This is a genomic window from Paenibacillus sp. F4 (genome assembly GCF_002894905.1).
Classification (GTDB): Bacteria; Bacillota; Bacilli; order Paenibacillales; family Paenibacillaceae; genus Paenibacillus; species Paenibacillus polymyxa_B.
The window spans coordinates 57,672-115,342 of record NZ_POVS01000019.1 but is presented as its reverse complement, the minus strand read 5'-3'; the positions used below and the strand labels follow the sequence as shown (position 1 = coordinate 115,342).

At 46.5% G+C, this 57,671-nt stretch carries 47 protein-coding genes, 1 pseudogene and 2 riboswitches (2 of these 50 cut by a window edge); of the genes and pseudogenes, 38 read left to right on the top strand and 10 right to left on the bottom strand.

Going from position 1 to position 57,671, the window contains the following annotated elements:
* The 3 genes from C1T21_RS22460 to C1T21_RS22450 form a co-directional block, all read right to left on the bottom strand.
* On the bottom strand, positions 1 to 79 hold the beginning of the coding sequence (locus C1T21_RS22460; protein ID WP_103049813.1) for a stalk domain-containing protein. It extends 1,424 nt beyond the left edge of the window; the window shows 79 of its 1,503 coding nt (coding positions 1-79); its start codon is at positions 77 to 79; its stop codon lies beyond the left edge, outside the window.
* 226 nt (positions 80 to 305) lie between these two features.
* Complete coding sequence (locus tag C1T21_RS22455) at positions 306 to 941, bottom strand: cyclodeaminase/cyclohydrolase family protein (RefSeq protein ID WP_103049812.1); 636 nt, start codon at positions 939 to 941, stop codon at positions 306 to 308.
* Positions 938 to 1,804: a bifunctional 5,10-methylenetetrahydrofolate dehydrogenase/5,10-methenyltetrahydrofolate cyclohydrolase gene (locus tag C1T21_RS22450; protein ID WP_103049811.1), complete on the bottom strand. Its 867-nt coding sequence runs from the start codon at positions 1,802 to 1,804 to the stop codon at positions 938 to 940. The genes C1T21_RS22455 and C1T21_RS22450 overlap by 4 nt, the downstream gene beginning before the upstream one ends.
* 112 nt (positions 1,805 to 1,916) lie before the next feature.
* Positions 1,917 to 2,001, bottom strand: a riboswitch (ZMP/ZTP riboswitch).
* Between the two features lie 213 nt (positions 2,002 to 2,214).
* On the opposite strand from C1T21_RS22450, the gene desA reads away from it, so the two are divergent.
* The 11 genes from desA (at position 2,215) to C1T21_RS22395 (ending at position 13,325) form a co-directional block, all read left to right on the top strand.
* Positions 2,215 to 3,276: a Delta(5) desaturase DesA gene (gene desA, locus C1T21_RS22445; protein WP_013308916.1), complete on the top strand. Its 1,062-nt coding sequence runs from the start codon at positions 2,215 to 2,217 to the stop codon at positions 3,274 to 3,276.
* A 68-nt stretch (positions 3,277 to 3,344) separates the two neighbouring features.
* Positions 3,345 to 4,478, top strand: a complete 1,134-nt coding sequence (locus C1T21_RS22440) for a sensor histidine kinase (RefSeq protein ID WP_103049810.1) — start codon at positions 3,345 to 3,347, stop codon at positions 4,476 to 4,478.
* A complete protein-coding gene (locus C1T21_RS22435; RefSeq protein WP_025683815.1) occupies positions 4,475 to 5,074 on the top strand; it encodes a response regulator transcription factor in 600 nt (199 codons plus the stop codon). The genes C1T21_RS22440 and C1T21_RS22435 overlap by 4 nt, the downstream gene beginning before the upstream one ends.
* Before the next feature lie 146 nt (positions 5,075 to 5,220).
* Positions 5,221 to 5,841 (top strand): deoxynucleoside kinase, encoded by a 621-nt coding sequence (locus tag C1T21_RS22430; RefSeq protein ID WP_103049809.1) that lies wholly within the window; start codon positions 5,221 to 5,223, stop codon positions 5,839 to 5,841.
* The gene (locus C1T21_RS22425) at positions 5,841 to 6,482 is read left to right on the top strand and encodes a deoxynucleoside kinase (protein WP_013308920.1); all 642 of its coding nucleotides are present in this window, start codon (positions 5,841 to 5,843) and stop codon (positions 6,480 to 6,482) included. The genes C1T21_RS22430 and C1T21_RS22425 overlap by 1 nt, the downstream gene beginning before the upstream one ends.
* A 197-nt stretch (positions 6,483 to 6,679) precedes the next feature.
* A complete protein-coding gene (locus tag C1T21_RS22420; protein WP_103049808.1) occupies positions 6,680 to 7,681 on the top strand; it encodes a Gfo/Idh/MocA family protein in 1,002 nt (333 codons plus the stop codon).
* A 314-nt stretch (positions 7,682 to 7,995) separates the two neighbouring features.
* The gene (locus C1T21_RS22415; protein ID WP_103049807.1) at positions 7,996 to 9,021 is read left to right on the top strand and encodes a methionine ABC transporter ATP-binding protein; all 1,026 of its coding nucleotides are present in this window, start codon (positions 7,996 to 7,998) and stop codon (positions 9,019 to 9,021) included.
* Positions 9,011 to 9,673: a methionine ABC transporter permease gene (locus C1T21_RS22410; protein WP_023987133.1), complete on the top strand. Its 663-nt coding sequence runs from the start codon at positions 9,011 to 9,013 to the stop codon at positions 9,671 to 9,673. The genes C1T21_RS22415 and C1T21_RS22410 overlap by 11 nt, the downstream gene beginning before the upstream one ends.
* 43 nt (positions 9,674 to 9,716) lie before the next feature.
* Entirely contained in the window at positions 9,717 to 10,604 is an 888-nt protein-coding gene (locus C1T21_RS22405) for a MetQ/NlpA family ABC transporter substrate-binding protein (protein ID WP_103049806.1), read from the top strand.
* Positions 10,605 to 10,668: 64 nt separating this feature from the next.
* The gene (locus C1T21_RS22400) at positions 10,669 to 11,877 is read left to right on the top strand and encodes a M20 family metallopeptidase (protein WP_103049805.1); all 1,209 of its coding nucleotides are present in this window, start codon (positions 10,669 to 10,671) and stop codon (positions 11,875 to 11,877) included.
* A gap of 221 nt (positions 11,878 to 12,098) precedes the next feature.
* The gene (locus C1T21_RS22395; RefSeq protein WP_103049804.1) at positions 12,099 to 13,325 is read left to right on the top strand and encodes an RtcB family protein; all 1,227 of its coding nucleotides are present in this window, start codon (positions 12,099 to 12,101) and stop codon (positions 13,323 to 13,325) included.
* A gap of 116 nt (positions 13,326 to 13,441) precedes the next feature.
* Here C1T21_RS22395 and C1T21_RS22390 read toward each other — a convergent pair whose 3' ends face one another.
* Both C1T21_RS22390 and C1T21_RS22385 read right to left on the bottom strand, forming a co-directional pair.
* Positions 13,442 to 14,332, bottom strand: coding sequence for a shikimate dehydrogenase (locus C1T21_RS22390; RefSeq protein WP_023987138.1), 891 nt, complete (start codon positions 14,330 to 14,332; stop codon positions 13,442 to 13,444).
* A gap of 29 nt (positions 14,333 to 14,361) precedes the next feature.
* Positions 14,362 to 15,552: an MFS transporter gene (locus C1T21_RS22385; protein WP_103049803.1), complete on the bottom strand. Its 1,191-nt coding sequence runs from the start codon at positions 15,550 to 15,552 to the stop codon at positions 14,362 to 14,364.
* Between the two features lie 216 nt (positions 15,553 to 15,768).
* Here C1T21_RS22385 and C1T21_RS22380 point away from each other — a divergent pair, with 216 nt between their 5' ends.
* From C1T21_RS22380 to aroD, 3 genes are all read left to right on the top strand, one after another.
* Positions 15,769 to 16,680 carry a LysR family transcriptional regulator gene (locus tag C1T21_RS22380; protein ID WP_103049802.1) on the top strand — a complete coding sequence of 304 codons (912 nt, stop codon included), beginning with the start codon at positions 15,769 to 15,771 and terminating at the stop codon, positions 16,678 to 16,680.
* 130 nt (positions 16,681 to 16,810) lie between these two features.
* Entirely contained in the window at positions 16,811 to 18,073 is a 1,263-nt protein-coding gene (locus C1T21_RS22375) for an MFS transporter (RefSeq protein WP_103049801.1), read from the top strand.
* Between the two features lie 103 nt (positions 18,074 to 18,176).
* The gene (aroD, locus tag C1T21_RS22370; RefSeq protein WP_103049800.1) at positions 18,177 to 18,941 is read left to right on the top strand and encodes a type I 3-dehydroquinate dehydratase; all 765 of its coding nucleotides are present in this window, start codon (positions 18,177 to 18,179) and stop codon (positions 18,939 to 18,941) included.
* A gap of 103 nt (positions 18,942 to 19,044) precedes the next feature.
* On the opposite strand, the gene C1T21_RS22365 is transcribed toward aroD, so the two are convergent.
* The gene (locus tag C1T21_RS22365; RefSeq protein ID WP_029517614.1) at positions 19,045 to 19,617 is read right to left on the bottom strand and encodes a shikimate kinase; all 573 of its coding nucleotides are present in this window, start codon (positions 19,615 to 19,617) and stop codon (positions 19,045 to 19,047) included.
* Between the two features lie 552 nt (positions 19,618 to 20,169).
* Here C1T21_RS22365 and C1T21_RS22360 point away from each other — a divergent pair.
* The 4 genes from C1T21_RS22360 (at position 20,170) to C1T21_RS28185 (ending at position 23,512) form a co-directional block, all read left to right on the top strand.
* Positions 20,170 to 20,862, top strand: a complete 693-nt coding sequence (locus C1T21_RS22360) for a pectate lyase (protein WP_103049799.1) — start codon at positions 20,170 to 20,172, stop codon at positions 20,860 to 20,862.
* A 181-nt stretch (positions 20,863 to 21,043) separates the two neighbouring features.
* Positions 21,044 to 22,039 (top strand): aminoglycoside phosphotransferase family protein, encoded by a 996-nt coding sequence (locus C1T21_RS22355; protein WP_103049798.1) that lies wholly within the window; start codon positions 21,044 to 21,046, stop codon positions 22,037 to 22,039.
* Positions 22,040 to 22,094: 55 nt separating this feature from the next.
* A complete protein-coding gene (locus C1T21_RS22350) occupies positions 22,095 to 23,093 on the top strand; it encodes a glycosyltransferase (protein WP_103049797.1) in 999 nt (332 codons plus the stop codon).
* Positions 23,094 to 23,236: 143 nt separating this feature from the next.
* Positions 23,237 to 23,512, top strand: a complete 276-nt coding sequence (locus C1T21_RS28185) for a hypothetical protein (RefSeq protein WP_223822152.1) — start codon at positions 23,237 to 23,239, stop codon at positions 23,510 to 23,512.
* Between the two features lie 62 nt (positions 23,513 to 23,574).
* On the opposite strand, the pseudogene C1T21_RS28500 reads toward C1T21_RS28185, so the two are convergent.
* Together C1T21_RS28500 and C1T21_RS22340 are read right to left on the bottom strand one after the other, a co-directional pair.
* A pseudogene (locus tag C1T21_RS28500) lies at positions 23,575 to 23,775 on the bottom strand (DUF1036 domain-containing protein); the annotation flags it as partial.
* A gap of 195 nt (positions 23,776 to 23,970) precedes the next feature.
* Positions 23,971 to 25,179: an MFS transporter gene (locus C1T21_RS22340; RefSeq protein ID WP_103049795.1), complete on the bottom strand. Its 1,209-nt coding sequence runs from the start codon at positions 25,177 to 25,179 to the stop codon at positions 23,971 to 23,973.
* A gap of 216 nt (positions 25,180 to 25,395) precedes the next feature.
* Between C1T21_RS22340 and cysK the strand changes: the two genes are divergently transcribed.
* A complete protein-coding gene (gene cysK / locus C1T21_RS22335; protein ID WP_103049794.1) occupies positions 25,396 to 26,319 on the top strand; it encodes a cysteine synthase A in 924 nt (307 codons plus the stop codon).
* A 132-nt stretch (positions 26,320 to 26,451) separates the two neighbouring features.
* Positions 26,452 to 27,429 (top strand): aldo/keto reductase, encoded by a 978-nt coding sequence (locus tag C1T21_RS22330; RefSeq protein ID WP_103049793.1) that lies wholly within the window; start codon positions 26,452 to 26,454, stop codon positions 27,427 to 27,429.
* A gap of 157 nt (positions 27,430 to 27,586) precedes the next feature.
* Here C1T21_RS22330 and C1T21_RS22325 read toward each other — a convergent pair whose 3' ends face one another.
* Together C1T21_RS22325 and C1T21_RS22320 are read right to left on the bottom strand one after the other, a co-directional pair.
* Entirely contained in the window at positions 27,587 to 28,387 is an 801-nt protein-coding gene (locus C1T21_RS22325) for a WYL domain-containing protein (RefSeq protein WP_103049792.1), read from the bottom strand.
* Entirely contained in the window at positions 28,362 to 29,687 is a 1,326-nt protein-coding gene (locus tag C1T21_RS22320; RefSeq protein WP_103049791.1) for a helix-turn-helix transcriptional regulator, read from the bottom strand. The genes C1T21_RS22325 and C1T21_RS22320 overlap by 26 nt, the downstream gene beginning before the upstream one ends.
* Before the next feature lie 199 nt (positions 29,688 to 29,886).
* On the opposite strand from C1T21_RS22320, the gene C1T21_RS22315 reads away from it, so the two are divergent.
* The 18 genes from C1T21_RS22315 to C1T21_RS22230 form a co-directional block, all read left to right on the top strand.
* The gene (locus C1T21_RS22315; RefSeq protein WP_103049790.1) at positions 29,887 to 31,455 is read left to right on the top strand and encodes a limonene hydroxylase; all 1,569 of its coding nucleotides are present in this window, start codon (positions 29,887 to 29,889) and stop codon (positions 31,453 to 31,455) included.
* Positions 31,456 to 31,474: 19 nt separating this feature from the next.
* On the top strand, positions 31,475 to 32,293 hold the full coding sequence (locus C1T21_RS22310) for a nucleotidyltransferase domain-containing protein (RefSeq protein WP_103049789.1): 819 nt from the start codon (positions 31,475 to 31,477) through the stop codon (positions 32,291 to 32,293).
* 22 nt (positions 32,294 to 32,315) lie between these two features.
* Entirely contained in the window at positions 32,316 to 33,770 is a 1,455-nt protein-coding gene (locus C1T21_RS22305; protein ID WP_103049788.1) for a 3' terminal RNA ribose 2'-O-methyltransferase Hen1, read from the top strand.
* Positions 33,767 to 36,376 (top strand): polynucleotide kinase-phosphatase, encoded by a 2,610-nt coding sequence (locus C1T21_RS22300; protein WP_103049787.1) that lies wholly within the window; start codon positions 33,767 to 33,769, stop codon positions 36,374 to 36,376. The genes C1T21_RS22305 and C1T21_RS22300 overlap by 4 nt, the downstream gene beginning before the upstream one ends.
* 20 nt (positions 36,377 to 36,396) lie before the next feature.
* Positions 36,397 to 37,194, top strand: a complete 798-nt coding sequence (locus C1T21_RS22295) for a TatD family hydrolase (RefSeq protein ID WP_103049786.1) — start codon at positions 36,397 to 36,399, stop codon at positions 37,192 to 37,194.
* A gap of 42 nt (positions 37,195 to 37,236) precedes the next feature.
* Positions 37,237 to 37,346, top strand: a riboswitch (TPP riboswitch).
* 250 nt (positions 37,347 to 37,596) lie between these two features.
* Positions 37,597 to 38,193: an ECF transporter S component gene (locus C1T21_RS22290; protein WP_103049785.1), complete on the top strand. Its 597-nt coding sequence runs from the start codon at positions 37,597 to 37,599 to the stop codon at positions 38,191 to 38,193.
* Positions 38,193 to 39,644 (top strand): ABC transporter ATP-binding protein, encoded by a 1,452-nt coding sequence (locus tag C1T21_RS22285; RefSeq protein WP_103049784.1) that lies wholly within the window; start codon positions 38,193 to 38,195, stop codon positions 39,642 to 39,644. The genes C1T21_RS22290 and C1T21_RS22285 overlap by 1 nt, the downstream gene beginning before the upstream one ends.
* Positions 39,619 to 40,410, top strand: a complete 792-nt coding sequence (locus tag C1T21_RS22280) for an energy-coupling factor transporter transmembrane component T family protein (protein WP_025721333.1) — start codon at positions 39,619 to 39,621, stop codon at positions 40,408 to 40,410. The genes C1T21_RS22285 and C1T21_RS22280 overlap by 26 nt, the downstream gene beginning before the upstream one ends.
* A 139-nt stretch (positions 40,411 to 40,549) precedes the next feature.
* Positions 40,550 to 41,275, top strand: a complete 726-nt coding sequence (locus C1T21_RS22275) for a methionine ABC transporter ATP-binding protein (protein ID WP_103049783.1) — start codon at positions 40,550 to 40,552, stop codon at positions 41,273 to 41,275.
* Positions 41,268 to 41,939: a methionine ABC transporter permease gene (locus C1T21_RS22270; RefSeq protein ID WP_103049782.1), complete on the top strand. Its 672-nt coding sequence runs from the start codon at positions 41,268 to 41,270 to the stop codon at positions 41,937 to 41,939. Before C1T21_RS22275 ends, C1T21_RS22270 begins: the two co-directional genes overlap by 8 nt.
* 277 nt (positions 41,940 to 42,216) lie before the next feature.
* Positions 42,217 to 43,074, top strand: coding sequence for a MetQ/NlpA family ABC transporter substrate-binding protein (locus C1T21_RS22265; RefSeq protein ID WP_103049781.1), 858 nt, complete (start codon positions 42,217 to 42,219; stop codon positions 43,072 to 43,074).
* 349 nt (positions 43,075 to 43,423) lie between these two features.
* Complete coding sequence (locus tag C1T21_RS22260) at positions 43,424 to 43,843, top strand: hypothetical protein (protein WP_013308949.1); 420 nt, start codon at positions 43,424 to 43,426, stop codon at positions 43,841 to 43,843.
* Between the two features lie 15 nt (positions 43,844 to 43,858).
* On the top strand, positions 43,859 to 48,826 hold the full coding sequence (locus tag C1T21_RS22255) for a DUF4132 domain-containing protein (protein ID WP_103049780.1): 4,968 nt from the start codon (positions 43,859 to 43,861) through the stop codon (positions 48,824 to 48,826).
* Between the two features lie 230 nt (positions 48,827 to 49,056).
* On the top strand, positions 49,057 to 49,551 hold the full coding sequence (locus C1T21_RS22250) for a GNAT family N-acetyltransferase (RefSeq protein WP_103049779.1): 495 nt from the start codon (positions 49,057 to 49,059) through the stop codon (positions 49,549 to 49,551).
* A 141-nt stretch (positions 49,552 to 49,692) separates the two neighbouring features.
* On the top strand, positions 49,693 to 50,676 hold the full coding sequence (locus tag C1T21_RS22245) for a Gfo/Idh/MocA family protein (RefSeq protein WP_103049778.1): 984 nt from the start codon (positions 49,693 to 49,695) through the stop codon (positions 50,674 to 50,676).
* A 609-nt stretch (positions 50,677 to 51,285) separates the two neighbouring features.
* Positions 51,286 to 54,015, top strand: coding sequence for a beta-glucosidase (locus C1T21_RS22240; protein ID WP_103049777.1), 2,730 nt, complete (start codon positions 51,286 to 51,288; stop codon positions 54,013 to 54,015).
* A gap of 176 nt (positions 54,016 to 54,191) precedes the next feature.
* Positions 54,192 to 55,709 carry a glycoside hydrolase family 30 protein gene (locus tag C1T21_RS22235; protein WP_103049776.1) on the top strand — a complete coding sequence of 506 codons (1,518 nt, stop codon included), beginning with the start codon at positions 54,192 to 54,194 and terminating at the stop codon, positions 55,707 to 55,709.
* Between the two features lie 195 nt (positions 55,710 to 55,904).
* Positions 55,905 to 57,671, top strand: partial view of an S-layer homology domain-containing protein gene (locus C1T21_RS22230; RefSeq protein ID WP_103049775.1) — the 5' portion only. 1,152 nt of this gene lie beyond the right edge of the window; only the first 1,767 of its 2,919 coding nucleotides appear in the window; the start codon lies at positions 55,905 to 55,907; its stop codon lies off the right edge, out of view.

Sequence of the window (57,671 nt, the reverse complement as noted above, 5' to 3'; positions counted from 1 at the left end):
AGTTATCTCCGGCCGCCCATACACTTGTACTGAGCAGTAATAACGTGATTATACTGAGTAATAGAGCCCGTCTTTTCATACGATTTTCCTCATTTCTTGATCAATGTGTATAAAATAAAAAATGATAGTTTGGAGAATATCCCCCTATCCATAGACGTAGATCATATAGAAAAGTTTTCCAGAATGTATGAATTTCAATAAAATAACCTCCAAACCCACGATTAGAGATGGATTTGGAGGCTATTTCTTTTAACGAGTAAGCAGAATATGTTGGTTCGAACAGGTTAAACACGGTTATGAGCAGACTAATTCGCTATTCGACTGCGCACCATCAACAAGGTTTGTTCTTTGATTTGTCCGATTTCACGGATGAGTGCGGCTGTCTTGGTCTCATAGGAGTATTTGACATCCAAGTCTTTCAGTGAAGCAAGGTTAATGTCGACGGTAAGCAGGGCAGATTGAGCTGCTGCTTCGAACAGGATCGCGCCGATGCCAAGATCCGAAATCACATTTTTATTGGACATTTCCACAATGTTGTAGGCTTGCGACAATCCGTCCCGGCATACTTCCAGCAGGCGCATGGGTACCTCAATGGCAGCGATCACCGCTGTCTGTAAGGAATGGGTACGATAGCGCTTTTCTTCGTCTGTTTCCTTGGGCAAGCGCAGTGCGGTCATGTACTGTTCAAAGGATTGGATGTCTGCGACCATTAGTTCCTCACAATGTGTAGACAATCTTTCCATGCTACTAATGACATCCGTGATTTGTTCATGGATGTGCACATATTTTTCTCCTTGTGAAAGGTTGGCGGTCATGGAGGTCATAGCCGCGCCTAGTGCCGCAGCCAGTGCGGATACACTTCCTCCGCCGGGGGTAGGCGCTGCACTTGCAGCCTCTTTCAGAAAATGCCCGATGGAATTGTTCCACGACAGTTCACTCATGAGTAGACCACCTCTCTGGAGTAGTGTTGCAGATGTATTGCTTTGAGCAGATTTTTGTACAAAATCGCAGTCGTCAAGGTGCCAACGCCGCCGGGAACCGGAGAAATGGCATGGACCTTTTCCCCAACGTCTAAAGCGGCATCCCCCACTATTTTTCCCTCTAGCGTCTCATTAATTCCCGCATCTACCAAAATCAGACCGGGATGAACCATATCCTGTGTAATCACATCAGGGCATCCGACTGCGACGAAGGCAATGTCTGCATGGCTCAGATGCTCTGCAATATCGCGTGTACCTGCATGACAGGCGGTAACGGTGGCATTTTCTCTTTGCAACATGTGGAAAAGGGGAAGTCCCACTGTTTGTCCGATGCCCACGAGAGTAACATTTTTGCCTGCCAATGTGTGACCGTAATGCTTGAGCAGCTCGATACAGGCTTGAGGTGTTGCGGGATATAGTCCGGCGTCACCTGTTACGGTAGCCAGTTTGTTATCAGGTGTAATCCCATCAATATCCTTGTAGGGGGCGATGGATTGTTTAATAACGGAGGCAGAAAGATGTTGGGGAAGCGGCAGTTCCAGCATAATGCCATGTACATGGGATGCATCGTTCAGACTGCCGATCAGGTGCAGTAGCTCGGCTTCACTAACATGACGATCAAAAGTATGGAGATGAAATGAGATGCCCAGCTTCTCCGCTATTTTTTGCTTGGTCCGGGCATAGTAGGCAGATGCCGGATCACCTTCTACCAATAGGGTCGCCAGATGGGGACGGTGTCCTTGCTGCTTCATTTCTTCTACCTGTGAACGGATCGTTGCATATACTTGCTCAGCTGCTTCTTTGGATTTCATGATAATAGCCATAGTCCGAGCCTCCTCTGAATTTATCGCATGATTTATCAACAGGGTGTCATGGTCTTGTAAAACGAAAAAAAGTATTTGCACAAGGTCGTCAAGACAGACGAATCCTCTGCAAATACTTCTCCCAGGCGAACGGTACGCTTTTTTTGTATGCTCCCTCGTGGTTCATTCCACTGACTTCGCCAGTCACATACAGCGTTATTATAGCTTATATTTTAACAAATAATCATCAGAAAAGAAACCCGCGAACATTTGGAAAACGGGTTGTGTTACTTGTCTATATGACAAATGTCATATACCCGAGCTGACGTTTATGACTACAGCGCCTAGAGGCTTTACTTTATACTGAGATTAGATCAACATGTACGCCTAACAGGATCAAGGTATAGGCGTCATTTTAAAGGAGGATCATAATGAGTATGACACAACTCCCATTAGCCCAATTGAAAAAAAATATGGCTCCCTATGAGAAAATAAACACAAAATCCAGCGTTCTGCAACTCATCAATACCTTGGGGCCACTGATCCTATTGTGGTATGCTGCTTATCTTAGTCTGTCGGTTTCGTACTGGCTGACGCTTCCCATTGCCATTGTTGCATCGGGGTTTGTGGTACGGACGTTTATTATTTTTCATGATTGTGGTCATCAATCCTTCTTCAAAAGCCGCAAGCTGAATGACATTGTGGGAACGATTACAGGTATTATTACGCTCTGTCCTTATCATCAATGGAAAAATAGTCACGCGATCCACCATGCAACCAGCAGTAATCTGGATAAAAGAGGCACAGGTGACATGTGGGTGCTTACGGTAGAAGAGTACACAGAGGCTTCCACATGGACACGGTTGGCCTATCGCATATATCGAAATCCTTGGGTTATGTTCGGACTAGGTCCGATCTATACTTTTTTGATTTCCTATCGCTTTAATATCAAGACAGCCAAACGCAAGGAAAAAATGAACACTCATGTGACGAATATATCCATCGTTGCATTGTATGCACTGTTGTGCTGGGCTATTGGATGGCAGGCCTTCCTTCTCGTACAGGCACCTATCTTTTTTGTATCCGGTATGTTGGGAATCTGGTTGTTCTATGTACAACATCAATTTGAGGATTCGTATTTTGAGCACGATGAAGAGTGGAGTTATATTAATGCAGCCGTAGAAGGCAGTTCTTACTACAAGCTTCCTAAAGTATTGCAATGGATTACGGGCAATATCGGATTTCATCACGTTCATCACCTGAGTCCCAAAGTGCCAAATTATAATTTGGAGAAAGCGCATGAAGCGACACCGTTACTTCAAAAGGCGACCACGATCACAGTGAGTAGCAGTCTGCAATCGTTGAAGTTCCGACTTTGGGATGAAAATACGAAAACCTTTTTGACCTTTAAACAAGTGAAGCCGCTCCTCAGCAAACGTGTTGCAGTTACGAAACCCATCCCTACACCTGTTGTAAGCACAGAAAGAAAATAACGTTGTACAAAACTTGGTATGATAAGATAAGGGATATAAGTCATGTGAAGTAGAAGAGGGTGGGCAGGATGCAAAAATGGTATCAGATTTTCCAAAGAAATACCGGGCTTAGCCCTTATGTGTGGGTCGTCTTTTATATCCTGCCCTTTTACTACTTTAGCTCGTCATCTACAAGTCATATTATTCTGGGTACTGCTATTATTTTGGTATTCTTTGCTTGTTATGTACTGGCTTTTGTCTCAAAAGGCTGGCTCATATACTTTTGGACCAGTGTACAGATTGCCATATCGATTACCATGACACTGCTGTTTAGCTATATGTATTTTTCCATATTTATCGCCTATCTGATCGGTAATATTAAAAGTAAGGCTGCATTTACGACGCTGTATATCATTTTAATGGTTATTACGATTGGATTGATCAATTACGGTTTTGTATCTCAGAATCCCGTTTTTATTAAACAGATTCCTTTTATCCTGCTCAATCTGATCGGTGTGATTCTCCTTCCGATTACGAATTTTAATCGCAACAAAAGCGATCGGCTCCAAGTCCAATTAGAGGATGCCAATAAGAAAATATCGGAATTGATTAAGCTGGAGGAACGGCAAAGAATTGCGCGCGACCTGCACGATACCTTAGGTCAGAAGCTGTCACTCATTGGGCTGAAGAGCGATTTGGCGGGCAAACTGATGGATCAGTACCCGGAGCGTGCTCATGTCGAAATTAACGATGTTCGTCTCACAGCGAGAAGCGCGTTAAAAGAGGTGCGGGAAATGGTTACTCAAATGCGCGGTATGCGACTAGAGGATGAACTGCTACGTATTCGGCAGATTTTAAAGGCTGCTCACATTGAATTGACTCTAGAGGGCGACCCGAAGCTGGAACATACGTCATTAATGAATGAAAATGTACTTAGTATGTGTATGAAGGAAGCAGTGACAAATGTGGTTAAGCACAGTAGAGCCACCGCTTGTTCCATCACCATTGAGCCGTCTCGTAAGGAATTAACCCTTCGGATTCAGGATAATGGAGTCGGCGCTACGGGGGAAAATGGGGCCTTTCGGGGAAATGGCCTGCAAGGCATGAAGGAAAGGCTCGAATTCGTGAACGGGTGTATGGAGCTGCGTTCAGATCAGGGAACGACCTTGGTCATTAAAGTGCCCAATATCACTGAAAAGCCGAATGAGGAGGTGGGGCCATGATTCGAATTGTTATCGCGGAGGACCAGCGTATGCTACTGGGTGCTCTAGCCTCCCTGCTGGACTTGGAAGAGGACATGAAAGTAGTCGGAAAAGCTAGCAACGGGGAAGAAGCTTTAGAGCTGGTGAAGCTGCATCAGCCCGATATATGCATTATGGACATCGAAATGCCGATCAAGAGCGGATTGGATGCGGCTGAGGAACTCAAAGGCTTGAACTGCAAGGTGCTGATTTTAACTACGTTTGCTCGCCCCGGGTATTTTGAACGAGCGATCAAGGCGGGGACACACGGTTATCTGCTCAAGGACAGTCCCAGTGAAGAGCTGGCTTCCTCCATTCGAAGTATTATGGCAGGTCGGCGTATCTATGCTCCGGAACTGGTCGATGATGCTTATGCCGAAGTCAACCCGCTAACAGAGCGTGAAAAAACCGTTTTGGCGCTCATTGCTGACGGAAAGAACACAAAAGAGATTGCTGGTGAACTGTATTTAACGACAGGGACGGTGCGCAATTATATTTCAGTCATTCTCGATAAGTTGGGTGTCAGTAACCGGATCGAGGCAATTACCCGTTTTAATGAAAAAGGTTGGTTTAAATGAGAAACAGAGACGCTATGAAGCAAAATGTAGCGCTCTGTTTTTTTTGTTTTATCCATAGATTTGGTATGCCTTTAGCGTACTACCTTGTGATACAATAGGATAGTTGTCCACAGGATGGACTGGAGTACAAGGAGGAGCAGAACCACATGAAACAAGCCCCATTTATAGCCGTTGAAGGGCCAATCGGAGCAGGTAAAACGACGTTAGCTTCGATGCTTTCAACCGAGCTACATTTGCCGATAATCAAAGAGATTGTCGAGGAGAACCCATTTCTCGATAAATTTTATCAAAATATAGATGAGTGGAGTTTTCAGCTGGAAATGTTCTTTCTCTGCAATCGGTATAAGCAGCTGGAGGATACTGGTCTGCAATATATCGAGAAAGCTCAGCCCGTTATTTCTGATTATCATATCTACAAGAATTTGATTTTTGCCGAACGTACGCTTAAGGGTGTCAAGCTCGAAAAATATCGTCAAATCTATCATTTGCTCACAGATGATATGCCTAAGCCGGACATTATCATTTATATTAGAGCAGATTTGGATACCTTGCTGGGGAGAATTCGCAAGCGTGCACGCTCTTTTGAACAGGAGATGGACCCCGCCTATCTGGAGCAATTGATCATAGATTATGATAAAGGCATGCAGTTTCTCGCTGAACAGTCCCCTTCCCCTCGTATATTGACCGTGAACGGGAATGAAATTGATTTTGTAGAAAATCAGGCACAATTTAAACAAATTGTTTCCGATGTAAAGGAGCTTATATAGTGAATAATTACAACATTCCTGCGAATGCCCTGATTACGGTAGCGGGCACAGTGGGTGTAGGTAAATCCACGCTGACGGGTGCTTTGGCCGGACGTCTTGGTTTTAAAACCTCTTTGGAGCAGGTTGATCATAATCCCTATCTGGAGAAATTTTATCACGATTTCGAAAGATGGAGCTTTCATTTGCAAATTTATTTTCTCGCGGAACGCTTCAAGGAACAAAAGAATATTTTCTTGTCTGGTGGAGGTTTTGTACAGGATCGTTCTATTTATGAGGACACAGGCATTTTTGCGAAAATGCATGCCGATCAGGGAACGATGAACCCTACCGATTACGAAACGTATACTAGCCTGTTTGAGGCGATGGTGATGACACCGTTTTTCCCGCACCCTGATGTGTTGATCTATTTGGAAGGCAGCTTGCCCTCCATACTGAGTCGGATTGAGGAGCGTGGTCGCGAGATGGAGATCCAGACCGAGCGTTCTTATTGGGAGCAAATGCATCGCAGATATTCCAATTGGATCAACGAATTTGATGCCTGTCCTGTACTGCGTCTGAACATTGATGAGTATGATGTACATGACCCTGCTTCCATGGATGCTATTTTGGAAGAAGTAGGAAAAGTAATATCAAAAAAGTAGAGTTATAACCCCAAATAAATAATAAGGACTGTGGTACAATCAGTATAAATTAAGCTGATAGACCGCAGTCTTTTTTTGTCGAATGAACATGTTGAGGCACGAGATATGACTAACGGTATAGTGGACAAGATTAGGCTGGAATGCGAGAATAGGTACATATGAATTGTAATGACTCACGGGAAGGATGGGATACTGTGATGCGTTTTGGTATTGTTGGAACCAACTGGATAACTGAAAGGTTTATTCAAGCTGCGATGGAGACGGACGAATTTTCCCTGACGGCGGTATACTCACGCACAGAGGATAAGGGCAAAGCTTTTGCTGATAAATATAACAGCCAGCCGGAGGTTTTTACAGACCTGGCGCAAATGGCCGCAAGTGACCAGGTCGATGCCGTATATATTGCCAGCCCCAATTCCTTACATGCGGAGCAGGCGATCTTATGTATGAATCACGGAAAGCACGTGTTGTGTGAGAAACCTTTTGCGTCTAATGCAGCAGAGGTGAAGAGCATGATCGAAGCCGCGCGCAACAACGATGTTCTGCTGATGGAGGCCGTTAAATCCACACTTATGCCTAACTTTAAAATAATAAAGGATCATATGTATAAAATAGGCCGGGTTCGGCGTTATTTTGCAAGCTACTGTCAATACTCCTCCCGCTTTGATGCTTTTAAGCAAGGTAAGGTATTGAATGCGTTTAACCCGGCCTTTTCCAATGGTTCCCTGATGGACCTTGGAGTGTATTGTTTGTATCCTATGGTGACTTTGTTCGGCAAACCTGAGGAGGTTCGGGCGGTTGGTGTACTTTTATCCTCTGGTGTCGATGGCGAGGGCAGTATCGTGATGAAGTACCCTGATATGGATGCTATCGTCATGTATTCCAAAATTACAGATTCCTATCTGCCTGCTGAAATTCAGGGTGAGAATGGAACGATGGTGATCGACAAAATCAGTCAGCCCTATGAGGTGAAAATTCATTATCGGGACGGCACGATTGAGGATCTGACCAAAGCTCAGACGCGCGAGCCAATGTATTACGAAATTCAGGAATTTATTGATTTGATCAAGAGTGGTGAACGCAACAGTTCCATTAACTCCTTGGAGTGTTCACTTACAGTCGCTGAAGTGATGGAGGAGGCAAGACAACAATTCGGCCTTCGTTATGAAGCAGATTTGAAAAATACTTCTGCACATTAGTCAGTGGAATGATCGAGATTACAATGCACAAAGGGCTGCCGGTTTGCAAATATACGGTTAGCCTTATTTGGCTTTGTAGCCCTAAAAGTGTAAGCAATTGTGATGACAGGAGTCAGAAAGCTATATTCATTTTTTATTGACAGATTCTCCTTCTTGTCTTAAGGTGTTAACAATGCAATATACAGTTAAATAATCCCACCTTCGTTCAAACGAAGATTAGGGAATTTTTTTAGGGTATAAATCCGATTAAATCCACCGGATTACTAAAATGGGATGGAGGAATACATACATTGTAGACGTAAGGAGGAAGCAGTTTGATAAAGTTTGAACAAGTTAGCAAAATATTTACCTTACCCAATCGTAAGGTAAATGCACTTGAAGAGGTTTCGTTATCGGTTGAAAAAGGAGAAATTTTCGGCGTGATTGGCTTTAGCGGTGCAGGTAAAAGTACGCTGCTCCGGCTTGTCAATTTACTAGAACGCCCCTCAGAGGGACGAATTGTCGTTAATGATCAGGATGTTACTCAGATACGACCCAAGGAACTAAGGGATTTAAGAAGGCGGATCGGGATGGTATTCCAAACCTTTAATTTGTTTAACTCTCGTACTGTATATGGGAATCTGGCTTATCCTCTAAAACTGGCTAAACTGCCCAAAACACAGATAGATGCTCGTGTTAAGGAGCTGCTGCAATTTGTTGGATTGGAGGACAAAGCGGATTCCTATCCAGAGCAGTTATCTGGCGGGCAAAAGCAACGGGTCGGCATTGCCAGAGCACTGGCGAATTCGCCCGATATTCTCATCTGTGATGAAGCGACCTCGGCCCTCGATCCGGAAACGACAGAAGATATATTGAGGCTGCTGAAAAAAGTAAATGAAGAGTACCAGATTACGATCTTACTTATTACTCATGAAATGAACGTGATTCGCAGTATTTGTGACCGTGTGGCGGTGATGGAGAATGGTAGGGTGATTGAGCAGGGCAGTGTTTTCGATGTATTTGCCAATCCACAGACGAAGACGACGAAAAATTTTATTCGCTCTGTACTGAATGATCAGCTTTCACCCAAACTGCTGAGCAAGATTCGGGAGCATCACGCTGGTCGATTGTACAGACTTGTTTTTCGGGGTGGGGCGACTAGTGAACCGGTGCTTTCTAGAGCGACACGGAAGCATAATCTGGATTACAACATTGTATATGGAAGTATTAATGAGCTACAGGGAGCGCTGTTCGGAAGCTTAATTGTCGAGTTAATCGGTGCAGACGATGAAGTTAACAAGGTCGTGGAGGAACTACGAACGACGGTGGAAGTCAGGGAGGTCGTCGATCATGAGAGTTAATTGGGATACATTTTGGCTCAAGGTAGTGGAGGCTACAGGGGAAACGCTTTTGATGGTTGTTGTCACGCTGATTTTTGCCAGTATTCTGGGGCTTATGATTGGTTTAGTACTGTATGTGACACGTAAAGGGAGCTTGTTTGAAAACAAATTTGTGTTTATGTTTCTGAATTTGCTGATTAATATCATTCGCCCGATTCCGTTTATCATTTTTTTAGTGGCGATTAGCCCGTTTACGCGTTTAATCATGGGAACCACGATTGGAACCTCGGCGGCTATTTTCCCAATGACTATTGTAGCGGCCTTTGCTGTCGCGAGAATTGTGGAAAATAATCTGGTCTCCATAGATCCGGGCATGATAGAAGCTGCCAAGGCACTGGGTGCGACTCCATTTCAGATCATCACGGGTGTGTTGATTCGGGAAGCGCTGGGACCTTTGATTCTTGGGTTGACGTTTATTACCGTGGCCTTGATTGATTTCTCTGCCATGGCTGGTACGGTGGGCGGAGGAGGCCTTGGGAATCTGGCAATGACTTATGGTTATCAACGATTCGATACTTCGGTCATGATTGTCACGATTGTTTTGCTGATCCTTTTTGTACAGGTCGCCCAATATGCGGGGAACTACTTGTCTCGTAAATTTCTACGGCGCTAATGGGAACAGAGTATTATACATAACGATTAAAGGGGACATGAAAATGAAAAAAATATTTCGCTTGGGTTTACTGGCTATTCTTAGTGTAGCGGTTCTATCTGCTTGCTCAGCTAACGGTTCGGGCTCAAATGCAAATGAAAAAGTACATGTTAAAATCGGGGTTTCAGGATCTGAAGACACGTATTGGGATGTGCTCAAGAAGAAAGCAGAGGCCAAAAATATTGAAATTGAGCTGATCAGTTTCTCGGATTATACATTACCCAATAAGGCGCTCGCCAATAAAGAGGTAGATTTGAATTCCTTTCAACATTTGGCCTTTCTCAGTCAGTTTAATGTAGAAAATGATGTGAATATCGTCCCTATTGGTGCAACGATTATCGCTCCGATGGCACTGTACTCTGAAAAATTCAAAAACGTATCGGATATTCCTGACGGATCCAAAATTGCTATACCGGATGATCCCTCCAATCAGGGACGAGCTTTAAAACTTCTCCAGTCTGCAGGGCTGATTAAGTTGAAGCAGGATGCGGGCCTGTATCCGACCACGGATGAAATAGAAGGGAACCCTAAAAAGCTAGAGATTGTCCCAGTTGTCGCCCAGCAGACGCCGCGCGTCTTGTCTGATGTAGCCGCCTCAGCTGTGAACAGCGGTGTTGCTACGGATGCTGGGCTCAAGCTGGACGGAGCCATCTACAAGGATGACGCAAGCAGCGAAGAAGCGAAACCATATGTGAACGTGTTTGCTGCCCGTGCGGATGATAAGGATAATGCGACTTACAAAACGATCGTGGATTTGTACCATGATGCTGATGTAGCCGAGGCGGTAAAACAGGATTCCAAAGGAGCTAACGTCGTGGTAGACCAGTCTGCCGAAGAGCTACAGGCCACATTGGATAAGTTGGTAGCAGATGTTAAAGCGCAAAAGAAATAAGAATGTTGAACAGAAGTAGGGTTGGAAGCATACTAATCTATTTTCGAAACGAGGAGAGATTGCGATGAGTACAACGAATACGGTCGATACACATAGACAGCGGATTATTAAGGAAATTGAGGAGTCTCGTCAGCTTTACACGCAAACGAGCCGGTTTATTCATGCTAATCCCGAAATCGGCAATCAAGAATTTCAAGCTTCCCAGGCACTGACGGGTATTTTGGAGCAAGCGGGGTTTGAGGTAACTCGTAATGTAGCGGGACACGAAACCGGATTTGTTGCCCGTAAGGCTTCTGCTAGACCAGGTCCGAAAATCGGATACTTGGCTGAATATGATGCATTGCCCGGTCTGGGCCATGCTTGTGGTCACAATATTATCGGAACCGCAAGCACGGCAGCAGCCATCGCCTTGGCGCAGGTGATCGACGAAACGGGAGGTGAGGTGTATGTGTTCGGTACACCAGCGGAAGAAGGCGGTCCTAATGGCAGTGCAAAAGGCAGCTTCGTGAAGCACGGGCTGTTCGAAGGGATAGATGCTGCACTGATGGTTCATCCATCCGGTGTGACCCGGCTGACCTCACCAAGTCTGGCAGTTGATCCGCTAGATTTTCATTTTTACGGCAAAGCGGCTCATGCCGCAGGATCACCAGAGCAGGGAATCAATGCGCTCGATGCGGTGCTGCAGTTGTTCAGCGGTATCAATGCTTTGCGTCAGCAACTGCCGACCGATGTGCGTATTCATGGCATCATTACGCACGGAGGAGACGCGCCCAATATCATTCCGGACTATGCGTCGGCACGCTTTTTCATTCGGGCAAGTACTTGGCAGCGCACAGAGGAGGTTTCCACGAAAGTTCGCCATATCGCAGATGCTGCTGCTTTGGCAACAGGAGCCACTGTGAAAATCGAACGTTTTCAAAATGAAGTGCGTGATTTCATTCTGAACGATACCCTGGATGAGGTAGTAGGTCGTGAACTGGAAGCGCTGGGAGAACAGCTGGATCATGGCCCTCGTGCCGGACTGGGTTCGACGGATGCGGGAAATGTGAGTCATGTTATCCCGACTGCACATGCTTACATTAAGATCGGTCCGGATGATCTCATCGCTCATACGGTGGAATTCAGAGAAGCGGCTGGCTCTGAGAAGGGTGAGGAAGCCTTAGTGACTGGAGCCAAAGCGTTAGCCTTGTCAGGCTTGGAGCTACTGGTGAATGAAACACTACTGGTTGCGGTGAAGGAAGATTTTAAGCGTACGCATTCAGCGGCACAGTAAGCCAAGTCCTCACATGGCGTAGCAGAGCCGTCTAATACGAGTGTTATAGTTGAAGAGGATATCCTACAGTCTGTTTGGCTGCATGGATATCCTTTTTCATTTTCTTAGGGGATACCTACTATGTACTTGTAATACTTACGCCCTGTTCGGAAGCTGGTAAAACGTACATAATGCAATTACAAGTTTAAACATGGAGTGACTTACAGGAGGATGAAACGACGATGACTTATCAAGAAATCAATGGAGTACGAGTATGGGGTGCACCTGATCCAGGGGCATTATCTCAAGCTCGTACATGTACCGAAAACGGTAATGTGATTCAGGCGCTGCTTATGGCAGATCATCATAAAGGATACAGTCAGCCGATTGGCGGTGTGATGGTGTATGACGGACAAATTTCGCCTTCAGGTGTCGGGTATGATATCGGCTGCGGGAATAAGGCGGTAAGAACCAAGCTGTTTGCAGCAGATATTATGCCGCGTATTTCAGCCGTGATGAATGAGATTGCACGTCACATTTCGTTTGGCGTAGGTCGTGTGAATGCGATTCAGGTAGACCATGAGCTGTTCGATGACCCGGATTGGGCAGTATATGCGGCGATTGGGAAACAAGAACATGACAAACTGAAGTCCTTGGCGAGGGAACAGCTGGGTACAGTAGGGAGTGGTAATCATTTTGTTGATGTATTTGTGGAGGAAGCGACAGGACAGGTCTGGATTGCCAATCATTTCGGCAGTCGGGGCTTTGGACACAAAACAGCAAGTGGGTTTCTAAACTTGGCCGCTGGACGAGAGTTTCTCGGAAAGGCGCCGGGAGAGCATATGGATCAACCGCCTGTGCTGCTGGATATGAGCAGTGAGTTGGGGGACATGTACTACCGTGCGATGCGTCTTGCCGGACGATATGCGTATGCGGGACGTGACTATGTGATAGAACAAGTGCTTGGTATTATGGGGACCGAAGCGGACTTTACTGTGCATAACCACCATAATTACGCATGGAAAGAACAACATGATGGGCGTGACACCATTGTGGTCCGTAAAGGCGCCACTCCCTCGGCACCTGGCCAGATGGGCTTTATTGGAGGAAGCATGGGCGATATTTCGGTGATTGTACGCGGAAAAGATACGGTAGAAAATCGGGATTCCTACTATAGTACAGTCCATGGCGCAGGTCGTATTATGAGTCGTACCCAGGCAGCCGGTAAAATGAATTGGAAAACCCGCACACGGAGTGGTGGACAAATCACGGACGTACAGATGAAGGAGGCCGTTCGGAACTATGGTGTCGAGCTGCGCGGAGCCGGTACAGATGAAAGCCCGTTTGTCTACCGTAAACTGCGCGAGGTACTGGATGCTCATTCCGAGACCGTGGAAGTTATGCATGAACTGAAGCCTATTGGGGTATGCATGGCTGGGGCCAATGAATTTGACCCTTATAAGGATTAATACAAAGACTATGCCCGGCAGAAGTGTTCATTCGCCGAGCATAGTCTTTTGAGTATATGCATGAGTATATAATAGAAGGAATTCATTGCTTGATGCGTTTGTTAGTAGCTTTATGTTTACAGCTTGTCAGCAAAAAGCTGTTCTTTAATATAAGCGACTGGCATTTCTTGGCCTGTCCACAGTTCGAAGGCAAGTGCGCCCTGCCACAGCATCATGCCCAGACCGTTAATGGCGGTTGCACCTACGGATTCGGCTTGCTCCATCAACTTGGATTTAGCTGGGCTGTACACTACATCGGTTACGATCAGGTCGGAACGAAGCATGGACACATCTTCAATCACACTTTTGCCTTCCAGCGGTTTCATACCAACACCTGTACCGTTAGCGAGAATATGACTTGTGCGGATCTCTTCACGTAGCTGTTCTTGATTTTCCAATGGATAGATATTCGCCTTGACTTGGGTGTGTTTCATATCTTCATTAATAATACGGACATTCTCTTCTGCACGAGCAAAGAACTGATCGTTACGGGCAAAGATTGAAATTTCAGCCAGACCAGCTTGAGCCGCTTCAATAGCAATCGGTGTAGCTGCGCCGCCAGAGCCGACAAGTGTCATTTTCTTACCTTTTAGGTCAATGCCGTGTTCACGCAAGTTACGAACATAACCAGATCCATCTGTACTGTAGCCTTTCAGTTTACCATCTGTGTTTACGACGGTGTTGACGGCACCTGTAAATTTAGCACTGTCGTCCAGCTCGTCAAGGTACTGCAATATAGCTGTTTTGTTAGGCATGGACACGTTATAACCGCGTATGTTCAGAGCGCGCATTCCCCGTACCACTTCTTCAAGTTGTTCATTTCCTACTTCAAAGGCCATATACGCGTTATTTAGACCCAGCTTTTCAAACGCAAGATTATGCATAGCCGGGGACAAAGAGTGTCCGATTGGTGTAGCAAGCAGTCCGATTAATTGTGTTCTTCCGTCAATACGTCCAGCATTTTTCATAATATAAGCCTCCAAGTAATCTGTGTGGTTTAATAAAACACTTTTTTATATCGATAAGCAACAAACACGGCCAGCAAAATACTGACTACAGCAATCGCAATATCCAGAATGAATACCGAGGTAATTCCCAAACTTTTGGACATGCCCCCGGTAGCCAAAGGCATCAGGATGAACGAAAGACTGGCTGCTATGTTCACGAGAGAAGTCGTTGTTCCTTTGTTTTTGCGGAAAAATTCCGTCATAACCGTGAGGGCAATTTGGAATATGCCTGCGGTGGACAAGCCGATCAGGAATGAACTGATTAAAGTAGCGACAGGATTGTGCCATGTAATTAAAGCCAGCAAAGAAAGCAGAGCAATAAGCGGATATACAATCATGACGGTAATCGGTTTAATGAATCTACCAAGTACCACAGCTAACAGAATAACGGAAACCAATGAACCTATACTATAGTAGCTCAACAGTTTAATGGCACTGGCTTTGTCCATGCCAAGGGCCTCTTGTCCAAAGGTAGGAAGCCATAGCTGCACGATCATGAACAATACAGTAGAAGTAAAACCGATAATAATTAGAGATAAACCTTCTTGCCAAAACTTAGGCTCGCTGCGAAAAGTATCGGTGGATTGGGCAGCCTCGTTTGAAGCCTTTTGTTCCTCAGCTTTGTGGTTGGGGAAAGCTGTTATCGACAAGAAGATACCGTTCAGCAGATAAATCCCTGCTGGAATAAAGAAGGAATATCCGTAGAACATGTCGTGATTAATAAAGAATGCAATCATGAACGGAATCACAATGGCACCGATCGAGATGGATGCTTTGACCAGCACTGTTGCAGATCCGGCTTTTTTTCCGAAGCCTTCAATTAGTGCAGGATACGTTCCCGCATCCATCATAGAGTTGCAAAGCCCTGCGATAATGGCAAACACGAATGCCAACGTATAGTTGGGGGCAAGTGGAATGCCGATCAGGAAGATTAAATAAGCAAATGATGCAATAACAATGAGTGGTTTTCTTCCGTATTTGTCTGACATTTTTCCGGCTACCCCGAGAGCGAGCAGCTTACCGATCCCAATCGCGGACACCAGATAGCCGATGGCTGCTTTATCCGTGTTCAATTGAACGGTCAGGAAGCTCATATTCGACGATAGAATAACATTGATCATACCCAGAAGAAAATAGTTGATGTAAAGCCCTGCTGCCATTCTGATATAAGGATTTTTCATAAGTGTAACTCCCAACTTAAATTTTAGATCAATGGCCTAGGTAGGCATCGTCCAGCGGTATTACATTACGCCTACAGATAAGTGAAATTATTCACATTCTTTCTATGTCATTATTATATAAGGAGTGTTATTATAAATCCAATGCATATTTTTATCGTTTTTCATAGTTTGGGTCTATAATTTAAAATATGAATTAAAGAAGGAGAGTACATCATTATGAACCTGAAGCACTTACAATATTTTCGTGTACTTGCAGAGATGGAGCATTTTACCCAGGCAGCTGTGCGGCTATGTATTACTCAACCCAGTTTAAGTCATGCGATTTCAGAATTAGAAAAAGATTTGGGAGTTCATCTGTTCGAGAAGCAGGGGAGAAATATTCGGTTAAACAAATACGGACGATTTTTCCTGAAGTATGTGGAGCATGCGATGGATGAATTAGAAAAGGGAGAGCACAATTTACGGGAGTTAGTGAGTCCAAGCCATGGAAATATAGATTTGGCGTTCATTTACACGTTAGGCTCACATTTCATTCCAGCAATTATTCAAGCCTTTTCAGCTCTGGATGCCCGTAAAGATATCTCCTTTTCGTTTCACCAAGGGAATACGAACGATATTATCCAGGGGCTGAAGCAGGAACATTATGATGTGGCGTTCTGCTCTCACATGGAAAATGAACCGGATGTGGAGTTTATTCCGTTGGCTCAGCAGGAACTGGTTGTCATTGTTTCGCCTGATCATCCACTGGCGTCTCTAAACCAAATTGATCTCAAGGATACAGCCGATTATCCGGTGATCTTCTTCAACAAAAAGAGTGGGGTCCGGCCCATTATTGAAAATTTGTTCGCCAAAGCGGGTGTTACGCCACAGATTATTTGCGAGATTGAAGAGGATACAGCAATGGCAGGATTGGTGTCTGTCAATTACGGAATTGGGGTTATGCCTCGAATTTCATCGTTAGATTATTTTAACGTCAAAACATTGCCTATTGTAAATCCAGAATACGAGCGTTTTATCTACCTAGCCAGCATCAAAAATAGATATTTATCCCCGGCAGTAGTGGACTTTCGGAACTTTGCACTAAGTTACGGCAAGGAGTTCTATCTGAAAACGCATCAGCGCGTCTAGGGTGAGGTCCCGCAATATTTAAACTTGATAAATCTTAAAATGTGTTCTATACTTCATCATCGACACAGGTAATGTGAAATGATTCACATTTTTAATACTACAAGACTTACTTACAAAAGCAGGTGAATTCATGATGAAACGTTCTTCTTTTCCAGTGGCGACCGGCCTTTATGTAAACTATCTTTTGTTCGGCATGTTTAATATTATGCTAGCGTCCCACATGTCTTTTTTAACAGAGCATTTGCATACAGATCAGGCGGGCATCAGTCTCTTGGTTTCTGCGATGGGATTTGGCAGGCTGTTTACGTTGTACATATCCGGGGTGCTCTCCGACCGTTATGGTCGTAAGCCGTTTATTGTGGTAGCAGGGCTACTGATGGCTGTATTCTTGGTCGGTATACCGCTGAGTCCTAGCTTTGAGATGGCGATCGTACTGGCTGTGCTGGCAGGTGTAGCGAATTCTTTTCTTGATTCAGGTACTTATCCAGCGCTGATCGAAGCTTTCCCCCAATCCTCTGGTTCGGCTACAGTGTTGGTAAGAGGTTTTATATCCATCGGGGCGGCATTTTTGCCGTTAATGATTATCTTTTTTATGAATCACGACATTTTCTACGGGTTCTCTTTCTTTTTACCAGCCCTCATATTTGCTTTGAATGCAATCTACTTGTTCAGAATGAAGTTTCCAGACATGCGGGTTCAGTCACCCAAGGAGCCAGTTGGTGATACTTCTGTATCGAGCGTTGAGCAAGCGGGAAAATTGGAGGCAAATGATCGGAGTAAGCCGCGGTTTTGGCAGGAGGGGCTATGCCTTATCTTGCTCGGATTTACGGGACCTACCTTGCTTTATATTGTTCAATTATGGTTGCCTACTTTTGGACAACAGTTTATCGGTATGACCGAATCAGAGTCTCTCAGATTATTAGTTTATTACAATGTCGGTTCACTGGTTTCCGTGTTTGTATTGGTAATTGTGTTAAGAAGATGGGTTAAACCTGTTCACATTATTCTTATTTATCCATGTATTTCTCTGTTGGCTTTTGGAGCGCTGCTCCTTTTCAAGTCAGGGGCTGCGGCCATTATTTGTGCGAGTGTCATTGGGTTTTCAATATCGGGTGTACTTCAGCTGACGTTAACCGTAATGAGTGAATTTTTTAGTCAACGAAAAGGACAGATTACCGGGTTTGTTTATACAGCAACCTCGCTGTCATACACGATCATTCCTGTGTTTACAGGCTTTCTTTTGAAACATTCTCAGATATCCAGTGTTTTTATGCTAGCTATTATTGTGAATGTGCTAGGGATCGCACTGGCGGTGTTTGTTAATTTTCGGTACAGTTTAGTTTTTCCAGCAAGTCGCAAATTGTCCCCTAAAATTGTACTTGAACCCAAATAAATGACGACTGGACCTAATCATCTGCATGCTTATTCAGAATGCGTTATACTATGAATTATTGTACATGTTCGACTTGAAACTGTAATTTGGGAGTGAGATAGAGATGGCAAAAATCGTAAAGGTGAAAGATGTTCTGATCGGTGAAGGAGCGCCAAAAATTTGTGTGCCCATGGTGGGAGAAACGTTGGAGCAGTTGAAGGAAGAAGCTACCCATTTGCGTACGCTCGACCTGGATATCGTGGAGTGGAGAGTCGATTTTTTCGAGCATGTGGAGGATTTGGAAAAGGTGAAAGCTGCCTTACATGAAATTCGGTCTATTTTAGCAAATGTTCCGCTCGTATTTACGTTCCGTAGCGCTCGGGAAGGCGGAGAAAAGGAAATTAGCGCGGCGAGTTATGTGGAATTGAACCGTACAGTAGCCGAAACGGGGCAAGTCGAACTTATTGATGTAGAGCTTTTTAATGAGGAAGCTGATGTGAAGACGCTGGTAGAAGCAGCACATAAGCATAACGTGTATGTGATTATATCTAATCATGATTTTCATAAGACGCCGTCGAAGGAGGAGATTGTGTCCCGGTTACGCAAGGCGCAGGAATTGGGAGGCGATCTGCCTAAGATAGCAGTGATGCCGACCAATACAGCCGATGTACTCACTTTGCTGGATGCCACACGTACCATGGCAGAAGAGCATGCAGATCGGCCGATTATTACGATGTCGATGGCGGGGAAAGGTGTCGTGAGCCGCCTGACCGGAGAACTGTTTGGTTCGGCTCTGACCTTTGGTGCTGCTAAGAAAGCTTCCGCTCCGGGGCAGATTCCTGTCACTGAACTGAGAGAGATATTGACGGTGCTGCATAGCCATTCTTAAAAGACGGATGGCATTACTCGCCAGTCAGTAATATATCCGTAGTGAACCAAAAAGGAGGGCCTCATGCGGTAAGCATGCTGGAGCCCTCCTTTTTGTGTAACTCTTAATTCAATCCCCGAGTAGGTTCATACAATTCCCAACCTAGATTCAGCGTTTGAATAATATAGTCTGCGACTTCTTCCGCATCCAACTGATCCGTATCGATCTTGGAGTGATTCACCGCGTAAATGTCCTGTCTGGAACGGAAGAGATCCTCAATTTCTCCTAAAGTCTTGTTTTGTAGATTGGGACGGGTGTCAATCAGCATCTTGAGCCGATCTTTCCAGGAATCCCAATTTAAATCCAAGAAGAAAACAATCGATGAAGCCAAACAAGCTTGCTTCACCTCTTCCTGTAAAAATGCACCACCGCCAACGGAAATGATTTTAAGGCGTGTGTTGCTGCACAGCTTCAAAATATGCTCTTTTTCAATCTCACGGAAACGCTTCTCTCCATAAGTTTTGAAAATCTCTGTTGTTGGCATGTTGTATTCTTGTTCAATCTCCTGGTCAATATCCACGAAATCGCGATACAGCTTGCGCGCTAGATGGGAACCGATCGTTGTTTTACCTACACCCATAAAGCCGATGAGCACAATATTTTGTTCTTTTAATGGAATCTCACTATTGTTTTGCACGATAACCACTCTTTTCTCACCAGTAATGTTGAGATGTGACGCTTCAAAGCACTAAATACATTATACGTTCATCAAACGTGTCATTCAATAGTATAGACTACATCAAAATGAGGTATAGAACGAAATAAGGTTCTGATTACCATTGTAGTGACATAGAGCACGCATACGAGACTAGATACTCAGCGATTTGATGCGCAAATTGTCAAAAAATAAACTTGTACAAGTATAAAAGAGGCAATATTGTGTACTTAATTGAAAAAAAAGGACATATTTTGGCGGGAAATATATTGAAATTACTGGAAGTATGATTATAATAGAGTTATGCAAATTGTAAATGTAATCGCTCTATTTACAATTTGTGCTTATATTATTTATGAGACAAAATTATTTTGAACCAAAAACCAAGTATACATATGCAAATAGTTTAATAATGCTTTATAGACATGTATCGGTCAATGGGTTCATTGTGCGAAGGTGGTGATACGGTCTACGCGTTCTAGTCAACGAAGAATTGGAACAATAAAAAAATATCTACGAGAGGGATGAATTGAAATGAAAACAAACACAGCTAAAGCATTGAAAAAGGGAATCAGTATCGCATTATCAGGAATGTTGGTCGCTTTATTTGTCGGCAATTATTCTGCACATGCAGCTCCAGAAGTCGTTCATAAGACCATACTTGTTAAAGCTGGAGAAGTATACGATGGTAAAGGCAAGACTGTAGTGGCTGATCCCGATACCTTGGGAGACGGAAGCCAGAAAGAGGCCCAAAAGCCTATTTTCAAGCTTGAAAATAATGCAACTTTGAAAAATGTGATCATCGCTGCCCCTGCTGCAGATGGTGTGCATGTATATGGCAACGGAACTATTTCCAACGTAACGTGGGAGGATGTAGGTGAAGATGCCTTGACGCTTAAAGAACCAGGCACGGTAAACATTACGGGCGGTGGAGCGTTCCATGCGTACGATAAAGTATTCCAAATTAATGCAGAAGGCACGATTAACATTAAAAACTTTAGAGCCGATGATATCGGAAAGCTGGTTCGCCAACTTGGGGGCTCTACATTCAGAGTGAATATGACTTTGGATAACTCGGATATTTCCAATGTAAAGGACTCGATCCTGAGATCGGATGGTCCTAACAGCAAAGCTAAAATTACGAACACTCGTTATCACAATGTGAAACAATTGTTCAAAGGCTTTAAGTCTGGTAATACGAGCGAGTCCGGCAATACTCAATATTAATCGGAGAGTAGGATAGGAGTACGGATATGAAAAGGGGCTGTCCAACAGGTCGTGTGGATCTGATTGGACAAGTCCCTTTTTTGGTACGTCGAGTTACCCCAAGATGATCTGGGCTTCGTTCGGAACGAGGACTGTGATATGATCGTGCTATTACATTTTATACACAAAAAGTTGGGTGGCTATGAATCCTTTTCATCAATATGTGAATGTTGACGGCACCTTGAATGATACGCTGGTGCGGAATCGTGAAATTTTATATACAGGTACGAATGGTCGGCATGTGGAACGTTTTTACGTGTCTTCCTCTGAAAGTTATATATTCAAACCGCTAACCAACGATGATCAGGAGGGGCGGGAGAGATGGGTGTATGAGCATGTGCTTCCTGCGTTATCACCGATCTATCCCCGATTGCTAGCCTGGTCTGATGCAGGTACGGATGGCGGAGGAGAATGGATGATTTTTGAGGATCTTGGTCCGTTACATCATCTACACGCAGACGAAACTTTATTGCGAGCTATTGGACTTGTTGCATGGTGGCATGCTTTGCCGACGGATCGTTTTGCTGGGATGCCGCTGCGGGGACCGAAGCCACTCATTCAGGAGATGGTTTCCGAGCTATACACGCGCAAGCTGGATGTGTTAAAGCTTTGCAGCTCTCTGGGTTTATCTAAGCAACAGATGCAGCGTATATATGTACAGCTGGAGCATGTATCTTTTTCACAGCAGCTAGTACTGTCTCATGGTGACCTTCATCCGGGGAACTATGCGCTGAGCGGGGAACGACTTATGGTACTGGATTGGGAGCATGCTCATCTGAACACACCGCTGTGGGATGTATATCACCTGATCGACATGTCCCATCCGTTGTTTCCCCGACACATGACGTCCGAATTGCGTATTCGTATACTGGACACATACGTGGAGCAGCTGGAGCTGTTGGGGATAAGGGTGGATCGAACGGCATTTATGCTGGAATATGGCATGTTTGCGGTAGTATTTTCGCTCTGGATGCTGTTGTTAATCACAAGTGATTTGCAAAGGATTGGAACGGACCTGCATAGAAACGGTGACAAATGGTCAAAAGAGCAATTAGAGTCCCAGTTGGATGAAACGTTAGCCTGTTTAAACCAATGTGCAGCGATGATGGATTGGGGACAAGCCCAACAATGTAGATAGTAGCTTAAGACATAGACTGTATTTAGTTAGCCAAAGAAGGTGGGAAAATAAATTTATGAAAAAAGTCGGTTTAGTCATGAGAAAAATACAATTTGCTGAAGCTCAGGGTCCTCGTATTTTTGCAGAGCGTCTGAAGCAGATCGGGTTGGAATTGGGGGTGGACATCGTATTTGTATCACCGGAGCGCCATGTGAGCAGCCATGACTGGCTTCCGGGCTATGAGCACGAAAAGGGCGACCTGGTCAACTATGACATCGTATTGGACCAACTCCATGAGCAGCAGATTGAGCACGTTATTTATACGGTATCTGGCTTTACCTATTTGAACATGTTTTTTAAAAACAGCGTGCTTTTTCCGCATAGTTTTCCTGATCCGGCGCTTACAGGCTATGAGATGATGAAGCCTTTTTATCAGATCGTGGACACGGCTATCGTACAGACTGCCTTTCTCAAGCATGAGATGGCTTCGAAGTTTGGCGTAACCGATGTGACGGTCATCCCGATCGGATTTAATGAGCGGCTGGTGGAAAAGCATTTTGATCCCTCACAAGTGGTAGAGAACCGGGTGATGTGGATTGGTAGAGATGAGGAGAACCGACGTCCGGATTTGGTGCTGGAGTATGCGAGGCATAATCCTGACAAGGATGTCTATATGGTATTTGGCGGTGAACGCTACAAGGAAAGTATGAAGAAGTACGATATCCCGGACAATGTTAAACTTCAATTTGCGTTGACGCAAGATGAGGTCTTTGCACTGATGAACACGGCGAAGGTGTATTGGAGCTGCTCCAAATTCGATACGTTCGCGATGCCACTGACCGAAGCGCTCGCTATGGGTAAAATCGTCGTGAAGCCAGAGCATCCTTGCTATGGACATATCAGCTCTACGCATTCTTTTTCAGGGAATGAGAAAAACTGGTTCGAGCTGGTCAATATGGCTGCCGCCTCACCGCGCCGGGTTTCTACAGAAAATCAGGCATATGCTATGGAACAGTTTTCGAGTCAGGTGATGAAGCAGGGCTATCGGGACTTTTTTGATCATTGGTTAAGCTGAACGGCGAGGCGAAATACTGTGGTTGCAACAAGCGTCTGAGTATCCAGAGTGAAATAAAAATAACCCGCAAGGGGGTCACTTTTTTTAAAAAATGTCCATCTTGCGGGTTACGGTTCATTGTGTTTTTTCAAAGGGGCTTTGTAGTGTTTGCAACCAGGTTGCGCCTTTTATTGGTGAATTCTTTGACTTATCGTTTGGACTTTACTGGAACTGGGGTTCCTTTTTTAAAGCGAACCGGTCTTCTCGGAATTCTGTTAATGCCGGAGTCCTCCGATTTGGAAGGTAACGCCGTACGAGTTGTCTTTGATGCCGGTTTGCTTTTACTTGTACTGGTGACGAACTCGAGAGTAAAATTGACTATAGAATCGCCAATGGGTAGTCTACGCAGTCCCAATCGTCTGGATGATCCGCTGCTGTAGCTCCAACACCAGTGAAAACTACGGCTAGTATTTCTCGGAAGCCGTGTGCGGTACGTACCACTCCATGTATTTCCGGAGTGATCTTCAGCATAATAATAGAATGTAGTTCCTCCTACGGACCCGCTCCATACTTCTCTCGTATCATCAGGTTCTATCCGATACCAGCCTATTTTAGCATAACTAATAGGATGGCAGTCGGAATTAGGATAAGCATAGGCAACATAGATCGTGTTACTCGTGCTGTTAGTAAAATAAAGGCTCATCATACACACTTCTTTCCTCATAAATTGGTATTGCAATGTCATACTATGAGGAATTTAGAAGAAGAGAGTGGACAATATCTCTCAATCTATGAAAAATGAACCATTCGTTTACTTCCAACCTGCTGTTTTTAGAGATATGCCGCCATTCATTGCTCTCCGGTTAATAGCTGACACTGCCCAACAAACTGAACGATTCTATGACTGTATCTCAGCTATCGCTTCAGTATGAGCCGTCTTGCGATCCACAATGTAGCTAACTAACATAAGTAGCAGACCGCCGACAGTAATTAGCGATGCAACCCATGGAATAGCGGCTAGCCCCATTTGATTAATAACGACTCCCCCGATAAAAGCGCCGCCTGCGTTACCCAGATTCAATGCGGAATGGCTGGAGGTAGAGGCAAGCAAAGGAGCCTCATAGGCCAGATTCATGATGCGAACCTGAATACCCGGCATGATGCCGAACGCAGCAATGCCCCAGATAAAGACTGTGATGACGGCCAATACCTGGCTTTGAAGCGTAAATGTCAGAATGGCCAAAATAATAGCCAGTACAGCATAGTTTGTGATCAGGGATGGAAGTAGTTTCCAATCTGCGAGCTTGCCGCCAACGATGTTACCGATCGTTACCCCTAGACCAAACAGGACAAGAATCCAGGTAATGCTATGCTCGGCAAAGCCACTAATATCCGTAAGCAAAGGCGTAATGTACGTAAAGACAGTGAACAGGCTACCACAACCGACTGCACCTGTGAGCAGCATCAGCAGCACTTTTGGATTAAACAGGCTTTTGACTTCTTGTTTGAGACTGGAAGGCTTGTCCTGATGAATCACCGGAATGTAACGAATGATACCGAAGAGAGAAATCAAACCGATGACCACAATGGCTCCAAAGGAAGCACGCCAGCCGAGTTGTTGTCCGATAAAGGTCCCAAAGGGCACACCAATAATGTTCGCCACGGTCAAACCGGTCAGCACCATAGAAATGGCACCCGCGCGCTTGTCAGGACGAACCAGTCGGGCAGCGATCAGGGAACCGGCTCCCAAAAAGGTTCCGTGCGATAATGCAGTAGCCATACGGGCCGCAATCAGAAATTCGTAATTGGGAGCAATGACGGAAAAAAGATTGCCTAAAATGAATATGGTCATGAGTAGGCATAGCAGCTTTTTCTGCGGAACCTTATGGGTTAATACAGTAAGTACAGGCGCACCAATGGCTACACCAAGCGCGTAACTGGTGATTAACTGCCCGGCTTGCGGAATCGTAACATGAAGATCATGGGCTACATTGGGCAGTAGTCCCATAATGACGAATTCGGTCATGCCGATGGCGAAGGCACCAAGGGTCAACCATAGCAAGGAGGGGGGAAAGCGATTTGCTGTCATATTTTCTTGATTACTCATAAGTGTCTTGTATCCTCCTGGAAAAATAGTAATGCGAGTATATCATTACAGGCGATATCTGGCGACCCATTTTGCAAGAATTTTACATACTAAGTTGATGAGTTTTATGTAATTTACAAAAGCGACAGGTAGGAAGGAGCCAAGTATGTTATTTTGGTAGTATGATATTAAGATCGTAAATGACGCTGTAAGGAACGATCTAAGGAGGATACAACGATGGCACCTAAAGTGGTACATAGTATTACAGATTTAATAGGAGATACACCTTGTGTAAGACTCCAACGGCTCACAGGGCCGCAGGATGCGGAAGTGTATGTGAAGCTGGAGTATTTTAATCCAAGCGGCAGTGTTAAAGATCGGGCGGCGGGCAACCTGATTGCCGAGGCGGAAAAGGCAGGACATCTAAAGCCGGGAGGCACCATTATTGAGCCGACGAGTGGCAACACGGGAATTGGTCTTGCGATGAATGCGGCAGCCCGAGGTTACCGTGCAATTTTGGTGATGCCCTCGAATATGACGAAGGAACGGATCAATATTTTGAAAGCCTACGGGGCTGAGGTCGTACTGACACCAGCGGAAGAACGGATGCCAGGAGCGATTCGCAAGGCACTCGAATTGGGGGCTGAAATTAAAGGGAGCTTTATCCCGCATCAATTTGAAAATGAGGCCAATCCCGATATCCACCGTACGACGACGGCACTGGAAATTTTGGAACAGACGGAAGGGAAGCTGGATGTGTTCGTCGCTTCTTCGGGAACGGGCGGTACCATTACGGGAACAGGTGAAGTGCTACGTCAGCATTTGCCGGATCTGCGGATTGTTGTAGTTGAGCCGAAGGGCTCGCCAGTGCTATCTGGAGGAAAACCCGGTCCACATAAGCTGGTTGGCACCAGTCCAGGCTTTGTTCCCACCGTGCTGAATACGGAAGTGTATGACGAAATCGTGCAGGTTTCCGATGAGGATGCGATTGCAATGACACGAGCGATTGCTGCCCAGGAAGGGATTCTGGTTGGTCCCTCTAGCGGAGCTACGATATGGACGGCGATTCAGGAAGCGCGGCGTTTGGGAGCAGGCAAACGGGTACTTTGCATTGCCCCGGATACCGGAGAACGTTATCTGAGCATGGGGATATTCGGATAAAAAGATGTGGATGGGGACCAAAGTGATACACGACCGTAAGTAAGTGGTAAAATAGGTGTGTGATAGCGGTTCCACGAACTATTCATATGTGGATGAAGCAGGGAATATTTTGAGGGTTGAAGGAGGAGCAGCATGAAGATTATGCCTTTACAGAAACGTGGAATCTCCGATAGTCGGCTGGCGCTCGGTTGTATGCCTTTTGGTGGAGAATGGAGCCATGCACCGTTTACGCAGGAGCATGTCGTTGAAGCGGAAAGAGCTGTAGAAGCTGCACAATCCATTGGGATTACGATGTTCGATCATGCGGATATCTATCGTATGGGGAAAGCGGAAGAGATTTTCGGCCGGATTTTAAAGGGACAGCCGGGCTTGCGTGAACAAATCGTAATTCAGTCCAAATGCGGCATTTTTCTGCCAGATGGTACGCTCCCGGGCCGTTTTGATTTCTCATATGCTCATATTTTGGAGTCCGTGGATGGTATCCTGAACCGTCTGGGTACGGAATATTTGGACATCCTGCTGCTGCATCGCCCCGATCCGCTGGTAGAGCCGGAAGAAGTAGCGAAGGCGTTCAGTGAGCTTAAAGCATCCGGCAAAGTAAGGCATTTCGGCGTTTCCAATATGAATGTAAGCCAAATTCGGTTTCTGGAACGGAGCCTAACGGAGCCGCTGATCGCTAATCAGCTGGAAATGAGCCTGGCCCATCTGCATTTTGTAGATCAGACAGTACATGTGAACCAGCAGGCAGGGACAAATGTACATTTTGGCGAAGGTTTGATGGAATATTGCCAAACCGAGGATATTCAGCTCCAAGCCTGGGGACCGCTGGCGCAGGGACGTTTTAGCGGAGGTTCTTTGGAAGGGCAGCCTGAGCATGTCGTTAAGACGGCAGAACTGGTGCAGAAGCTAGCTTCTGAAAAGGAAACGACACGTGAAGCGATCGTCCTTGGCTGGCTTATGAAACATCCGGCACGGATTCAGCCTGTCATTGGCAGCGCCAATCCTGAACGAATCAAGGCATGTCAGGATGCGGAACGCCAGAGCGAGCTGATGACCCGTGAGGAATGGTATGAATTGTATGTCAGTGCGCGCGGACAAGCCTTGCCGTAACTGGTACTGCGGGCCCGTTTGTTACAGCAGGCGTATGTGGATGTAAGTGTATGACCTCGTTTATACGAACTGTAGTTTAAATAGGCCCTCCCTTCGTCTCATTAACAGACAGAGGGAGGGCCTATTTACATGGATGCATCTCATATTGCCTCAGTAGCTATTCCTCTTCGTAGCGTGCAAGGGCCTTGGCCGTTGTTTCCTTCATTCGTGAGATCAGCCGGGAGCCTTGGACGACCTTGACACGTTTGCCAAGAAAACGGATTTTGGATAGCACATATTCACATTCGTCTGCCTGGAAGGTGAGCGTAATACGATAGGTATCTGCTTCCTGAACATATTCGACCTCTTTTTCAAAGCAGGAAAAAGCATATAAAATACGAGACATTTCACCGTTGTATATGGGAATAATTTCGATGATGCCCTGCTCTTTGCGCGACTCCAGTATATCGAGTATACGTTGGGTGAATTTTTCGGCCTCTTCGGGTAGAAGCTCATCTTCCGTGATGCTCACGATATTAGACAGCTTGGTAGACATGAGCGCGCGGTGTCTGCGGTTATACCACAGCAGGCTCCATTCTTTTTTGACCATGGAGAACTCCAGCTTATATGGAAAACCGGACATTCGCTCATGCATGCGTCCGTTGCGCAGTTTGTAGGTCATACAGATACCTGAACGGGACCGCAGAATGGGACGCAATTCACGCAGGAGTGGATGATATACCGAGACAGCAGGGATACCTGCTTTTTCCCGCAAACTCCTATCGGCCTCCAGCGGCTCGTCGTCTGCGAGCATCTGCCGAAGCTTATCAAGCGTAGACGGGGTGAAAGCCTCTATTGCTGCCGAGTCTGTCAGCATGGATTGGAGCCAGACTCTTTCCTGCGATGTGGTAGCAAAAGCGCCCGATTCATCCAGCCGAGAGACGATCTGATAGTTAAATATTTTCTCGAACAGGCTCATAATAGGCTTGCAGCTCCTTCCATTCCTGTCTGAATTCCTTACGCAGCCGCTGAGGCTCCAATACCTCACAGCTTGATCCGAAGCTGCGAATCCACGGTTTTATCTCGGTGATTCCATTCACTGTGATTTCATAGATAAAGGATTCGCTTTCTTCCTCCGCAATCATACCCCACTGTCCCTGTGACAGCACACGTTCCCGAATAAAGTTGCGCTTCGCGCCCTCAGGATTAAAAAAACGTACCCGTACCTTCACAGGACGACCGGTATCAACAAGCCAGCTGTACCGCATTTTTTCTTCCAATTCTGCTAGGAGGTCGGCATGAAACTGCTCTGTTACAGGCTTGCCCTCCACCAATTGAGTCATGCCCTCCATACGAAACTTCATGATTCCTTTGCCGCCTACGTGACCAAGAACATACCAACGTCCATATTGATGATCATAGATGACTTGCAGGGGTAGAATGGTATGTTCACGGCCCTCCGTCTCTTTTTCAAACAGTGGGTTTGTGTTCTGTGACCCGTACATGCTTCGTTTGGACGCCGAAAAATATAAAAAAGTTACACAGCGACGTTGCCGAATGGCGTGTAGAAGCGGATGAATATGGGCTTCGTCCAGAATACGTGAATAATAATGGTATTTATATAAAAAAGGCTCGGCCATCTCCCGATCTCCGAGCTGACGGCGCATGGCTTTTTTAAGATGATCCCGCAACAGATATCCCTGTACAGAGGGGAGCTGGGTGTTGGCCATAATGTCCACAAAATCATATAGGTCCAGTAATTCCTCGTCCGTCAGTTCTGTCACCAGATCGTTGCGGACAGCATAGCGGTAAGGTCTGCCGCCGGACTCTTTACGAACCACGCCGACTTCGACCAGATATTTCAGATCGGAACGAATCGTTTTCTCATCCGGCAGTGAACTGTCGGAAGGCAGCCCGTTGCAGCAAGCATCCAATAGTTCCATGGTGGTCATAGGCTGTGACTGTAGCGCTGTCAGCAGAAGGGATAAGCGGACGCTTTCCGATTCCTTGAGCGATTTGGCCCGAAACAGAAATAACAATAATGGATCAGCCGATTCGTAATAATTAAAGCGCAGCATCTCATTAAAATCATGTCCCTGTTCCGCAGGCAACTGCTGTTGTACGGATTGGACGATTTCCTTGAGACGCCGGATTGTTTTATCAAAGGTATGCACTGAAATGCCCAGTCTGTCTGCAAATTGCTGCCGATTATAAGCGCCGCTGGTCAGTGTGAGCATGCGCAGGAATTGAATTTCTTTATCAAAACTCTCTCTCGCCATGATGCATTCCCCGTTTCTGTTGCCGTTCTCCGAAAGCAAGTATCCCTTTATTCTAACAGGGAAGGGATGCAGGAAAAAGGGAAATTATTCATCTTTGTAATACTTTCACCATGTTCACGACTTCCAAAATAAAGCATCATAGGAGTATAAGATAGCACGATGAAATAAGAAGCAATACATAACAGAAGGGTGATGCAACATGTTTGGACGACGCAAAAATGAAATGTTATATCCATGGGTAGGCAAGCTTTCGATTTATGAAACGATTATACAGGGAATGGATACTCAGGGCAGGCTTACTGATGATCATTTACCGGATGATGAAGAATACTGGGCAGGGCACACGATGCGTTGGGTGGCAGGAGGATTGGATGGAGCATTTGGGCATCATGGCGCTGGCGGAGATGGAGAGACTGACAAAATTAAGGATCTGGCGCAGTTGTTGTCCAGACAATGCCGCAAGCCAGGGATGAAGACAAGACGTGAGACGTATGTACGCTTAATGGAGGAAAATGCACTCAGCCTGATTGATCCGCTGCTAGATGCGGTGCGCGAGCATCCAGCAATTCAGCCTGATCGATTGTATGAGGAAGCGCGTTGGCTGGCTGAACACGGAGCACATCGCAATGTGGTGAAGGTCGGTATTGCGCTGCTCGGATTGCTGGAGACAGAGCAGCATCACGAGCTTATTTTAACGCTAGCCAAGCATGATGAATTCACGCTATATGCGGCTGTGGCAATCCGTAACATTTCGGAGCAAGCCAATGAGCAGTTGTATAGGTTAGCCTCACAGGTACATGGTTGGGGACGTATTCACGTCGTAGAACGGCTGGAGCCTGCACGGCAGGAAATACGTGACTGGTTATTACGGGAAGGATTCCGCAACAATGTCATGTATGAGTATCTTGCTTATGAGTGCGCTCATAAAGGCGAGCTGCATACAGCCATGGCTGTACCGCAGATTGATCAGGAGTTGTTTGACGGAGCAGGCGATATTCTGTCGGCTTTGCTGGCAGCAGGCGGACCTGCGGAAAGTATAGACGATTATGAGCATGCCGCTATGGTCATAGGCAACTACCTTCGTCATGCTAAGGCTATGTGTACGACTGTGAAGCATTTTACGATCATCATGGATATTGCAGATTTTCTGGGTGAAGAGGACGATTCATGGGAGGCACGTTATGAGTATGAATGGACGCCGGAATTGCGTAAACGTTATGCGTCGATTTGCCAGCAGATGATGAACGATCCGCAGTGGGTGCAGCTGGTAGAGCAGGAACTGCAGCATGCAGATTCACCGCATCTCCACTGTGCCATTCGCGTAGCTAGAATGCTAGCACTAGATGTATGGCCTGTGCTATTTGATCAATTAAGCAAATACCCAGTCAAGCCTAATCTGTACTTTGAACTCATCAAGACAGAGGATGAACAGCGGGCTCGTAAGCTGATGGCTTTTGCAGAAAAGCACTTGCCTCTGGGAGAGATTGCTTCCGGTCCTGCTGATGTGCCGGGCTTTGGACCGGAGTATGAAGCGCATCAATGTCTGGGTATGCTGTTGCAACTATTGGCTTCTTACGAAGGAATGGGACAAGAGCTAGTTGCTGCCGGACTTTGGAGTCCGTTGACCTCCAATCGCCGTGCAGCGCTTCATGTACTCAAGGTATGGCCTTCTGAGATGTGGGGAGAGGAGACGACAGAGCGCCTTCGCCGCTTATCGGTAGCTGAAACGGAGGAGTCGATTAGAGAACAGATTTGGGAAATACTTTAATGATAAGGGAGGGAACAACATGACAGATGTGAAGCATGGGCAGGGTTTGATTCAACCGGAAATGCGCGAAACGATTTTGCGTGAGCTGCGCGCTTTGGAGCAGGAGGAGCAGGTGCGCATTGTATACGCCTGTGAATCAGGCAGTCGGGCATGGGGGTTTCCTTCGCAGGACAGTGACTATGATGTACGATTTATTTATGTAAGACCCATAGAATGGTATTTATCTATTTTTGATAAGCGGGATGTAATTGAGCGGCCAATCAGCGATTTGCTGGATATAAACGGCTGGGATTTGAAAAAGGCGCTCCATTTGTTTCGCAAGTCTAATCCGCCTTTGCTAGAATGGCTGCAATCTCCGATTCCCTATTTGGAGCAGTATTCAGTAGCTGACCAGATTCGTGCGATATCGCCGTTAACCTTCTCTCCGAAGTCCTGTATGTACCATTATCTGAATATGGCGCGTGGAAACTATCGGGATTATTTGCAAGGTGAACAGGTGAAGATTAAAAAGTATTTTTACGTGCTGCGCCCACTGCTGGCCTGTGGCTGGATTGAACGTTACAACAGCATGCCTCCGATGGAATTCGTAGACTTGCTAGAGGAATTAATTCCGGCCGATACAGAACTTTATCAGGTGATCGGGCATTTGCTGCAACGTAAAAAAGCGGGTGAGGAACTGGATATGGAGCCACGGCTTTCGGTGGTGAATGATTTTATACAGCAGCAAATTGCTTATTTTGAACAGAAGGCGCCCTTGCTTCAGCATATGGAGAGTGGACGTGATCAGCAGTTGGATGATTTGTTCCGCGCTGCGGTGAATGAAGTATGGAAAGCATAAGACTGGGAAGGAGAAGTGAAGTATGCACATCACGCTAAAAGCAACCGGAACCCATGCAGGGATGATTTCGCATTTGCTTGCTAAGAATCCTTACAATACGTATGATCGCACAGAAAAAGGCGCACGTGTACGCATGGTGTACACCGTTTTTACCGAGGAAGAGGCTGAGATCGTCATTCAGGCTTCGCCAGATTCGATTGATTTGGTCAAAAACAGTCCAGACAGCTATGACATTACACAATATATTAATGACCCGGAGTTTGTAACCAGCAGCTTATTTTGCACTTATGTTCGTGGCTCGCTTGGCACGGCCCTGAACGGCAAACCCAAGGAAGACTATGCAGGATGGGTGACGCACCCTTTTGCGCTGGAGTTATCGTTTGGGCCCGTTGCTTCGGATTTGCCGGATTCTGTGGTGGAGGGACTATTTGCTCCGCTGGGCTATCAAGTGGCTATAGAACGAGGGGAAGCGGACTATTCTTTTCAGCTGAAAAATCGAAGCACCGTCAGATATGTCACGTTAAGTGGTCATCAGACGGTGCAGTATGCGTTGCGTCAGTTATTACTGTTGATTCCGGTGCTGGATAATTATAAGCACTACTACATCAGTGAAGAAGAGTTTGACAAGCTGAGACGTTACGGTGAAGGCTGGCTGCCAGAGCATCCACTTCGCGAGCTTATCATTCGACGCACGCTTCGTTTTACCAATCTGATTGAGCAATTTGAGCAATCTGATTCTGCTAAAACAACAGGCACAAAAAAACATATTGAAAAGGATGCTGTCCAAGCTCAAAAGGATAAGCACGAACAGATTCAACAGCCAGAACAGCTACAGGAAGAACGGAAGCAACAGCCTACAGTACGGCTAAATGAGCTGCGATATCAAGCCATTATGGACGTAATTCGCAAGCTGCCTCACAGACAGAAAATCGTAGATTTTGGTTCAGGGGAAGGGAAGCTTTCGGCTCGGCTGGCTCGAATGACGGGCGTTGAAGAGATTTGGGTGGTGGAGCCGTCTGCGTATGCACAGGTGAGAGCCATGGAGCGTTTTGCCAAGCTGGAAAGGCATGCCGACGCGATCAGTCCTACACCCATGATGGGCTCTCTCTTTTATTATGATGAACAATTGCGGGGCAAAGATGTGATGATTCTATGTGAGGTCATTGAGCACGTGGATGAGCATCGTCTGAACCGGGTGATGAAGACGATTGTGACGGAGTATCAGCCGGGCGTGCTGATCGTGACGACTCCCAATCGTGAATATAATGAAGTGTATCGTATGAATCAGCAAGAGCTGCGGCATGGCGATCACCGATTTGAATGGAGTAGAAGCGAGTTTCAGGAACGATGTGAGCAGTGGATTGCGGAAGCTCCTTATTCGGTAGCGCTGAAGGGGATCGGAGAAGAGGTCGAAGGCTTTGGACAACCGACCCAAATGGCTATATTTACGCGCAGAAAGGAGCAGAAGGAAGCATGAGCAATTCATCTAAACGTACGATTCATTTACCGCATGCTGGACTGGTTGTGTTGGTGGGGGCCTCCAACAGTGGCAAAACCGCATTATTGGACAGGCTGGTGAGCGAAGGGGTTCTACTGGAGACAGAAGTGGTATCCTCAGATCATTTTCGCAAGCTGGTCGGAGATACGGAATTTATAGACTGGACTGGACTTCCAAGGCTGGAATCGGACGTACTGTTCTATGAGTATCAGCAGATGTCAGCCAAGGCATTTGAGGCGATGGATACGATTTTGGCTATGCGCTGTCGCTTGAATAAACTGACGGTTGTGGATGCCACCCATTTGTATGCTGAGGACCGTCAAAAATATGTACAGCTGGCAGCCAAGGCGCATGTTCCTGTGATGGCTTTGGTACTGGATGTACCCGAGGCTGTGCTGCTGGAACGGGATTTAGGCAGGGAGCATCCGCGTGGCCGCCAACGGGTCAAGCAGCAGGCACAGCTGTTAAAGCGGAACCTGCGTGGTATCCGTGAGGAAGGCTTTAACGCTTGCTACATCCTTAAGAATGTAGAAGAAATGAACTTTGTTCGCCGTGCGCAGCCACTGTTTCATGAGATTGGCTCAGGTATTGACATCATTGGTGATATCCATGGGTGCTACCGTGAGATGCTGGAAGTGATAGAGCGGCTAGGATATACGGAAGATACGGAAGGGCTATACTATCATCCAGATGGCAGAAGACTGGTATCTGTCGGGGATGTGATGAGCCGTGGCCCAGAATCGTTACAAGCGGTGCAGTTCTGGAAAAAGCACGTGGATGCCGGACTAGCGTATATGATTGACAGCAATCATGGATGGAAAATCGGCCGTTACCTCGATGGGAGAAAGGTGACTCTCAGTCATGGGGATGAACAATTTGCAGAGGAACTGGCCCAATATGAACAAAAAGCGGGCAAGGCAGCAGCGGAACAGCTTAAAAGCGAGTTAAGGGATTTTCTGTTACATGCACCCTCTCATTTAATTTTTGGCAGAAATGGATTGCGACACGTGGTTGTGGCTCATGCCGGGATTAAGGATCATTTTATTGGCAAACAGTCGGCACGTATTTCTGATTATTGCCGCTATGGAGATACGGAAGGACAGGATGCGAACGGAAAACCGATCCGTAAGGATTGGTTCGTAGACCATGAATCGGGAGAAATAGTAGTATGGGGACATGATCCGAGACCGCAGCCTACCCTTGTGAACCAGACGGTGAATATTGATCAGGGCGTGGTATTTGGCGGTATGCTGACCGCTTATCGTTATCCGGAAAAGGAATTTGTCAGCGTTCTGGCACATGAGAATTATGCGAATGATCCCGATAGCCCACTTGTCCGGTGGCAGAGAAAACGGTTTTCCCCGCCGAATTTACGCAAGCTAATCGCTGGTTACAGTGTGCTGACGGAATCGTATGGCGAAGTGCGCGTACAAGGAGAATGGATCAAATCCGCTATAGATACCGTGTCACATGTGACTGTACCCATGGAGGAGCTGGTGTATATTCCACCAACGATGAGTCCTGCTCCAGCGGTGTCTGCAGAGGAAGGATATCTGGAGCATCCACGTGAGGCGCTAGCTTATTATCGCGGACAAGGAGTACAAACGATGGTGGCCGAGAAAAAACATATGGGTAGCCGGGCTATTCTACTATTATTCAAAAACGAACAGGCCGCTGTCGAGTATGTCGGCTACCCGACATTGGGCACGATCTACACCCGAAGCGGACGACCTTTCTTTGAGTTAGGCTTTGGGAAGCAGGTGCTGGAGAAACTGAATGCGGATCTAGTGGATGCCGGATATTTTGAACGGAACCAGACGGATTTTGTGTTGCTGGATGCGGAAATTGTACCGTGGAATCTCAAGGCTCGGGAACTGATTGCTGCACAGTATGCGCATGTGGGGGAGGCAGCTCTGCTGGATCGCAGTAAGCTGGTAGACAAGCTGAAGCAGGCGAAGGTTGCAGGCCGAGAGGTTGGAGACTGGTTGGGGGAAATGGAACAGAAGTACGCGAATGCCGTAACGTTTCAAGAGGCTTTTCAAAAATATTGCTGGGATGTGGACGGTCTGGATGAAATTCGTATCGCACCGTTCCATACGCTGGCACACAGTGGAAAGACTTTTTTCGACCATTCTCATATTTGGCATATGGAGCAAAACCGGGAGCTGGCTGGGCTGTCCTCCCTGTTTATGGAGACAGAGTATCGCGTGATCACGGACGAAGCAAGCGAGGAAGAGGTCATTCGCTGGTGGAACGAGATGACAGAGGATGGTCATGAGGGGATTGTGATCAAGCCAGAATGCTTTTTGATGAAAAATCGGGACAAGATGATTCAGCCTGCAATCAAGGTGAGAGGCCGGAAGTATTTGCACATCATTTACGGTATGGATTATCTTGCCCCTGAGAATTTAAAGCGTCTGAAGCAGCGTCGAACGAACAAAAAGGAGCGTCATGCCCTGATGGAAGGAGCGCTTGGTATGGAAGGCGTGGAACGTTTTGTCCGCAAGGATACGGTAGATCGTATTCATGAATGCGTCCTTGCCGCGCTATCTCTGGAATCAGAGCCGATTGATCCGAGATTGTAGTTTGCGAAGGAGGGATTGAGATGGAAAGGGGTACACCGTTAATTGATATTGGCGTGAACTTGATGCACCGTTCGTTTCATGCGGATCGGGAACAGGTGGTAGAGAGAGCTGCGGCTGTAGGGATTTCACCGCTGATTATTACCGGGACCAGTGTCCGCAGCAGTCGGGAGGCTTCTCAGTATGCGGCACGTTATCCGGGCAAGCTGTATGCGACAGCTGGCGTGCATCCCCATGATGCCAAAGACTGCAGCGCAAACACGATTCAGCAGCTCCGCCAGTTGGCGGGTCAGCCGCAGGTCGTATCCATAGGGGAATGCGGATTGGACTATAACCGTGATTTTTCGCCACGTGATGTGCAGCGCCGATGGTTTGGCGAGCAAATCCAACTGGCGGGTGAGCTGAATATGCCGTTATTTCTGCATGAACGAGATGCGCATGAGGATTTTGTCGCTATGCTACGGGAGCATCAAGGGCTTGTCGATAAAGCGGTGGTGCATTGTTTTACCGGCACTGCACAGGAATTGAATACGTATGTAGAAATGGGACTGTATATCGGTATTACCGGCTGGATTTGCGACGAACGGCGCGGCAAGCATCTGCGTGAACTGGTCAGGGATATTCCTTTGGACCGCCTGATGATTGAAACGGATGCTCCATTTTTGACCCCGCGTAATCTGCCCGTGAAGCCGAAAGAAGGGCGTAATGAGCCGATTTATCTCGCTCACATTGCTGCTACGGTTGCCGAATGTACAGGCCGAAGCATGATGGAGATCGAAATCGCGACGACGGAGACGGCCAAACGTTTCTTCGGATTATAGGATTGTCAAAGCCATAGATAAGGTATATATTATAGTGAATTAAAAAGCATTGTCGGGAGCTTGAGAAAGTCAGGCTGAGAGGGTGGCCCTTGCCACTGACCGTGAAATCTGATCTGGGTAATGCCAGCGTAGAGAAACTTAGAACACTATACAGGAATGCCGCTTGTTTTGCGGTTGTCGATAGATTCAATGTATGTCCTAGCATTTTACCTTGACCCTGACTTTGGCTTGGTATCAGTGTAGTAGCTTAGACTACTGGTTATATAAGGCATATCGACGAATGATGTTTTGTATGGTGCTTCACCTTTTACTGCGCATAAAGCTTGCCTGGAGATTCAGCTCCAGACAAGCTTTTTTTATGGCCAAGAGGCCAATTATAAGGAAAAAGGGGAGCACGCAATAATGAATACTGCTGTAAGAGCGTCCAAAGGGTTGAAGCTGACTGATATTTTGGTCACGATTGTGATATCTGTTGTGTTCGGGTTGGTCTACAAAATATGGGGACCTGCCTATGATTTGATGAAACCATTTGGTCTACACGCAGAGCAACTGATGTATGGCATGTGGTTTATGGCAGGCACGTTTGCTTATCTCATCATTCGCAAGCCGGGTGTTGCGATTTTGGCAGAGGTGGCAGCGGCAACGGTCAGCGCTTTTTTGGGAAGCGAATGGGGGATGTCCACCTTGTACTATGGCCTGCTGCAAGGCTTGGGAGCGGAGCTGTTTTTTGCGGCTTTTCTGTATCGGAACGCAAACCTGGGGGTTGCTTCGCTAGCTGCGGCCGGGGCGGCTGTCACTTCTCTGATTTTAGACTTCAGCTACGGGTATATTGATCAGCTATCGACCTGGAACTATGTTTTGTATATTGGATTTCGGATGATTGGCAGTATTGTGATTGCCGGGGTATTCGCGTTCTATCTGGCTAAGGCATTGGAGGTAACCGGAGTTACACGAAGTTTGAGACCTGCAACGGAACAAGATTATAAGGGGCTGGATTGATGAGCCGGGCAACCGAAGATGTGGTGGCTTCGATCACCCGTCTACGGTTGAAATTCCCCGGTGAGCAGGAGCTGCTTTTTCACAATATGTCTTTGTCTGTCCGCAAGGGGGAAAAGCTGCTGCTGCTGGGACCGAGTGGATGCGGTAAATCAACGCTACTCCAAGTGTTAAGCGGTGTGATTCCACGCACGATAGAAGTGCCCATGAAATACGATGCTGCTGTAATTCCAAGTGTCTCAGGTATTGTATTTCAAGATCCTGATACGCAGTTCTGTATGTCATATGCAGACGAGGAACTGGCTTTTGTGTTGGAAAATAATCAGGTTCCCCAGGAGCAGATGCAATCCCGTATTCGCGAGCTGCTGATACAGGTTGGTCTATCGACGGATGATATACACATGCCCATTGGCAACATGTCACAGGGAATGAAGCAGCGGCTGGCGATTGCGTCTGTGCTGGCTATGGAGCCAGAAGTGCTTTTTCTGGATGAGCCCACGGCTTTGTTGGACGAGGAAGGCACTACACAGGTATGGGATACCATTCGCAACATTTCGGTAGACCAGACACTGGTGATCGTAGAGCATAAAATTAATGAAATTGTCCATGATGTGGACCGGATTGTGGTGCTTTCTGCTCAAGGGGAGATCATTGCGGATGGAAGGGCGGAAGAAGTATTTCATATGCATCGGCAGGCATTGTCCGAGTACGGCGTGTGGTACCCGGGAGTATGGAATGAATCGTCTTCGCCACGTTGGAGTGAATCAGTGACGCAACAGAATGGTGCGGGGACTGATTTGCTGGAGCTGGAACATTTTAGCGGCCTCCGCAGTTTAAGTTCAGTGATTTATGTGGAGCATGCGCAGGTGAAGCCTGGCGACTGGATTGGCGTGGTCGGTGAAAACGGAGCTGGCAAAAGCTCGCTGCTGCTCTCCATGATGCGCTTACTTCGCACACAGGGACGTTATAGCATGCGCGGAATTGAGGCAGGCAGTACGGAACAACTGGCAGAGCGTATCGGGTTCGCGTTTCAAAATCCCGAGCTGCAATTCGTAGCACACACCGTACGAAAGGAACTAGAGTATTCGTTACCCAAGAGCTTGTTTACCGTTGAACAGTGCCGGGAACGGGTCGATCGGATGCTCGTACAGTTCGGACTGGAGCGGCTGGACGAGCGTCATCCGTATCAGCTTTCGTTGGGCCAAAAAAGGCGGTTGAGTATTGCTACGGCTATGATCCGTGAGCCGGAAGTGCTGCTGCTGGATGAACCGACTTTTGGGCAGGATGCGCGTAATACCTTTGTCATGCTGGATATGTTGGAGCAGCTGAGAGCGGCAGGCACGGCCATTGTGATGGTCACGCATGACCCGGAAATTATCCGTCGATATTGTACCGATATATGGCGGATTCAGAAAGGGGAACTACAGTATGAACCTGTCCTTTCCCCATCATAAAACATGGCTGCATCGCGTGAATCCGGGCTTAAAGCTCGTTATGTTTTCCATACTGTTTGTGGTCGTTATAGTCATCCATGATCCGAATGTCATGTTTAATGTTGCGTGTGCTATGCTGTTGCTGCTTGTCTGGTCAGGCCATCCATGGAAGAGGCTGCTGCTGTACGGATCTCCCTTTATATTGGTGTTTATTTCAACTTCAACGGGCATGATGATGTTCGGCAAAGGGGTGACGACCTGGTGGACATGGGGCCTGATCCATATAACGCAGGAAAGTTTTTATCGGGGTATGCATCTGGGCTTTCGTGCGCTGAGTATGGCTGCGGTAGGGTTGCTGTTTGGTTTAACGACTCGTCCGGTGGACCTTTTTTATTCACTGATGCAGCAATGGAGGCTCTCTCCGAAGTATGCGTATAGCTTTTTGGCAGCCATGCGGTTGATGCCCATGATGGTGGAGGAATTCCAGGCATTGAGACAAGCCCATCGTATTCGAGGTTTACATCAGCATGTGTCCAAATGGAATATGTATGCCACGCTTCGCAGGTATGCGATTCCGCTGCTCGCTCAAAGTATCCGGCGTGCACAGCGAATTGCTATTGCTATGGAAGCCAAGGGTTTTACCAATGAAACCAAACGCACGTATTATTATGCGATCGGCTATTCGGCTGTAGATATTGTGTTCATATTCTATTTTGTCATCATGCTTACGCTGGCTTGGGGACTCGGTATCTGCTTTCCTTATGTGGGGGTGTGGGATGTACGTTAATTGTTGTCAAAAGGCTTTGCCCGTTTTCTGCTCTGTGGTATATTAATGCAATGGGAATTGACGGCTCGTACAGACCCGCCTGGGCTGGCGGGCTTATTACATTTTCCCTGAGAAATGGATCATCAGGAGGCCAGGTTTCATGATTACGCTGCATCAGGTAAGCAAGCATTATACCACCTCAAGCGGCCAATTTCATGCGGTTCAATCCGTGTCCCTTCAAGTGGAGGAGGGGGAAATTCACGGTATCATAGGTGCCAGCGGTGCCGGTAAGTCTACGTTGCTCCGGTTGATGAATGTATTGGAAAGGCCGGATGAGGGAAACGTGGTTGTGAACGGGGAAGATCTGACTCGCATGCCGGAAAAACGTCTCCGTGAAGCGCGGCGATCCATAGGGATGATTTTTCAGCATTATCATCTTGTTCACAATCGGACGGTCAGTGGAAATGTGGCAATGCCGTTGGAGCTGGCAGGTGTCGCGAAAAAAGAGAGAGCGGAACGTGTGCGCGAATGCCTGCAATTCGTCGGTTTAGCTGATAAAGCAGAACAGTATCCGGCACAACTGAGCGGAGGCCAAAAGCAACGTGTGGCGATAGCCAGAGCGCTGGCGAATCGACCTGCGGTGCTGCTGTGTGATGAGCCAACCTCGGCGCTTGATCCTCAGACGACCGCGGATATTCTGGGCGTGTTACGGGAGATCAACCATGAACTGGGAGTTACCATTGTAATCGTAACGCACGATATGGACGTGGTACGCAATATTTGTACCCGTGTCTCAGAAATGCGGGATGGGCAGCTGCTTTCAACGCAACGTGTAGCTGACACTGCGGTAGGTTCAACAGCGGGAGCAGGTGAAGCTGATGAATGAAATGCTGAGCATCATTGCGCAATATCAGTCTGAGATATGGAAAGCCATTGGAGAGACGTTTATCATGGTGGGGATTTCTATCGCAGCAGCTGTACTGTTAGGGCTTCCGGCAGGAACGATTTTGTATTTGTGCGGCAAAGGGCAAAAATATGAAAATCGACTGCTGTTCACCCTATTGAACAGTGTGGTCAATGTCATCCGCTCGTTCCCGTTTTTGCTGCTCGTCGTGTTTATGATTCCATTTACACGCCTGGTCGTAGGGACGGCGCTGGGCACGATGGCTGCAACGGTTCCCTTGTCAGTGGTGGCCATCGCCTATTATTCAAGGCTGGTGGAGCAATCATTGCTTGAGGTGCCCAAGGGTGTAATTGAAGCTGCTACTTCTATGGGGGCATCCACCCTCCAGCTTATTTTTAAATTTCTGTACGTGGAAGCTCGTTCCGGGCTTGTACTGGGTTTGACCACGTCCACCATTAGCTTCATCTCCTACTCCACGGTGATGGGCATTGTGGGCGGCGGCGGGGTAGGCGATTTTGCCATCCGCTACGGTTACCAGCGTTTTGAAACAGGCTTGATGGCATTCACCATCGTCGTCATGATTATTTTCGTACAAACGATCCAGTTCACCGGAAGCACCATATCCCACCGGATCGACAAGCGGTAAGGTGGAATTGTAACTTTCACTATACTTGCACAACTCACTATGGGAAATAAAAATGACTTTACAGTACCTCAAAAGCGGAGCGGGCAGAATTGTTCTGGAGAAGCGTCAGCGTTCGCCTTTGAAATGGGATTCTAACCTATAAATTGTGTTACAAATCAGAGAGAATCCCATTTCAACAGCGATCAGAAGAACAATCTGCACGTGAAGCGGCTGCGGCTCCCACTGTAACTCATTTTTTATCTTCCCGATCACAATTTACTTGGAGGTTCTTCATCGAATGAGTCGGAAAAACAACATGAAAACGAACTTGAAATTACTTACACTATTTGCTGTCGTTATGCTACTGGTTGCCGGATGCGGTGGTCAAAAGCAGGCTGCTCCAGAAACACAGTCTAAAGAAGCAACTTCCCAAAAAGAAGTGACCTTGAAAGTAGCAACGCTCATTCCACCGATGACAGATGTGCTGGATATCGTGAAGCCGCTGCTTAAACAGGACGGAGTCAATCTGGAAATCGTCGTGCTTTCAGACAATATCCAACCGAACAACGCATTGGCAAGTCGGGAAGTAGATGCTAACTTCTTTCAGCATGCTCCTTTTATGCAACAATATAATGAAAGCAACAAGTCTGATTTGGTGGCGATAAAACCAATTTACAACGCCATTTACGGCGCGTACTCCAAAAAATACAAGAACGTTAAAGACCTGCCGGAAGGTGCGACTATTGCCATTGCCAATGACCCGGCCAATACTGGACGTTCTTTAGTAATGATGGAGCAAAATGGTTTGATCAAGCTTAAAGAAGGCGTAGGCTATAATGCTACACAGGCTGATATTATTGAAAATAAGAAAAAGTTTGTGTTTAAAGAAGTGGATTTGTTGATGCTGGCGCGGTCACTGGATGATGTGGACATGGCTGCCATGTATCCCGCATATGCCAAGCCGCTCGGTCTGACACCGAAGAAGGACGCGCTGATTACCGAAAAAGACGATACACACTTTGCCATTAATCTGGTAGCGCGTAAGGATAATGCAGATTCCGATGCTATTCAAAAGCTGGCGAAGCGAATGACTGGACCGGAAGTACGTAAATTTTTTGAGGACAATTACAAGGACAGCGTTGTTCCAGCATTTTAAATAAATAAGTATGTTGAAACATCGTTTTATGATGAAATACGACCTGTATAATGGAAGGAAGTCTGTGAAGAGCAGATAGTCTCCCTTGTGCAGGTCTTTTTCTTTTTCATCCTTAATATGGATAAAATTTATCGAAAACAGGGTATAAAGTCTTATTTTTTAAGGTTTTAGGGTGTTACACCGCTACGAATTTTGGTCATAAAGGGCGATGGAGTAATGATAAGGAACATATTAAAATAAAAATACGAACAAACATTCGTTTTCGATTTCGTTAACGGTGTTTTTATATAGGTCAAAAAATTCAGCTGACAACGGGCCAAAAGCGTGAATAAAAAGGAAGGGGAACGACATGAAGCTGTTTGTAACTGTAAAAAGTCTGGGAAAGCGCAAGCCCGCACTCGCACGACAGGAAATAGAGCTGAGTCCTGCTCCAGAAACATTACGAGATTTGATCACTGCAACGGTTGCTCTGAATGTTCAAAAGCTACGGGAAAAGCAGGAGAGTGTCGCGCTGATTCCGTTCCTCACGGGAGAGGAAGTTCAGGCACAAGGCGAGATAGGCAAAGTAGGATTCGGTTCCATATATAATGAGGGTGTCCCGGATATTAAGGATGCCGTGAACACGGCGATGCAGGCTTTTGAAGATGGTTTATACAGAGTTTTTGTATGTGACGAGGAAACTATTGAACTGGATGCTCCTTTGTCACTTAAGGATGGGAATGAGATTGTATTTATACGTTTCACAATGCTGGCTGGAGGCCTATGGTAGAGGGGGAAACGAAATATGCATCAAGAGAACAATGAGCAAGAATATTTCACCACACTGAAGGAGCGCGCGGCGCAACTGGATGGACAACAACAGGAATTGGCTCAGTATGTTGTGGAACTGGGTAAGCTTCATTACATACAGGAGAACGAGGAGCCATTTAACGAATGTCAGCGAATATTAAAAGAACGGGCGACAGAAAGCGGAGAGCCACTGTTTAAGCCACTGACAGAGGTATTACGTGGTCTAATTGGACAAACAGCGGGCGAAGTATTCGCACATCTAACAGAGCATGTGACTGAATATCCATACAGCACAGGGTATGCGCGCAAACCGTTTCGCACTTCGGATATTACGGCCCATACTTCCCGAGTTTATAAAAAAATGGTGCAGTTGATCCGAATGGACTGTATCGGGTTCTCCGTAATGGATTATTTAACAAAAAAGGATTATGAACCAGGCAGGGATTACCGGATTCAGGAAACGATTGGTGACTGGATTGCTTATGAGCTGGATAACGGTAATTCGCAGGTGCTTGAGGCGTTAAAAGCTATTATTTATGGGGATAATCAGGCGGCGTTACTTACGCGCAATATGATTAAAGGCATGCTCCTGAGTCATCAGGAGGAGAATTATCGCATGATCGGCGAGCTCTTGGCAGCCGCCAAACTCCAGGAGGGATTGCGCCAAAGTATCGTGGAACAAATGGATGAAGGCACTCCAGAGGCACTTGTCTATCTGTTGAAGGTGATTATTGAGCAAGGCTTCATTCGTTACAGCTCGGTAGTGCGGGCGCTTGCAGTATGGACGGGAATGGGTTTGGAATCCGCCAATCAGCGGGTCGTTCGCCAACTGATCGAGCAGGCATATGAAGCATTGACTCGAAGTGAACTACGCCAGGAATGGCTGACCAGCTCAAATGCTAATGAAGTATATATGAGTCTGTGGGCTACCGCAGTACATGAGGAACGTGATCTGTATGGACAGGTTCGGAAACTCATGGAGCAGGGAGCACCTTACCAGAAGATCGTAGCACTGTATGTACTGTCTAACAGTGACAACAAGGATGTGCGCCTCGGAATTGCGAGAGAATATCTGGATGAAAGGGACCCGGAGCTTCAATATTGGATACTGACGAACTATACAAGCAATTATTTTTATGAATGGATAGAAGGCGGGACGGTCGCGGATCGGATCGTTAAAGTGGTGCGCACTCCTTTGCTGGAGAGCAAAGAGGAGCGGCGTAAAGATTTTGAACGACTTCATAACCTGTTTGTACATATGAAAAAGGGTGAGTCCACCGAGCCCTCCAAGGTGCTGGATTTTGTAAATCTGTATCACCGCTCAGATGCACCTATTCAAAAAATGCTGTATCTCGCTGGTTATGATATGGACGCTTCCTGGATTGGGGAAATCATAGCCTTAAAGGAACAGATTAGCCCTAATCTGCGTGGCGAACTGTTGAACCATTTTGTGCAAAGCCCTGAGGATACGGTACAACGTGATTTTATTTTTTCCAGTTTGTCTGACAAAAGTATGAGTATCCGTGAGTTCGCTGTGGCCAAGGCGCGTAAGCTGACGCTGTCGGAACCAGAAATGCAACAAATGGAAGCCTTATTAAAGCTCAAGACGGGATCATTGCGACAAAGTGTCATTGGTGTGTTGCTCTCACAATCGGAAGGGCCGCTGGCTGGCTCATTGGAACGCTTGCTTCGTGCTAAAGCGGAGCTACAACGATTGGGTGGACTGGAAGTATTGACGAAGATATATGCAGACCCGGATCGTGCCGAACAGTATGAAAGCCTGCGGGTTTTGGCGGATATCATTCAGCAACCCACAGCCAAAGAGGAGCAACTGCTGTCCAAGCTGGGACAGGAGGATGCTTATACAGGGGCTAACGGTTTTGGCCTGTACGATCCGAATGTCAAGGAAGCTTGGTTGGAAGAGAAAGTTGATCTGGGTGATTTTCGATTGTCCGATGTTTTTGTTAGTCCATTGGAGAAGCTCAAGCAGTTCTTGAGCGGACTGGATGAGCTTGTTCATCATCATCGTGATGTGGAATATACTGCGGAGTATTATTCAGGCTACAAAGATACATTGCTTATTGGGACGAACCTTCGTCCTCTACGGCTGGTTCAGGTCGATGAAGAAGTAGATTCCAGACTGTCTTTATATCCTCTATATGAGGAGTGGGACCGTTATTTGCAGGAAAGCGGCATGGAAGCGCGTGAACTGCTGGAGCTTGTTTTTTATGACCGATTGGAGCCTATGGACCGAACGCTGGATCGCTATTATCGATACTTTTCTTTTAACATGGACTATTCAGAACAAAGCAAGCACAAGCTGCTGGAAGGATGGCGTAAAGACTTCGCTGAGCAAATGTATCCTTTGGATCGCATTAACGAGGTACAGAAGTGGATGGCAGAACTGACCTATTCCGATCAGGTAAGCACATTAGTTAATGCTTATTTTATGGACACAGCCGGTGACCAAACATTTGACGTAATTGACCTTGCTTTAAATTCACTAATGCAAGGCATGCCTAAGGACAGACCTGAAGAGGATATGGGAATGCTCCATCTATTGTCTGGCCCGTGGGTGGCCCTGGAGAAGGGGCAGGTCCATGATGATGAGTCCTTTAAGCGCTTTTTCCATACCTTTGTGAACTACGCAGAACTGCCAGGAGCGGAAAATCGTTTTTATTCTCCGCTGGATCTGGAGGATTATTTCAAAGCATATGAAAAAGGGTTGATCGGTGTAGGGGAAGTGTATCGGGAACTACTCGCCGGTAGTGAAAGCAGAAGACATATGAGTACCTTAACCAATGCTCGCAATGCATGGATTTCCAGCAAACATGAATTTCTGGAAATACGTCGTACGGTTATTGATCGACTGTTAGAGGTTGAATTGGTTCGAGGCGATTTGCCTACCGAGGCTACGCCAAAGGTTATGGGATTGAGCCAGATTGAAGGTATGGATTATTTCATCCGTATTCTGGAGGGTCTCGACAAGGAAACGTTCGTGCGTGGTTATGTGTACGGCTACGGTGATCGTATTACCAAAAAAGAATCGTTCAGCCACTTGCTCAAAGCATGTTATCCGAGTGATGGCGAGAATGCCACGTTGCTCAAGGGAAAGCTGAAAAACACTAAAATTACGGATAAACGTCTGCTGGAGGCTGCTATGTATGCTCCACAGTGGATTGAGATTGTAGCAGACTATCTCGGTTGGGAAGGGCTTCGCAGTGCGGCATGGTATTTCCATGCACATATCAATGAAGGTTTTTCGGCCGAGAAGGAAACGATTGTAGCTCATTACTCGCCGATTGCTCCGCAAGATTTTAATGATGGTGCCTTCGATATTCACTGGTTTCATGAGGCCTATGAGACGTTGGGCGAGGAGCGTTTTGATCTGCTGTACGATTGTGCCAAGTATATTTCGGCTGGAGCCAATCATCGTCGATCCCAGTTGTTTGCGGATGCGACGCTGGGTAAGCTCAAACGGAGTGAAATGGAAAAATCAGTGGAGGATAAGCGAAACAAAGACCATTTGCTGACCTACAGTCTGATTCCACTTGCTCAGCCGCCTGAACCAGATGTACGCGAACGTTATGATTTTATCCAGAGGTTTCTGGAACAAAGCAAAAAATTCGGGGCACAGCGTAAGGCCAGTGAGGCACTCGTTTCACGGATTGCGCTCGGGAATTTGGCACGTAACGCAGGTTATGATGACGTAACCCGTCTCGTATGGGACATGGAAGCTCGTAAGCTGGATGATCTTCGGTCTTATTTTGAGCCACATGCTTTGGACGAGGCTACAACAGTACAGCTCGTCATTGATGCTGAAGGAGCGGCAGATATTGAAATTGTCAGCAAAGGCAAGACGCTGAAATCCATTCCGGCTCGTTTCAAGAAGGATGAGTATGTTACGTCGCTGAAGGAGCTTAAAGGAGATCTAGTGGATCAGTACCGCAGAGCTCGCAAAGAATTGGAACGCTCTATGGAGTCTGGTACGACCTTTATGGTGAAGGAATTGAGAGGACTGCTGGGTAATCCTGTGCTTGCTCCGTTGGTGCGAACACTGGTTTTCAAGGTTGATGATCACCTCGGATATTTTAATGAGGAAACGTTGGTATTGACGGCTCCTTTTGCTGAAAAGCATACTATAGGAGAAGAGGACAAGCTGATTATCGCTCACCCCCTTCATTTGTTCGAAAGTGGTCGTTGGAGCGACTTCCAGAAGGACTTATTCGACCGCCAGATACGCCAGCCATTTAAGCAGGTGTTCCGTGAGCTGTACTTGCTGAATGCTGATGAACGTGCAAACGCGACAGTTTCCCGTCGATATGCGGGACACCAGGTACAGCCGAATAAAACGGTATCCCTATTGAAAGGTCGCCACTGGACAGTCAGCTATGAGGACGGACTCCAGAAGGTGTACTATGCCGAGAATCTGATTGCGAACCTGTATGCCATGGCAGACTGGTTCTCACCAGCGGATACCGAGGCTCCTACGCTGGAGACAGTACAGTTCTTTGATCGTACAACGTATAAGAGCGTACCGTTGGACGAAGTTCCTCCTGTTCTGTTCTCCGAAGTTATGCGGGACGTGGATCTGGTCGTCAGTGTTGCCCATGTAGGCGGCGTTGATCCAGAGGCCAGTCTAACGACCATTGAAATGCGTAGGGTGATTGTGCAGGAATCACTTCGCTTGCTGAAAATTAGCAATGTACGCTTGGATGGGAATTATGCACGTGTAGATGGGACTCTTGGCGAATATGCTGTGCATCTGGGAAGCGGGGGTGTCTACAAGCAAGCGAAGGGAGTTCTGCATATTATCCCGGTGCATTCGCAGCATCGTGGACGCATCTTCCTGCCGTTTCTGGACGAAGACCCAAGAACAGCGGAGATTCTATCCAAAATTGTGTTGTTGGCCGAGGACCAGAAGATCAAGGACCCGCAAATTCTTACACAGCTTCAAGCGTAGAATAGAATTCTGATATATATAGATTCATAATTAACTCAACGTTCGCACCTAGACAATGGTTTCAAATCCTCTCCTGTGCAGGTGGAAACTTAGTTTAGTTGCGGAGGTTGAGTTATTTAATACTGAACGTGTATCAAGCGCGAATAAGGAAATATGGGTAATATTTTAGGTTCTGTGGTTTGATGGGAATCTAACAGTATAACAATTGACGATAATAGGAGAACACAACGATGTTTAATAGTATCTTTCTAAAAGAGTACTCAACCGAGTATCAATCACAAGTTGTCGATTTAATTTTACATATTCAAAAAGATGAATATAATATCGCCATAACCAAAGAAGATCAGCCAGATTTGCTTGATATTGAAAACTTTTATCAGCGTGGTAACGGCAACTTCTGGGTGGCACTTAGTGAAGGAACCGTAGTAGGGACTATAGCTTTGTTAGATATTGGGAACCGTAAGACAGCACTCAGAAAAATGTTTGTAAAACAAAACTATAGAGGTAAAACATTCAATGTTTCGAATCAATTATTGCATCATGCCATAGGATGGGCCAGGGAAAGGTCTATTGAAGAAATCTATCTTGGAACAACACCACAATTCGTAGCAGCTCATCGTTTCTATGAGAAGAACGGCTTTGTTAGTATAGCTCCAGGAGAATTGCCGATTGGTTTTCCAGTCATGAAAGTGGATAAAAAGTTTTACATATACGTCATTCAATAATGGGTATAAATGAAGATGCTGCTGGGTCACAAAAGAAACTGTCGTCTAGCAAATGTTTCTTTTGTTTAGGACAGGCGTTTGCTAGAATAAAAGGGTATGTTGTAAGTCAACGTTAACCAAATTGCTGGGAGGGACACAAGTATGAGCAATAAGATTAAATGGGGAATTGTCGGCACAGGCTGGATCTCAGATCAATTTGTGGCGGATTTGGCGCATGTTACGAATGGAGAAGGGTATGCCGTTGGATCACGCACTATTGAAAGCGCTACCGAATTTGCAGCTAAGCATCAAATATCACGGGCTTACGGGAGCTATGAGGAATTAGCACAAGATCCCGAGGTAGATGCTATTTACATAGGGACTCCTCATCCTTTTCATAAAGAAAATGTTCTGACGGCTCTTCGGGCGGGCAAAGCAGTCTTGTGTGAGAAACCCTTCACCGTCAATAGCAAAGAATTGGAGGAACTGATCGGCTTTGCACGTGAGCGTAAGCTATTCTTGATGGAAGCAATGTGGACACGTTTTTTGCCTCCGATTCGCCAAGTGCGGGAGTGGATACATGCGGGACACATTGGGGAGGTAAAGTTGGTTAAGGCGGAATTTGGTTTTCGAGTAGATTGGAACCCGGAGGGGCGGCTTTTGAACCCTGAGCTGGGCGGAGGTGCTCTATTAGATGCAGGAATTTATCCGGTTTCTTTTGCTTCAATGGTCTTCGGTCCTGAACCTGAGCATGTATGGAGCACTGCTCATATCGGGGAGACAGGCGTTGACGAGACATTTTCGATCTTGCTGGATTATGGAAAAGGACGCACGGCTATGCTTAACGGGGCAGTCCGTCTCGGATTGACGAATGAGGCATACATCCATGGAACAAAGGGCTATATCCACATTCCGTCATTCCTGAACAGCACATCGGCTACTTTAGTTGTGGACGGTGAAGAGGCGCAAAACTTTCAGGATGACCGATCCTCTACAGGCTATGCCTTTGAAGCAGAAGAAGTCGGGCGTTGCTTGAACGAAGGCTTGCTCGAAAGTTCTACTATTTCTTTGGATGAATCATTAGGAATTATGAAACTGATGGATCAGATTCGTTCACAGTGGGGGCTTCGGTATCCGTTTGAATAATCACATTAATTCCAGGGACCTTCCAGGTTCTCTGGAATTTTTTTGTTTGTGAGCGTTATTTTTTTATATCAGGATTTTGCAAAATTCGATTCCAGTTGCTCCGAAGTGCAAGATATAGACGAATTAACATTGCGATCTATATCTTGTTCATTGGAAGTCGCTTATGGGATTTTTGAAAAATCCTCATACATAAGTATCTCCAATTCCCAAATAGCGACTTTGGTCGCACGCTAGGTAACGCCATATGAGTAAGTCAAGAGTGGGACATATGAATCATTTTTTGTGATTTAAATTAGTTAAAAAACCGTCATTAAAAAGTTACAAAAGTGTAATTTTATTATCAGTTAACTGAATTGTGAGCGCTCTCTTTTTATGGAGAAGAATGAAGGTCCTAGTGCTGTACTTCCAAAAACTTTCAATGAAATTTTCGAAAATGTACGGTAGGGTGGTAAACGTGTCACTTGAGCCATTGCGACTTTTGTTGACTTGCTTGCTTATCCCGTGGCTCTGGATTCTTGTCGGTGCTCGCAGGATCGAGAGCCTTTGCAAGCCTGTGAGAGTTGAATAGGCATTCACCTCATGACCTAACATCAAGGAGGAATTACAAACGTGAAAGTGAAATCAACATGGTTGTTCCGTATGGTGATGATGACAGTTATCGCGGCTGTTGTGATCGGACCTATGAATATTGCAGGAGCGGCAGGCAGCCAGAAAGATCGGCCCTGGATGAACACGGCCCTATCGGCTGAGAAACGGACAGCACTACTGCTGCAGGAAATGACGCTGGAAGAAAAAATAGATTTGGTGACTGGCAAGGTCAACAATTACTATGGATTCTATAATAATTCGATGGAGCGGTTGGGTATTCCGGCGCTGACGATGGCAGATGGACCTGCAGGTGTGCGCATCGCCAATCCAGATGTGCAGGACAAGCAATCTACTGCGTTGCCTGCTCCAATTGCGTTGGCTGCAACGTGGGATACCCAAGCTGCCAAACAGTATGGGGATTTGATCGGAGACGAGGCTTTTAATACAACTCATAATGTTGCGCTTGGACCGGGGATGGATATTGCCCGTATTCCATGGGGATCGCGAAACTTTGAATCTATGGGTGAGGACCCGCTACTGCAATCGCAAATGGCGACCGCTTATGTCAAAGGTATACAAAGCCACCCTGTTTTGGCGACTGCGAAACATTACCTTATGAATAATCAGGAAACGGAGCGCTTCACGACGAATGTCAAAGTCAGTGACCGTGCGTTGCATGAGATTTACATACGCCCGTTCCAAGAAGTCATCGCCAAGGCAGATTTGGGAGGGGCCATGTGCTCCTTTAACAAGGTGAACGGCGAGTCTGCTTGTGAGAACAAAACTCTTTTGACGGACCTCTTGAAGAAGGAATTGCAATTCAAGGGCTTTGTGATGAGTGATTACGGTGCGAACCTGAGTACAGTCGAATCAGCAAATAGCGGATTGGACCTGGAAACACCGGGTACACCATATGGTAAATGGGGAGATCAGCTGCTGGCGGCTGTTAAGAATGGCAAGGTAAGTGAAAAAACGATTGATGATAAGGCTGGGCGCATTCTGGTGCAAATGTTCAGCAAAGGTTTATTCGATCACCCGGCTCAAAATAATCAAATTGATGCCCGTGACCATGGCAAGACAGCCCGTCAATTGGCTGAGGAAAGTATGGTACTGCTTCAAAATAAAAACAATGCATTACCGTTGTCTAAAGATAAACTCAAGTCCATTGCTGTGATTGGCCCCGATGCAGATAACGGCACTGTGGCAGGCGGAGGCAGTTCGTTGGTGAACCCGACATATACCGTGAGTCCGTTAGAGGGCATCCGCAATCGTGTCGGCAAAGGAGTTACCGTCCAATATGCACCGGGCACAGACCCGATCTCTGCAGGAGACATTATGCCAGGGCCATCTGCTGTTCCGTCTTCACTGTTGACTACATCTGATCAGAAAGAGGATATCAGTGTTGGATATGCGACTTATGGAGATGGCGAACAGGGGCTTCGAGGCGAATACTGGAAGAATAACAAGATGGAAGGAAATCCGATTCTTGTACGCAATGATGACCAAGTCAATATGAACCTTGGATTTTATAATTATCAGGGCTTCAATGCGAAGTCCCCTAAAGTTTCAAATACACCAACGACACTGAACGGTTTGATATCTGCACGCTGGACAGGAGCAATTGCAGCTCCCAAGGATGGTGACTATGCATTGTCATTAACCAGTTTGGGATCAAGCAAGCTGTATCTCGACGATAAGCTATTCGTGGATAATCAAGGTGAAAAGCTGGGCACTACGAAGAAAAACATCTCCCTTAAAGCGGGTGAAAAGCACAAAATACGTATTGAATACCGCGCCGATTATCCGACAAATGGTCGTGATTCCGGTGGTATGGTTCGTCTGGGCTGGGAACCTCCAGCAGATACGTCAGATAAGTTGATTGACAACGCTGTGAAATTGGCGAAAAAATCGGATGTTGCGATTGTTGTAACGCGTACGTATGAGAGCGAAGGATATGTTGAGCGTTCCGATATGGAACTGCCGAACAATCAGGATCGGCTGATCCGTGCGGTTGCGGCTGCAAATCCGAAAACCATTGTTGTACAAATGAGTGGCAGAGCCGTGCAAATGGATACATGGCAGGACAAAGTCCCTTCCATCGTACAAGCATGGTTTGCTGGACAAGAGCAAGGGAATGCTATAGCGCGCGTCTTATTCGGGGATGTGAATCCTTCTGGTAAATTGCCGGTAACTTTCCCGGTTAACGAGCAGTCTACACCCGTGTCCTCACCAGAGAAGTTTCCAGGCGTGAACGGTATAGGTGACTATTCAGATGGTATTTTTGTAGGCTATCGTGGGTATGAGAAATCGGGTATTCAACCGGCGTTCTCCTTTGGACACGGTTTATCCTATACGACATTCGGATATAGCGATCTGAAAACAAAACAGCATGCGAGTGGAAAAAAATCCGATCGTACGAGTTCCGTCGAAGTTTCGCTAAAATTGAAGAACACGGGCAAAACAGCCGGAGCTGAGGTTGTACAGGTGTACAGCGGTAAGCTTCCGACAAACGTAGAGACTCCATCCCGTCAACTGGCAGGCTGGTCCAAGGTAGAATTAAAGCCGGGTCAAGAGAAGAAGGTTCGCATTGAACTCGACCCGAAAGCTTTCTCTTATTGGGATGAAAAGTCAAAAGCATGGGTTATGCCGGCGGGTGAAGTGCCCATTTATGTGGGCAGCTCCTCTCAGGATTTACGACTGACGGGAAGTGTTACGATTCCGGCAATCTCTACAGAAAAGGAAAAAAAGTAAACCCGTTACATTTATTTTAAAATGGTTATATTCAAGAGAGCGCGGGCACAAGCACCGGCTCTCTTTTTGCTATCGGTATGTAAACGTCCAACAGGTATGCAAAGGGAAACCCAAGTGAAAGCTGAAATAGTAGGGAGGATGAGGACAGGCTAATGATGGGGAGAGGAGGATATTAGATGGAGAAACTCCAAAAGCAACGACGTACTGCCATCTGGCTGCTTATAGCTGCAGTGGCCATTTTGATCTGTGCGGTCCTGGCCAGTATGGCTATACGGAATGTTCCGGGGCCGAAAGCAGAAAATAACGTCAACATGTGGCTAACAACACCCGACCCTGCGAATCGCCTAACCCAACAGACCCCGATCCGTTGGGATAAGGATAACAGTAAAGAAAATGCAGCGAATGCGGATACACTGACGATTGAGATTAAGCCAGATATTCATTATCAGACGATGGAGGGATTTGGCGCAGCGGTGTCCGGTTCGTCCGCATACCTAATGAATCATGGCATGTCTGCCAATCAGCGTGATCAGCTGCTAAATGATTTGTTTACAGCTAGTGGCATTCAACTAAGTTATATTCGCCATACCATTGGAGCCTCAGATTATTCCGTAGATGAACAGGGACAGCCTGGTAGCTATACCTATGACGATGTGGCAACAGGCAAGGACTATGAGCTGAATCATTTCTCCATCGCCAAGGATCGGGATGTGATCGATGTGCTGAAGCAAATCCTGAGAAGAAACCAGGATTTAAAGATTATGGGAACCCCATGGACAGCTCCGCCCTGGATGAAATATGGGGAGCAGATTTATAACGGCTGGTATTTGGACTATAACGATCCGCGCGTCTACCAGGCGTATGCTGACTATTTTGTTCGTTATCTACAGGCTTATGCGAACGAGGGAATTCCGATTCAGGCGATTTCCATTCAAAATGAGCCAGAATTCACGACGTCCAAGTATCCCAGCATGAGTATGGGAGCAGCAGAACAGGCGAATTTCATTAAACAATATCTGGGTCCGGCCCTAAATCGAAACCATTTATCTACTCACATTATTGCCTTTGACCATAACTGGGATACAGGGAGCGAATATGCCAAGACCGTGTTGGGAGATGAACAAGCTCGAAACTATACGCACGGAACGGCCTTTCATTGCTACAAAGGAGAGCCCACAGCGATGACAGATGTGCATAATGCTTTTCCTGATAAGCCTGTATATATGACAGAATGTAGTGGGGGAGCGTGGAGTCCGGGCTTTGGAGATGATTTGAGCTGGGATATGTCCAAGCTGATCATTGGTGCACCCCGAAACTGGTCGCAAAATGTCCTCTTTTGGAATATCGCACTTGACCCGTCCGGGGGTCCGACCAATGAGGGGTGCACCAACTGTAGAGGTGTAGTGACCATCGACCCGTTAAGCGGTGCAGTTACGAAAAATGTGGAGTACTATGCAATTGGGCACGCCAGCAAATTTGTCCGTCCAGGTGCGGTACGTATTGATTCTACACATTATAGTGGAAGTATCGAAACGGTTGCCTATCGCAACCCCGACGGTACGCTTGTCCTGATTGCCGCCAATACGGGAGAGAACACAAAGACATTTAAGGTTCGGCAGGGAAATAAGGTTTTCAAATCTACCCTTCCATCCAAGTCCGCGGCTACCTTTCAATGGAATCCTACGGTTTCCTGATATGGCATGTACATCAACGTTTTATAGAAGTTTTAGAGCGCTTAGCCCATCTGGCTGAGCGCTCTTTTTTCATTTGCTACAAAGTCCAGACTGTGAAAAAGATAAAATTTTAATATTGTTCAGAATTGGTTCAGAGGCGGATGATAAGATCTTTTCACTAATAACAAGAATGAACCGTTCACGGGGGAGAGTCTGATGAATCAAGAAACGAATAAAGAATGGCAAAAAGTGCTGATGGTGACGTTGCTGGCAGGTATGGCATGGGGGCCCCAGCTTGTTCATGCGGAAACGAAAGGGGAGACGTCAGCGATTGTGACTAAAGCCAATACAGTATCTTTTACAGATCAGTCCACTATGTCATCCCAGGCATTACAGGCGGTACAGGAGGCTGTGAAGCAAGGACTGATCACGGGTTATCCAGATGGTTCTTTCCGTCCAGATCAACCGTTAACGCGCAAGGAAATGGCAGCTTTGCTAGCTAATGCACTTAAGCTTGACGCAACGGAGAAAGCAGTAACTTTTAAGGACACGCAGGGGAGTTGGGCCGCTTCTTATATAGAAGCTGTAGGTGCGGCAGGTCTAATGACCGGAGATGAATCGGGTGCTTTCCGCCCGGATGCTGCAGTGAGTCGTGAGGAATTGGCAGCCATTCTGGTGAGAGCGATTGGAGGAACCCATGTTCAAGGCGGAGATGTTCAGGACATTTCTGATGGGGATCAGGTGAGCCAATGGGCCAAAAGCAACGTAGAGGCAGCTCTCAAACTGGGATTAATGGATACGCCGGATAATCGGTTTGACTCTAAAGTACAGGTAAAACGTCAAGATATCGCAGCCTTTTTGGTGAATGTGTTCCAATCGGGCGAACGGACGGGAATCCTTTCTCGTATTGACGGGGATATCGCCTATATGGATGGAAAGCCCTATTTGATCGGCCAGCAATTGAAGCAGCTGTTCGGAGCGGACAATGTGCCGGCGCTTCAAGGGGCCACCCTGACCTATCAGGCATCGAACCGAAACGTAGCTGATCTGTCGGCGCTTCAAATTGTGCAAAGTGGTACAGCCCAACATCCGGTGACTTTGTATAGCAAAGGGTCAGAATTTAAAGGCAAGTTAGCTATTGCAGCGGATTTTGTGCGTATTCAAGGTGATACGTTACCTCAGGTAACCTTGATGAAGGGTGCCAAAAATGTAGAGATTCATGCAGACGTAAACGAAATGATCGTGGATACGCATGAACCTATTCAGATTCAGGGAAGTGGTGTATGGCAGCAGCTAAAACTGAATTTTGCCGATACACAGGTACGTCTCGCCAATGGTATACAGACTGTACAGACCCGTCTTGCGGAGCAGGGAACAGAGACTCAAATTATACGTGATACCACGTTGGATGCATCTTCGGATACATCCTCAACAAGCACTAAAAAAAGTTCATCCGGTGGCGGCGGTGGCAGTTCTACAACGAATCCAACGCCAACACCTAATCATGTACCTGTCTCAGCTATCGTTCCTGCCGATCAATATCCCATTTTGGGTTCTGGAGATACGCTAGTGGATTTGAAAAATGTGTTTTACGATGCCGATCAGGATGAGCTATTGTATCATGCGGTCACTTCGGATGTATACGTAGCAGAAGCAGAAGTGGCCGATCAACAGCTTACACTAAAACCTAAATCAGTAGGAAGCACACAGGTATTTGTTACGGCAGAGGATGGAAAAGGCGGCAAAGCGAGCGTGTTTTTCAACTATACAGTGACCAGTTCTACTTATGAGGAGGACATTAATCACAGTCCTGTCGCGAGCAACCGCCTAAATGACATTCCTTTGCTCTTAAATGAGGGTGGCAAGCAGATTAGCCTGTCTGACTTGTTTAACGATGAGGATGGCGATGCACTGACCTACACGGTGGAATCGGCTTCGCCAGAAGTGGCCACAGGAGAAGTTACAGGCGATCAGCTTATGCTT

Excerpts from the sequence above, each read along its gene's own strand:
- C1T21_RS22380 (WP_103049802.1), top strand. The coding sequence starts at position 15,769 with ATGAACCTGAAGCACTTACAATATTTTCGTGTACTTGCAGAGATGGAG.
- C1T21_RS22260 (WP_013308949.1), top strand. The coding sequence starts at position 43,424 with ATGAAGCTGTTTGTAACTGTAAAAAGTCTGGGAAAGCGCAAGCCCGCA.
- C1T21_RS22300 (WP_103049787.1), top strand. The coding sequence starts at position 33,767 with ATGAGCAATTCATCTAAACGTACGATTCATTTACCGCATGCTGGACTG.
- C1T21_RS22270 (WP_103049782.1), top strand. The coding sequence starts at position 41,268 with ATGAATGAAATGCTGAGCATCATTGCGCAATATCAGTCTGAGATATGG.
- C1T21_RS22265 (WP_103049781.1), top strand. The coding sequence starts at position 42,217 with ATGAGTCGGAAAAACAACATGAAAACGAACTTGAAATTACTTACACTA.
- C1T21_RS22395 (WP_103049804.1), top strand. The coding sequence starts at position 12,099 with ATGACTTATCAAGAAATCAATGGAGTACGAGTATGGGGTGCACCTGAT.
- C1T21_RS22290 (WP_103049785.1), top strand. The coding sequence starts at position 37,597 with ATGAATACTGCTGTAAGAGCGTCCAAAGGGTTGAAGCTGACTGATATT.
- C1T21_RS22410 (WP_023987133.1), top strand. The coding sequence starts at position 9,011 with ATGAGAGTTAATTGGGATACATTTTGGCTCAAGGTAGTGGAGGCTACA.
- C1T21_RS22235 (WP_103049776.1), top strand. The coding sequence starts at position 54,192 with ATGGAGAAACTCCAAAAGCAACGACGTACTGCCATCTGGCTGCTTATA.
- C1T21_RS22340 (WP_103049795.1), bottom strand. The coding sequence starts at position 25,179 with ATGAGTAATCAAGAAAATATGACAGCAAATCGCTTTCCCCCCTCCTTG.
- C1T21_RS22285 (WP_103049784.1), top strand. The coding sequence starts at position 38,193 with ATGAGCCGGGCAACCGAAGATGTGGTGGCTTCGATCACCCGTCTACGG.
- C1T21_RS22405 (WP_103049806.1), top strand. The coding sequence starts at position 9,717 with ATGAAAAAAATATTTCGCTTGGGTTTACTGGCTATTCTTAGTGTAGCG.
- C1T21_RS22245 (WP_103049778.1), top strand. The coding sequence starts at position 49,693 with ATGAGCAATAAGATTAAATGGGGAATTGTCGGCACAGGCTGGATCTCA.
- C1T21_RS22325 (WP_103049792.1), bottom strand. The coding sequence starts at position 28,387 with ATGAGCCTGTTCGAGAAAATATTTAACTATCAGATCGTCTCTCGGCTG.
- C1T21_RS22435 (WP_025683815.1), top strand. The coding sequence starts at position 4,475 with ATGATTCGAATTGTTATCGCGGAGGACCAGCGTATGCTACTGGGTGCT.
- C1T21_RS22275 (WP_103049783.1), top strand. The coding sequence starts at position 40,550 with ATGATTACGCTGCATCAGGTAAGCAAGCATTATACCACCTCAAGCGGC.
- C1T21_RS22385 (WP_103049803.1), bottom strand. The coding sequence starts at position 15,552 with ATGAAAAATCCTTATATCAGAATGGCAGCAGGGCTTTACATCAACTAT.
- C1T21_RS22440 (WP_103049810.1), top strand. The coding sequence starts at position 3,345 with ATGCAAAAATGGTATCAGATTTTCCAAAGAAATACCGGGCTTAGCCCT.
- C1T21_RS22295 (WP_103049786.1), top strand. The coding sequence starts at position 36,397 with ATGGAAAGGGGTACACCGTTAATTGATATTGGCGTGAACTTGATGCAC.
- C1T21_RS22320 (WP_103049791.1), bottom strand. The coding sequence starts at position 29,687 with ATGGCGAGAGAGAGTTTTGATAAAGAAATTCAATTCCTGCGCATGCTC.
- C1T21_RS22255 (WP_103049780.1), top strand. The coding sequence starts at position 43,859 with ATGCATCAAGAGAACAATGAGCAAGAATATTTCACCACACTGAAGGAG.
- C1T21_RS22350 (WP_103049797.1), top strand. The coding sequence starts at position 22,095 with ATGAAAAAAGTCGGTTTAGTCATGAGAAAAATACAATTTGCTGAAGCT.
- C1T21_RS22455 (WP_103049812.1), bottom strand. The coding sequence starts at position 941 with ATGAGTGAACTGTCGTGGAACAATTCCATCGGGCATTTTCTGAAAGAG.
- C1T21_RS22390 (WP_023987138.1), bottom strand. The coding sequence starts at position 14,332 with ATGAAAAATGCTGGACGTATTGACGGAAGAACACAATTAATCGGACTG.
- C1T21_RS22375 (WP_103049801.1), top strand. The coding sequence starts at position 16,811 with ATGATGAAACGTTCTTCTTTTCCAGTGGCGACCGGCCTTTATGTAAAC.
- C1T21_RS22310 (WP_103049789.1), top strand. The coding sequence starts at position 31,475 with ATGACAGATGTGAAGCATGGGCAGGGTTTGATTCAACCGGAAATGCGC.
- C1T21_RS22400 (WP_103049805.1), top strand. The coding sequence starts at position 10,669 with ATGAGTACAACGAATACGGTCGATACACATAGACAGCGGATTATTAAG.
- cysK (WP_103049794.1), top strand. The coding sequence starts at position 25,396 with ATGGCACCTAAAGTGGTACATAGTATTACAGATTTAATAGGAGATACA.
- aroD (WP_103049800.1), top strand. The coding sequence starts at position 18,177 with ATGGCAAAAATCGTAAAGGTGAAAGATGTTCTGATCGGTGAAGGAGCG.
- C1T21_RS22430 (WP_103049809.1), top strand. The coding sequence starts at position 5,221 with ATGAAACAAGCCCCATTTATAGCCGTTGAAGGGCCAATCGGAGCAGGT.
- C1T21_RS22305 (WP_103049788.1), top strand. The coding sequence starts at position 32,316 with ATGCACATCACGCTAAAAGCAACCGGAACCCATGCAGGGATGATTTCG.
- C1T21_RS22280 (WP_025721333.1), top strand. The coding sequence starts at position 39,619 with ATGAACCTGTCCTTTCCCCATCATAAAACATGGCTGCATCGCGTGAAT.
- C1T21_RS22315 (WP_103049790.1), top strand. The coding sequence starts at position 29,887 with ATGTTTGGACGACGCAAAAATGAAATGTTATATCCATGGGTAGGCAAG.
- C1T21_RS22330 (WP_103049793.1), top strand. The coding sequence starts at position 26,452 with ATGAAGATTATGCCTTTACAGAAACGTGGAATCTCCGATAGTCGGCTG.
- C1T21_RS22360 (WP_103049799.1), top strand. The coding sequence starts at position 20,170 with ATGAAAACAAACACAGCTAAAGCATTGAAAAAGGGAATCAGTATCGCA.
- desA (WP_013308916.1), top strand. The coding sequence starts at position 2,215 with ATGAGTATGACACAACTCCCATTAGCCCAATTGAAAAAAAATATGGCT.
- C1T21_RS22355 (WP_103049798.1), top strand. The coding sequence starts at position 21,044 with ATGAATCCTTTTCATCAATATGTGAATGTTGACGGCACCTTGAATGAT.
- C1T21_RS22450 (WP_103049811.1), bottom strand. The coding sequence starts at position 1,804 with ATGGCTATTATCATGAAATCCAAAGAAGCAGCTGAGCAAGTATATGCA.
- C1T21_RS22420 (WP_103049808.1), top strand. The coding sequence starts at position 6,680 with ATGCGTTTTGGTATTGTTGGAACCAACTGGATAACTGAAAGGTTTATT.
- C1T21_RS22250 (WP_103049779.1), top strand. The coding sequence starts at position 49,057 with ATGTTTAATAGTATCTTTCTAAAAGAGTACTCAACCGAGTATCAATCA.